Below are 56,513 nucleotides of genomic sequence, written 5' to 3' on the forward strand. Positions count from 1 at the left end.
CGGGGCGCACGCCTCCCCGGAGGGGCGCCGGGCGCCGGGCGCCGGGCGCCCACGGCCGCCGTCCCGCGCGTCCGGCCCCCGGGGTCCGCTAGCGCAGGGAGGGGATCTCGATCGCCGGGCAGCGGTCCATCACCATCTCCAGGCCCGCCGCGCGGGTGCGCTCGTACGCCGCCTCGTCGACCACGCCGAGCTGGAACCAGACCGCCCTGGCCCCGACCGCCACCGCCTCGTCCGCGACGCCGCCGGCCAGTTCGGAGTTGACGAACACGTCCACGACGTCGACCGGGAAGGGGATCTCGGCCAGGGAGGCGTACCCCTTCTCGCCGTGCACCGTCTCCGCCTTGGGATGGACGGGCACGATCCGCTTGCCGAAGCGCTGGAGCACCGAGGCCACGCCCCAGGCGGCGCGGCTCCGGTTGGACGACAGGCCGACCACCGCCCAGGTGTCGCCGGTCTCGGTCAGGATCCTGCGGACAGTCTCTGAGTCTCCGTACATGCCCCTGCCAACCGGCGGCCCGGCCGGGCCATTCCCCGGGGCGGGCCCTAGGGTGGGCGGAATGCGGGAGCAGTATGTGACGGTCGCCGGCGAGGGCGTGCACGAGACCGAGGTGAACAGGTCGCGCTTCGTCTGCGCGCTCGCGCCCGCCGCCACGGAGGAGGAGGCGCAGGCGTTCGTCGCCCGGATCCGCGAGCGGCACGCGGACGCCACCCACAACTGCTGGGCGTACGTCATCGGCGCCGACGCCCGGGTGCAGAAGGCGAGCGACGACGGGGAGCCCGGCGGCACGGCCGGGGCGCCCATGCTCCAGATGCTGCTGCGCCGCGACGTCCGCTACGCCGTCGCGGTCGTCACGCGCTACTTCGGCGGGGTGAAGCTGGGCGCGGGCGGGCTGATCCGGGCCTACGGCGGCGCGGTCGGCGAGGCCCTCGACGCGCTGGGCACCGTCGTCCGGCGGCGCGTGCGGCTGGTCACCGTCACGGTGGACCACCAGCGGGCGGGCCGGGTCGAGAACGAGCTGCGCACCGGCGGCCGGGACGTGCGGGGCGTGCACTACGGCGCCGAGGTCGCCATCGAGGTCGCGCTGCCCGAGGCCGAGGTCGACGCCTTCCGGTCCTGGCTCGCCGACGCCACCGCGGGCACCGCCCGGCTGGAACTGGGCGGCGAGGCGTACGGGGCCGGATAGGGCGCGCGGTACGGTCCCGCGCCCGCGCCGCCGTACCGCGCCGGGCCTTCGCGACCGGAAGGCGGAAACTCGGCCAAATGCCCACTGGCGATCTTTAAGTGCCATGTGAACTCCAAGGCGCAGACATCAACAGGTTAGGTAAACGGCCGCGGAAATCGGCAAGTGTGTTCTAGTCTTCACACTCGGTACGGAGGCGACTGCGACGCCGGCATCCGCCGGCCGAGCGGGGGGAAGGGGACGCCGACCGAGTAGGGGGGCAGGGGTTTGTCCGAGGCTGCCGGAACGCGGGTCGTCGAAGCGCCCGCGAAGTTAGCCGAACCGTTACGCGTCCGCGCGCGTGAGAGAAGGGAGAGGGCGGGACCGGAGGCCGACGGGCGCCTCCTGGTGGCCCTGACGGTGGACGTGCTGGGCGCCGCCGCACCGGCCGGTGCGCTGGGCGCCGTGGAGGGACGGCCGCATCCGCTGCTGACCGGTCTGGCCGTCGGTGCGGTGTGGCCGCTGATCGCAGTCCTGAGGAAGCGCTACGCGGCGGGGGAACCGGGGGAGAGCGGAACCGTGCTGCCGGTGCTCCGCGACTGGCTGACGATGCTGGGCGTGCTCGCCGCGCTGTGCGTCGTGACGGGGACCGAGGTGTCGGCCGCCGCATGGCTGCCCGCCCTCCTCCCGTGCCTGGCGCTGACCGCCGTCCGCCGCAGGCTGGCGCACCGGCGCGCCCTGGCGCTGCGGCGCCGGGCGCAGGGGCTGCGGCGGGTGCTGGTGGTGGGGGAGGCACAGGCCGTGGAGGACCTGTCGGCGCGGATGGGGGCGCGCACCGACGGCCAGTACCTGGTGGTCGGCGGCTGCGTCCTCGGGGACGGCGGGGGGGAACCGGTGCCGCCCGGCCCCGACCGGCTCCCCGGCGGCGACGGCCGCGCGCAGGCGGAGGACGCGGACACCGTCCTCAGGCGCGCCGCGGAACTCGGCGCCGACGTGGTCTTCGTCGTCCCCGGGCGGCGGACGTCGGGGGAGGGACTGCGCCGCCTGGCGTGGGCGCTGCACGACGACGGCCGCGGCCTGGTCGTCGTCCCCGGCCTCGTCGACGTCTCGCGGCACCGGCTGCGGCCGGCCCGGACCGCGGGGATGACCGTGCTGCACGTGGAGCCGGCGGCCCGGCGCGGACTGCCGATGCTGCTCAAACGGGTCACCGACGGGGTGGGCGCGCTGCTGCTGGCCGTGGCGCTCGCCCCCGTCCTGCTGGGGGTGGCGGCGGCGGTGCGCCTGTCGTCCCCGGGGCCGGTCATCTACCGGCAGGTCCGTGTCGGGCAGGGGCGGGTGCCGTTCCGCATGTGGAAGTTCCGCACGATGGTGGAGTCCGCCGACCGGATGCGACCGGCCCTGGACGCGGCGAACGAGCACGACGGGGCGATGTTCAAGATGCGCGAGGACCCCCGGGTCACCCGGCTGGGGCGGTTCCTGCGCCGCTACTCCCTGGACGAGCTGCCGCAGCTGTTCAACGTGCTGGCCGGCCACATGTCGCTGGTGGGGCCCCGCCCGCCGCTGCCCGAGGAGGTGGAGCGCTACGACGAGACCGAGCTGCGCAGGCTGTCGGTCAAGCCGGGGATCACGGGGCTGTGGCAGGTCAGCGGACGGTCCGACCTGTCGTGGGACGAGACCGTCGCGCTCGACCTGAGCTATGTGGACAACTGGTCGTACGCCGGGGACGTCGAGGTCCTGGTCCGTACGGTCCGCGCCGTGGTGAGCGCCCGTGGCGCGTACTAGGAGGGGCGGCCCGGCGGGCGCCGCGACCGGGTCAGACCGGCTCCGGCGCGCCGCGCCAGGCGCGGTAGGTGGCGGCGACGCCCTCGGCCAGGCCGATCGAGGGGGACCAGCCCAGCGCGCGCATCCGGCCGGTGTCGAGCAGCTTGCGCGGGGTGCCGTCCGGCCTGGAGGGGTCGAAGGCGATCCGGCCCTCGTAGCCCACCACCGAGGCGACCAGGAGGGCCAGTTCGCGGATCGTCAGGTCCTCGCCGCAGCCGACGTTGACCGGCTCGTCGCCGTCGTAGCGGCGCAGCAGCACCTCGCACGCGGCGGCCAGGTCGTCCACGTGCAGGAACTCGCGGCGCGGCGTGCCGGTGCCCCAGAGCGTCACCTCGGGCAGCCCCCGCTCCCTCGCCTCGTGGAAGCGGCGGATGAGCGCGGGCAGGACGTGCGAGGTCTCGGGGTCGAAGTTGTCGCCGGGCCCGTAGAGGTTGGTCGGCATCGCCGAGACGAAGGAGGCGCCGAACTGCCGCCGGTAGGACTGGACCTGGACGATGCCGGCGATCTTGGCGACGGCGTACGCCTGGTTCGTCGGCTCGAGGGGGCCGGTCAGCAGGGCGCTCTCGGTGATCGGCTGCTCGGCGTGCCTGGGGTAGATGCAGCTCGACCCCAGGAAGAGCAGCCGCCGCACCCCGGCGGCGTGGGCGCCGGCGACCACGCCGAGCTGGATGCGGAGGTTGTCCTCCAGGAACTGCACCGGATACGTGCTGTTGGCCATGATCCCGCCCACCTTCGCGGCGGCCAGGACGACGCCGTCGGGCCGGGCGTCGCGCAGGTACGCGGCGGTGGCGGCGCCGTCGCGCAGGTCGAGTTCGGCGCGGGTGCGGGTCAGCACCTCGTAGCCCCGGGCGGACAGCCGCCGGGCCACGGCGGAACCGACCAGGCCGCGGTGTCCCGCGACGAAGACGCGGGCGGGCGGAGGCAGCAGATCGTCCATGGCGCGGATTCTGTCAGGGAAGACCTTACTTTTCTTCGATTTCTCGTGAAATATGGCCAGTTGTCGCCGTCGGCGTCCTGCCCCGCCCCGGCGTCCGGCCGGACACGACCCGACACCAGACCACTCGTGGGGGGACCACCATGTCGCGTACCGCTGTGATCACGGGCATCACCGGGCAGGACGGCTCGTACCTGGCCGAACTGCTGCTGGACAAGGGCTACACCGTGCACGGCCTGATGAGACGCTCGTCCAGTTTCAACACCGAGCGCATCGACCACATCTACGAGGATCCGCACACCCCGGACCGCCGCCTCGTCCTGCACCACGCGGACCTCTCCGACGGGGTGGCGCTGGTGAACCTGCTGCGCGACGTCCGGCCGGACGAGGTGTACAACCTGGGGGCCCAGTCCCACGTCCGCGTCTCCTTCGACGCGCCCCTGTACACCGGCGACGTGACCGGGCTCGGCGCCTTACGGCTGCTGGAGGCCATCCGGGCCAGCGGCGTGCGGACCCGGCTGTACCAGGCGTCGTCCTCGGAGATGTTCGGCGCCACCCCGCCGCCGCAGAACGAGACCACGCCCTTCCACCCGCGCAGCCCGTACGGCTGCGCCAAGGTCATGGCGTACTGGGCCACCGTCAACTACCGGGAGGCGTACGGCCTCCACGCCGTCAACGGCATCCTCTTCAACCACGAGAGCCCGCGGCGCGGCGAGACCTTCGTCACCCGCAAGATCACCCGCGCCGTCGCCCGCATCCGGGCGGGCCTGCAGGAGCACCTCTACCTGGGCAACCTCGACGCGGTCCGCGACTGGGGCTACGCGCCCGAGTACGTCGAGGCCATGTGGCGCATGCTCCAGCGCGACGAGCCCGACGACTACGTGGTGGCCACCGGCGTGGCCGCGACCGTCCGCGACTTCCTCACCGCCTCCTTCGGCGCCGCGGGCCTGGACTGGGAGCGCCACGTCCGCTTCGACCCCAAGTACGAGCGCCCCACCGAGGTGGACGCCCTGATCGGCGACGCCTCCAAGGCGCGGAAGCTGCTGGACTGGGCCCCCACGGTGCACTACGACGAGCTGGCCCGGATCATGGTCGAGGCCGACGTGGCGCAGCTGGAGGCCGAGCTGTCCGGCCGCCGCGTGCGGGTGGACCGATGAGCGCCCCGGCCGCCCCGCGCCGGCTGCGCGGCTTCACCGGCGCCGGCTACGACAAGCAGCGCGGCCCGCTCGTCCAGGCCGCCTGGTTCGCCGCGCTCAACCTGCTCTTCGTCAAGTGGTGGTTCCCGCCGCGCTGGCGCCCGGCCCTGCTGCGGGCCTTCGGCGCGCGCGTGGGGGAGCGGGTCCTCATCCGGCACCGGGTGCGCGTGCACTGGCCCTGGAAGCTGACCGTCGGCGACGACGTGTGGATCGGCGAGGGCGCCTGGCTGATCAACCTGGAGCCGATCACGATCGAGGACGACGTGTGCGTCTCCCAGGAGGCGGTGCTGTGCACCGGCAGCCACCAGCGGCGCTCGCCCACCTTCGAGTTCGACAACGCGCCGGTCCGTCTGGAGCGCGGCGCGTGGGTGGCCGCCCGCGCCCTGGTGCTGCGCGGCGTCACCGTCGGCGCGGGCGCGGTGGTCGGGGCCGGGGCGGTCGCCCACCGCGATCTGGCCCCGGGGGCCGTGCACACCGCCGGAGGCGCCCGATGAGGATCGTCCACACCGTCACCCTCACCGGCGACGACGGCGCGTACGGCGGCCCGGTGAGCGTGGCGACCGGGCAGCTCGCCGAACTCGCCGCACGCGGCCACGACACCGTGCTGGTGTCGCTGTGGCGCGGCCGGGCCGTGCCGCCGCGCACCCTGGACGGCGTGCCGCTGCGCGCCCACCGCGCCCGCGCGCTGGTGCCCGGCCAGGGGTTCCTCGGTCTGTTCCACCCCGGGCTGGCCGTCACCCTGTGGCGGCTGGCGGGCCGGGCCGACGTCCTGCACGTCCACGCCGGACGCGACCTGGTCTCCCTGGCGGCGCTGGCCGTCGCCGCACTGCGCCGCCGCCCCTTCGTGGTCCAGACCCACGGCATGGTCCAGCCCCGCCGCTCGGCCGCCGCCCGCCTCTTCGACCGCTGCTACGTGCCCCTGCTGCGGAGGGCCCGCGCCGCGCTGGTGCTCACCGAGGACGAGGAGACCGGGCTGCGCAGGGTGCTGCGGCCCGGCGGCCCGCCGATGGTCCGGCTGCCCAACGGGGTCCGGCCCCCGGCGGACGGGCCGGAGGGGACGGACGGGCCGGACGGAACGGAGGGCGCGGACGTGCTCTTCCTCGCCCGGCTCCACCCGCGCAAGCGCCCCGAGGCGTTCGTGCGCATGGCCGCGCTGGTGCGCGCCAAGCGCCCCGAGGCGTCCTTCGCCCTGCACGGGGCCGACGAGGGCCGGCTGGCCCCGGTGCGCCGGCTGATCGCGGACGAGGGCCTGGACGGGGCGGTGGAGTACGGCGGGCCGCTGGACCACGCCGCCGCGGTGCGGCGCATCGCCCGCGCCACCGTGTACGTCCTGCCCAGCGTGGACGAGCCGTTCCCGATGAGCGTGCTGGAGGCGCTGGCCGCGGGCACCCCCGTGGTCTGCACCGGCAGCTGCGGGATCGCCGCCGAACTGGAGCGGCGCGGAGCCGCGCTGGTCACCGACGGATCCCCCGAGGCGCTGGCCGAGGCGGTGCTGAGCCTGCTGGAGGACCGCTCGCTGCGCGAGCGCACCGCCGCGGCGGGCCGCACCGCCGCACGGGAGGAGTTCTCGCTGGCGGCCGTGGCCGACCGGCTGGAGAGGCTGTACGGGTCCGCCGCCCGCGCCGCCCGGCCCGGAGCGCGGTGAGGGTCCGCCGGCGGCCCGCGCCGCCCCCGTACGGCCCCGCGTCCCGCGCCCGCCCGTCAACCGGCGGCCGACGCCTCGCGCAGCAGTGCGGTGATCCGCTCCAGACCGGCCCGGCGGCTCAGGCGGCGCTCGACGTACTCCCGGCCCCGGGCGCCCAGTGCGGCGCACCGCTCCGGATCGCCGGCCAGCAGGCGGACTGCCTCCAGCAGGGCCCCGGGGTCCTCCGGGGGCACCACCACCCCGGCGCCGGAGCGCTCGACCTCCCGCGCGGTGCCGCTGCCGGCCGCGACGGAGGCGACCACCGGGCGCCCGGCCGTGAAGTACGAGGTCAGCTTGGACGGCAGGCTCATGTCCAGCACCGACGCCCGCTGGGTGACGGCCAGTACGTCCGCCGCGGCCAGGACCTCGGGGAACTCCTCGTCGCCGGCGGGCGGCAGGAGGACCAGCGACTCCACGTCCCGGGCCAGCTCCCGCAGGTGCTCGCGCCGGTGGCCGTCGCCCATCAGCACCACCCGTACGCCACCACCCGGACCGCCACCTGGACCACCGCCCGGACCGCCGTCCCGGTCGGCGAGGCGGGCGGCCTCCACCAGGACCTCCAGCCCCTGCTTGAGGCCCATGTTCCCCGAGTGCAGCACCACGGTGGCGTCCTCGGGCCAGCCCAGCCGGGCCCGGGTCCGCGCGCGGTCGCCGCCGGGTGCGCGCACATGCGTCCAGTTGGGCACCACCCGCACCCGCTCGCGCGGCACGCCCATCGCCGCCACCCGGTCGGTGAACGACTCGTGCACCACCCCGACCACCGCCGCCGAGCGCAGCACCCGGCCCTCCACGCCCCCGGCGAGCGAGGCGACCCGGCCGCCGCCGCTCATCCCGCTCTGCCCGGCCGCCGCGCCCATCAGGTCCTGGACGACCACCGCGTGCGGCACCCCCGCGCGCCGCGCGATCCCGGCGCCGAGGACACCGCCGGCCAGGCTGGGCATCTGGGAGAGCACCACGTCCGGGCGGACGCGCGGCGGCGCGAGTGCGCCGTGCGCCAGGACGCTCGCCTCGAACAGCCCCCGGCGCAGGGCCGTCTGGCGCGCCGGCACGGTGTGCCGGCGGCGGTGGACGGTGACCCCCTCGCGCGTCTCGCGCACCCGCCACCTGCCGCGGTACTCCTCGTGCACGCGCCACGCCGGGTAGTGCGGCATCCCGGCGAGGACATGGGTGTCGGCGCCCAGTCCGGCCAGGTGCTCGGCGATCTGCGTCGAGTACGGTCCTATGCCGGCGTGCTCCGGCGCGTAGTTGGTCGAGACCACGAGCACGCAGCGGCCCGCGAACGAGTCCAGCACTGCCGTCCCCCCTTCGAAGACGCGGTCATCGTAGGGGCCCGCGGCCCCGCGTGGGGACGTATCGGTGGAAAAGCCGATGGAGAACACGATCCCGTCCGTACCGCTCCCCGCGGGGGCGGACACGGGACGGGAGGAGGAGACCCGGCCATGCCCGAGAGGGAACCGGCCCCCGCGGCGGGACGAGCCGAGCGGCGCAGCGTCCCCGCGCTGTGCCTGTGCGCCGTCCTGCTCGTCCTGCTGCTGCCCGCGCTGGTGCTCTACGGGCAGGACGTACGCCCCGGCGCCGCGCTCGCGGTGCAGTGCGTGGTGGTGGCGCACACCGGCGGGGCACTGGCCCGGGTGCTGACCGACCCCCTGGTACGGGTCGTCGGCTTCGGTTTCTGGCTCTTCTGCTACGTCTGGCTGGGCCTGGCGCCGCTGGCCATGCTCGCGACCGACTCCTACCCGTGGGGCTTCGCCGTCGACGCCGGCGCCGCCTTCACCTCGGCGGTCCTGGTGGAGACCGGACTGCTCGCCTACAGCGCCGGGGCGGCGCTGGCGGGACGGCGGCCCGCCCGCACCTCCGCGGTGCTCGAACCGCTGCTCGCCCGCCGGATCACCCCCCTGCGCACCCTGCTGCTGAGCGGACTGGCCCTGGCGCTGGCCGCCGTCCTGGTGCCCGCCCAGGGCGGGCTCCCGGCGTTCTTCCGGAGCCGCCAGGCCGTCAACGAGGCGGCGTCGCAGGGTGATCCGGGCGGCGCCGCGGACCAGGCCCTGGCGGCGTGGAGCCTGTCGGTCCCGGCGTTCTGGGCCCTGGTCGCGCTGCTGTTCGTACCCCGGGCGCCGGGCGGGGACCGCACCCTGCGCGGAGCGCGGTGGATCCTGCTGCCGGTGCTGGTCGCGGTGAACGTCGTGGTCAACAACCCCGTGAGCCAGCCGCGCTTCTGGGCCGGGACGGTGCTGCTGACGATCCTCTTCGCCGCCCCCGCGCTGCGCCGGCCGCGCGCCTTCCGCGCGGCGGCGGCGGCCGTCACCGCCGCCGTGCTCGTGGTGTTCCCCTACAGCGACTACTTCCGCTACGAGAAGCGCGAGCCGGTCGAGGTCGTCTCGCTCGCCGAGCAGTTCACCTCCAACGGCGACTACGACGCCTTCCAGCAGATCGCGACGGGCGTCGACTACGTACGGGGGCACGGCCACGCGCCCCGGGACGCGCTCGGGCCGCCGCTGTTCTTCGTGCCGCGCGCCGTCTGGCCGGACAAGCCCGACGACGCCGGCATCCTCCTGGCCCGGCACGCCGGCTACGCCTTCGAGAACCTCTCCGCGCCGCTGTGGATCGAGAGCTACATGTGGGCCGGACTCCCCGGGGTCGCCGCGGTCTTCGCCCTGTTCGGGGCCGCGGGGCGGCGGATCGACGGCGTACGGCACCGGCTGCGGGAGCACGGCGGCACGTTCGCGGCCCTGGCCGTGACCGCGTTCGGCTTCTACCAGATCATCCTGCTGCGCGGCAGTCTGCTGTTCGTGATGGGACCGCTCACCCTGCTGCTCCTGGTACCGCTGCTGATCACCGGCAGGCCGGACCGGAAGGCCGCCCCGCCCGCTGCCCCGCCGCCCTCCGCGCCGCCGACCCGGGCCGCGGCGGCGGCCCGGGTCGTTCCGGAACCCGCCGGCCCCGCGCCCGCGGGCGCCGCACCCCGGACCGCCCCTTCGACCCCCTCCACAGGAGAAGCACGCACGTGAGCGCCTTCGACCAGTCCTCGCGGGAGCCCGACCAGCTCCGCGACCAGCTGCGCCGGCTCTTCCGCCACCGCGCCGTCATCGCCTCCGGCCTGCTGCTGGGCGCCCTCGGCGGCGGTGCCGTCTCCGCCCTCGGCGGCGCCGACTACACCGCCACCGGCGAGGTCGTCGTCCAGGCCATCAGCACCGCGCCGTTCGAGGCGGGCGGGGTGTCGGCCGACAAGCAGATCAGCATGGGCACCGAACGGCAGATCGCGCGGAGCGCGGCGGTCGCCGGCCGCGCCGCGGAGGCGCTGGGCGGGGGAGCCGACCCGGAGACGCTCCAGCGCGGTCTGCGGGTGAGCAATCCGCCCGAGACCCAGATCCTGGAGTTCGAGTACACGGCGGACTCGCCGCGGGAGGCCGCCGAGCGGGTCAACGCCTTCGTACGGGCCTATCTGGACCACCGCGAGGCCACCGTCACCCGGCGCATCGACAACACCGTCGCCGGCCTGGACGACGAGCTCAGGCCCCTGCTGGCGCAGCGCGACGAGCTGGACCTGGAGATCGCGAACGCGGTCACCCCCTCCGCCCGGCAGACCGCCGAGTCCGAGCGCGAGAACCTCGCCGCCCGGATAGCCGACCTCCAGGGGCGCATCACCGGACTGAAGACCCTGGACACCTCTCCCGGCGACGTGGTGCGCCGGGGCGAGGAGCCCGAGGCCCCCTCCGGCCCCGGAGTCGCGGTGGTCGTCCTGGTCGGATCGGTCGCCGGCCTGGCCGGCGGACTGCTGGCGGCCTGGATCCGCTCCCTCCTGGACCCGCGGGCGCGCTCGGCCGACGAGATCCGCACCGCCCTGCGGGCGCCGGTGCTCGGCACCCTGCCGCGGCGGCAGGACGGCGCGGAGGTCCTGGAGGTCGGACCGTCCCGCGGCGGGGAGCGGGCCGAGGAGTTCCGGACGGTCGCCCTGCGCGCGCTGCGCCACCCGCGCCTGGCCGGGCCCGGCTGCCTGCTGGTCGTCTCCGCCCGGGAGCACCCCGGGACCCTGCCCACCGCGGTCAACCTCGCCGCCGCCCTGGCGGAGACCGGCCGCGACGTGCTGCTGGTCGAGGCCGACCCGCGTACGCCGCGGCTGGCCGGGGAGCTCCCCGTGCGCGGCGCCGTCCGCGAGCCCGCGCCGGGCCGCTGGCCGGGCGGGGCGCGGATCACCGTGGACGCGGGCACCGCCGGATACCTCGAACTCGTCCCCGGACGCCGGGTGCCCGACCCCACGCGGGCGCTCAACTCCCCCGAGTTCACCGGTCTGCTGACCGGAGCGGCCGAGCGCGACGAGTACGTCGTGGCCGTCACCGGCCCGCTGCTGTCCCACGCGGACGGCACGGCCGTGGCCGGGCTGGCGCGCGGCGTGCTGGTGGTCTGCGACCCGGACACCACCCTCAGGGACGACCTGGACCGGGTGCGGGACCTGGTCACCTCCGTCGGCGGGCACGTCCTGGGCGCGGTGCTGTACGAGGGCGGCCGCGGACGCCGCCGGAACCCGTCGCGCGCCCCGGAGGACGAGGACACCGGGACGGACGGCACCACCGGAACCACCGGCTCCGGCGGCCCCGGCGGCCCCGGCAACGGCGAGGACACCGTGGCCCTCAAGCGCGTCGCACCGGGCGGGCCCGGCGCCCGCGCGGACGACACCGCCTACGGCTCGTACGGCCGGTACCGGCGCACCGGCGACGGCACCACCCTGCGCCCGTGACCGGCGCCCGGCCCGCCGCGCACGGCGGTACGGCGGCCCGGGCCCGGGGGGTCGGAGCGACCGTGCGCGGCGGCTGGTTCGGCTTCGCGGGCTCCGCGGTCAACGCGCTGTCCGGCTTCCTCCTCGTCGCCGTCGTCACCCGCGGGCTCGGCGCGCACGGGGCCGGCGCGGTCTTCGCGGGCGTCGCCGCGTTCACCATCGTGAGCAACGCCTGCAAGCTGGGCGCCGACACCGCGCTGGTGCGCTTCGTCTCCCGCGACCTGGAACTGACCGGCGGGGCCGGCGTGCCCGGGCTGCTGCGCACCGCGGTGCCGCCCGCCCTGGCGGCGAGCACGGCGTGCGCGGCGGTGCTGCTCCTCTCGCCCGCCCTGGCGGCCTGGCTGCTGCCGGGCCTCCCCGCCGGCCAGGCGCTGGAGGTGACGCGGCTGTTCGCGGTCTTCCTGCCGGTGGCGACCGTCTCCCTGGTGCTGCTCGGAGCCACCCGCGGATACGGCTCGGTGGTGCCCTTCGTGGGCGTCGAGCAGATCGGCAAGCCCGTGCTGCGGGTGGTGCTCGCCCTGCCCCTGGCGCTGCTCGCGCCGAGCGTCCTCGCGCTCTCCGCGGCCTGGCTGCTCCCCGCGCTGCTGGGCGCGGCGGCCGCCTGGGTCTCGCTGCGCCGCTCCCGCGCGGCGCACCCCGGCGGGGCGCGGGAGCCGGGGGCACGGCGGCCCGCCGGCCCCGGCGAGTTCTGGGCCTTCGCCGGGCCGCGCGCCCTGTCCTCGGTCTTCGACATCGCCGCGGTGTGGGTGGGGGTGGTCCTGCTGTCGGCGCTGGGCACCAGCGCCGAGGCCGGCGTCTACACCGCGGTCGGCCGCCTGGTGACCGCCGGCACCCTGCTCCAGCTCGCGGTCCGCCTCGCCGTCGCCGCCCAGATCAGCAGACTGATGACGAGCGGCCCGGAGCGGGAGGCGGAGCATCTGCACCGGCTGTCGACCCGATGGATCGTGCTGTTCTCCTGGCCCCTGTTCGTGGTGCTCGCGGCCTTCCCCGGCACCGTGCTGTCCCTGTTCGGGCCGGGCTTCGACCGGGGCGCCGCCGCGCTGGTGGTGCTCTCGGCGGCGTGCGTGGTCAACGTGGGGGTCGGCAACGCCCAGACCGTCGTGCTGATGGCCGGCCGCAGCACCTGGAACCTGGCGACCGCGGGCGCCGGCTTCGCCGTCCAGCTCGGTGCCGGGATCTGGCTCGCGCCGCGGTACGGGGTGGCGGGGGCGGCCCTGGCGTGGGGGCTGGCGATCGTGGTGGACAACGCGGCCTCGGCGCTGCTGGTGCGGCGGCTGGGCTTCCGCACCGTCGACCGCGGCTACCTCCACGCCGCCGCCGTCGCCTTCGCCGTCGTCGCCCCCCTGGCGTTCGGCGCCCGCGCGCTGTGGGGCGACACGGTGTGGGGGGCGCTGGCGGGTACCGCTTTCGCCATGTGCGGGTTCTGTGCGGCCGTGTGGCGCTATCGTGTGCCGCTGGGGGTGGGGGACTTCTTCCGGGTGCTGCGCAAGGGCAGCGAGGAGAAATCGCGGTGAGAGACGGGTGGTTGCCGCGTGCGCCGACCGGCGCGGACGCCCTCCCCGCCCCGCCTCGTTCCGTCCGCGCTCATGCGTTTCCAGGGGGGAATCCATGCGCAGAAGAAGAACCGTCAGAACCCTGCTCGCCGCCGCCGTGCTCGGCCTGTCGTCCACCGCCCTGGCGGCGGGCCCGGCCCAGGCCGCCGGCGAGCCCACACTGACCGCCGATCCGCTGAGCACCTGGCAGACCGACGGCATCGTCTGGACCCTGGCCCACGCCCGGGGCGTCGTCTACGTGGGGGGCACCTTCGAACACATCCGCCCGCCCGGGGCGGCCCCCGGCACCGGTGAGCTGCCGCGCAGGAACTTCGCCGCGTTCGACGCGGTGACCGGCGAACCCCTCCCCTGCGCACCGGAGTTCACCGGGGGAGCGGAGACGGTCCGGGCCATGAAGGCGTCGCCCGACGGCTCGCTGCTCTACATCGGCGGCTCGTTCGGCAGCGCCGGGGGAGTGGGCCGCTCCAACACCGCGGCCCTGGACACCGCCGACTGCACCGTCGCCGCCGACTGGAAGCCGGTCGTCTCCTCCACGGTCCGGGCCATCGACGTCACCGACACCGCCGTCTACATCGGCGGCCAGTTCACCACCGTCCAGGGGCAGACGCGCGAACGCGTCGCGGCCCTGGCCCCCGACAGCACCCTGCTGCCCTTCAACGTCACCGTCCGGGGCTCGTCGATCTCCAACGACCCCACCCCGGGCATCAACGCCATCACCGTCGCCCCGCACCTGAACAAGGTCGTCATCGGCGGCCGGTTCACCTCGATCAACGGCAGCCTGCTCAACAGCGTGCACGGACTGGTCGGCCTGGACGCGACCACCGGACGGATCACCGACCGCTTCACCGGCTGGATCCCCCGCCGCTCCGCGGTCAAGTCGCTGGTCAACGACGGCACCAACTTCTACCTGGGCGCCGAGGGCACCGGCGGCGGGGTCTTCGACGGCCGCGCGGCCGGCCGGCTCTCCGACGGCGCGCTGCTGTGGAAGGACACCTGCCTGGGCGCCACCCAGGCCGTGGTCCCGTACCAGGGCGTCCTCTACAGCGCCTCGCACGCGCACAACTGCGACCAGACGCCCGGCGGCTTCCCGGAGCACAACAACCGCCAGCACCTGCTGGCCCAGTCGATCTCCGACGAGACGATCCTGCCCTGGTTCCCCGACACCAACGACGGCATCGGCGAGCAGATCGGCCCGCGCGCCATGGTCATGGCCGACGGCATCCTGTGGACGGGCGGCGAGTTCACCACCGTCAACGAGAAACCGCAGCAGGGGCTGACCCGCTTCGCCGCGGCGCCCGACACCGGGGCTCCCCAGGTGCCGCTGATGAGCGGCGCCACCGGCGCCACGGGGAAGATCGAGCTGAGCTGGAAGGCCTCCTGGGACCGGGACGACGGCGTCCTGACCTACCGGATCTACCGGGACGGCGTCTTCCTGACCTCCATCGACCAGGACTCCCGCTACTGGGACCGGCCCATGATGGGCTACACCGACACCGTGGAGCCCGGCGCGACGCACCGCTACTCGCTGGAGGTCACCGACGGCACCAACCTCTCGGGGCGCAACGGTCCCGTGTACGTGACAGCCGGCAACTGACCCGACCGCACGCCGAGGAGAGCGGATGACGCATCGAGTGGGCTACGCGCCCGGGGTCTACGACTTATTCCACATCGGACACCTGAACATCCTGCGACACGCCAGGAGCCGGTGCGACTACCTGGTGGCCGGCGTGGTGTCCGACGAGATGGCCAGGCAGGCCAAGGGCCGGTCACCGGTCGTTCCGCTCACCGAGCGGCTGGAGATCGTGCGCAGCATCCGCTTCGTGGACGCGGCGTTCGTGGAGACCGTGCCCGACAAGCTGGAGACCTGGCAGCAGGTGCGCTTCGACGTCATCTTCAAGGGCGACGACTGGCGGGGCACGGAGAAGGGGGAGAGGCTGGAGCGGGACTTCGCCGGCGTCGGGGTCGAGGTCGTGTACTTCCCCTACACCGTCCACACCTCCAGCACCCTGCTGCGCCGGGCGCTCGACGGGCTCGTCGAGTCGGCCTGAACGGCCCCCGGCGCACCGCCGCACCGCACCCCCGCCGCCCCGGCCCCGCGCCGGGGCGGCGGGGGACGGGGCGGGAGGGGTGCGGTCAGCGGGCGGGGACGGACAGCTCGCGGTACCACTTCACCAGGAACGCCACCATGAACAGCAGGTGGGCGGCGAGCAGCGCGCAGTACAGCGCCAGGAACAGCCCGCGGTTCCCGAGGAAGAGGAACACCGCGCAGAACACCCCGTAGTCCACCGGCAGCAGGGCGACCGAGCGGAGGGTGGAGGGGGGCGCCGCGGGGCCGGGCCCTCCCGCGTTCCGCTTCAGCTGCTCGGTCAGGACACCGCCGAAGAAGACCAGCACGGCGGCGAACTGGAAGGCGACGGGTATGAGCAGGTACGCCGGGTCCGAGAAGCCGAAGTTGCGGTGGAAGGAGACGAGCACCGCCATGTGGAGCGCGAGCATCTTCGCGCAGTCCACCACGTGGTCGAGCCACTCCCCGGCCGGGCTGCCGCGCTTCGTCAGCCGGGCGAGCTGGCCGTCGGCGGAGTCCAGCGCGAAGCCGACCACCAGCGCGGCGAACACCCCCAGCGCCAGACCGTGCGAGGGCGGCAGGAGGGCGAGCAGCGCCACTCCCGTGAACGTGCACACCGCGCTGGCCACCGTGACCTGGTTGGGGGACATGCGCGCGGCGTAGGCCGCGGCGGCCAGTAACCGGCCGGCGGGCCGGTTGACGTACCGCGAGTACAGCGACACCCCCCTGGACGACTTCTGCGCCGCCGCCAACTCCCCCACGGCACAACGGAACCGGCTCATCTCTTCCCCCCACAGGACACACGGAACCCCAAGGAGCACATCATGGCAGGCAACTCCTCCCGGCGGGCCTTCCTGACGGCGGGCACGGTCGGCGCACTGGCGGCCGGGCTCGCGGGCTGCGACGCACCGGGCACACCGCCGGCGGACGCGCGCGAGGCCGCCCCCGTCGGCGGCGGCAGGCCCGGCGGCAAGGACACCGTCGACGTCGTCGCCGACTTCGGCGCCAGGGGCGACGGGCGGACCGACGACAGCCGCGCCTTCGCCCGCGCCTACCGGTACGCGGCCGACCGCGTGTGGGACAACACCGGCCGCACCGTCGTCGACGTCCCCGCCGGCACCTACCTGGTGCGCGAGCCGAACGCGCTGATCGACGCCACCGGCGGGCAGGTGAAGGCCAACGGGCTGCGGTTCAGGGGCGCGGGCAAGCGCATGACGCAGATCCTCTTCGCACCGGAGGGGACGGAGGACGCGTACCTGTGCCGCAACGAGGACTGCTGGGCGAACGTCGCCTTCGAGCACATCGGGTTCCGCTCGGGCACCCCGGGCGCCTCGTTCTTCTACTCCTACTCCACCGGGCAGGCCCAGGACTACCGGTTCAGCGAGTGCGAGTGGCTGGGGGAGTGGACCTATGGGCTCGCCCTCGACGGCAGCAACACCAACTCCGAGATGCGCTGGGACGCCTGCCGGGTCGGCGGCGCGTACCGCAGGGCGTTCCTCTACTCCGGGCTGTCGCACAGATCGCGGGACCGGCGGCAGCAGGACCAGTTCCTCAACTACTGGTTCAACGACATGAAGGTGGAGTACGAGTGGGGCAACTTCCTGGAGTTCCCCTACGGGGGCTCGATCACCTGCCGGGGCGGCTCCTACATCGTCACCGGCCGCCGCCCGCACGGGAGCGGGGAGTACGGGCGGACCAGCACCTTCTTCCGCTTCCCGCGCGGCGAGCACCACGGCTCCGTGCAGCGCTTCCACGCCGAGGACATCCGCTTCGAGGTGCGCGGCCCCGACACCGTGGTGATCGACTGCGCCTGGGAGAGCGGAACGGTGCGCTTCAACGACTGCGACGACACCGCCAACGCCTTCAAGGACTTCGCCCCCGGCACCCGTCCCCACCGCTACCGCCGCACCGCGCGCGGCCCGCTGGTGCGCTACGACTCCTGCCAGCTCTCCGGGCACCACGACTTCGCCCCCGCCCCGGACGGCGGCGGCGGCGACGGCGGGTCCGGCCCGGTCGCCCGCTACGACATGTGCCTGCTGGCCAACCACGCCCAGCGGGACTTCGTCACCGGGGACGCGAGCGGGGTCAGGTTCACCGACTGCCTGGGCCGCTGACCGACCCGGTTCCCCCGTCCGGGACGTTCCGCCGAACGGATCATGCAACAATCCAGACCACGGCCTACGGGGTCAGGAAGGGAGAGACGTGCGGGGCGGAGCGGACCTGTGAGACTGCTGCACACCTCCGACTGGCACCTGGGTCGGAGCTTCCACCGGGTGAGCCTCCTGTCGGCCCAGGAGGCCTTCGTCGACCACCTCGTGGAGGTGGCGCGCGCCGAGCGCGTCGACGCCCTCCTCGTCGCCGGGGACGTCTACGACCGGGCGGTGCCGCCGCTGGCCGCCGTCGAGCTCTTCGACGACACCCTGCACCGCCTGGCGGACCTCGGCGTGCCGACGGTCATGATCTCCGGGAACCACGACTCGGCCCGGCGGCTGGGCGTGGGCGCCGGACTCATCGAGCGGGCGGGCGTCCACCTGCGCACCGACCCCGCCGGCTGCGCCACCCCCGCCGTCCTGGCCGACGAGCACGGCGAGGTCGCCTTCTACGGCCTGCCCTACCTGGAGCCGGCCCTGGTGAAGGACCACTTCGGGGTGGAGCGGGCCGGGCACGCGGCGGTGCTGGGCGCCGCCATGGACCGGGTCCGCGCCGACCTGGCCGCCCGCCCCGCCGGGACCCGCTCGGTCGTCCTCTCCCACGCCTTCGTCACCGGGGGCGAGCCGTCCGACAGCGAGCGCGACATCACCGTCGGCGGCGTCGCCTCCGTCCCGGCCTCCGTCTTCGAGGGCGTGGACTACGTGGCGCTGGGCCACCTCCACGGCTGCCAGACCCTCGCCGAGCGGATCCGCTACTCCGGTTCGCCGCTCGCCTACTCCTTCTCCGAGACCCACCACCGCAAGTCGGTGTGGCTGGTCGACCTCGGGCCGCGCGGGGAGGTGGCGGCCGAGCGGATCGACTGCCCGGTGCCCCGCCCGCTGGCCCGCGTCCGCGGGAGGCTGGAGGACCTGCTCGCCGACCCCGCCCTGGACCGCCACGAGCACGCGTGGGTCGAGGCCACCCTCACCGACCCCGTCCGCCCGCGCGAGCCGATGGCGAGGCTCGCCGCCCGCTTCCCCCACGTCCTCACCCTCGTCTTCGACCCCGAGCGCGGCCCGGAGGACCCCTTCGCCTCCTACGGGCGGCGGCTGCGCGACCGCACCGACCAGGAGATCGCGGAGGGCTTCGTCGCCCACGTCCGCGGCGGCCAGGGGCCCGACGAGCGCGAACGCGCCCTGCTCGGCGCGGCCCTGGACGCCGTACGCGCCGAGGACGCCCGCACGGAGGCGCCCCGATGAGGCTCCACCGGCTCGCCGTCACCGCCTTCGGCCCCTTCGGCGGCACCCAGGAGGTGGACTTCGGCGAGCTGTCCGCCGCCGGGCTGTTCCTGCTGCACGGGCCCACCGGCGCGGGCAAGACCTCCGTGCTGGACGCCGTCTGCTACGCCCTGTACGGCGGGGTGCCCGGCGCCCGCCAGGCCTCCGGCCCGAGCCGGCTGCGCAGCGACCACGCCGAACCCGGCACCCGCACCCAGGTGGTCCTCGACCTGACCGTCGGCGGCCGGCGGCTGGAGGTCACCCGGCAGCCCGAGCAGTCGCGCCCCAAGAAGCGCGGCACCGGCATGACCACCGACAAGGCCCAGGCCTGGCTGCGCGAGTACGACGCCGCCACCGGCACCTGGAAGGCGCTCAGCCGCTCCCACCAGGAGATAGGCGAGGAACTGGCCCAGCTGCTGGGCATGAGCCGTGAGCAGTTCTGCCAGGTGGTCCTGCTGCCGCAGGGCGACTTCGCGCGCTTCCTGCGGGCCGGGGCGGAGGAGCGGGCCAGGCTGCTGGGCCGCCTGTTCGACACCCGCCGCTTCGCCGCCGTCGAACAGCACCTGGCGGAACTGCGCACCACCGCGCAGCGGCGGGTGCGCGACGGGGACGAGCGGCTGCTCGCCCTGGCCCACCGCATGCGGCAGGCCGCCGGAAGCGGCACCGAGCCGGGCGGCGACCCCTTCGGCGGGCTCTCGCCCGGCGATCCCGGCCTGGCCGGCGCCGTACTCGGGTGGGCCGCGCCCGCCCGCGCCCACGCCCGCGAACGGCTGGACGCCACCGCCTCGGCCGTACGCCTCGCCGAGGAGGCCCACACCGTCGCCCAGCGCCGGCTGGAGGAGGCACGGGAGCTGGACCGGCGCCGCCGCCGGTACGCCGACGCCCGGCGGCGCGCCGACGCCCTGGACGCCCGCGGGGAGGAGCACCGCGCCGACCGCGCCCGGCTGGAGCGGGCCCGCGCGGCCGACACCGTCGCCCCCGCCCTCGCCCTGCGCGAGGAGGCCGAGGCCGGCGGCCGCCGCACCGCGCACGCCGAGGAGCGGGCCCGCGCCGAGCTGCCCGCCGAGCTGTCCCAGGCCCCCGCGGAGCACCTCGCGGAGCTCGAGCGCGCCACCCGCCAGGAGCTGGGCGCCCTGGACGCCGCGCGCCGCGCCGAGGAGCGCTGCGCCCGCCTCTCCGCCGAACTGACCGCACTGGAGCGGGAGTCGGGCTCGGACGAGGAGCTGCTGCGCGAGGCGGAGGAGTGGCTGGCGGACTGGGAGGCCACCCGCACCGCCCACCAGAGGCGCGTGGACGCCGCCGCCGAGGCCGCGCCCCGCGCCGAGCAGCTCGCCCGGCGCCTGGACGCCCTGCGGCGCGCGCTGGACGCCGCGCACCGCCGCGACGACCTCGCCGCCGCGCGGGACGCGGCCGACGCCGAGCTGTCGGCCGCCCGCGAACGGGCCCTGGCGGCCAAGGAGCACTGGCTGGAGATGAAGGAGCGGCGGCTGCGCGGCATCGCCGCCGAACTCGCCGCCGGGCTGAGCGACGGCACGCCGTGCATGGTGTGCGGTTCCTCCGCCCACCCCGATCCGGCCCGCCCCGGCGCCGAACACGTCGACCGCCGCGCCGAGGAGGCGGCCCTGGCCGACTACCAGCGGGCGGAGGACGTACGGCGGCGGGCCGAGCAGCGGCTGGCCTCCGTGCGGGACCGGCTCGCCGCGGCCGGCGAGGAGGCGGGCGAGACGCCCGCCGCCGAACTCGCCGAGCGGATCGCCGCCCTGGAGGCCGAGCACACCGCCGCCCGCCGGGCCGCCGCCGGGGCGCAGGACGCCCGCGCCGCCCTGGAGCGCGCCGTGCGCGAGCACGACGCCCGCGTCGCCGTCCGGCGGGACGCCGAACGCCGGGTGGCGTCCCGCACCTCCCGGCGCGAGGCGCTGCTGGGCGAGCGGGCCGAGCTGGAGGAACAGGTGGCCCGGGTCCGGGGCGAGGCCCCCTCCGTCGCCCACCGCGCGGCCGAACTGGAGCGCCTGGCACGGCGGCTGGCCGCCGCCGCCGAGGCCGCCGCCGCAGCCGAGGCCGCCGCGCTGCGGCTGAAGGAGGCCGACGCCCGGCTCGCGGACGCCGCGTGGCGGGCCGGGTTCGACACCCCGCGGGCCGCCGCCGACGCCCGGCTCGCCGACGCCGAGCAGCGCCTGCTGCAACGCCGCATCGACGACCGGCAGGCCGAGGAGGCGGCCGTCGCGGCCGAACTCGCCGATCCCGAACTGGCCGGGGCCGCCGCCCTCCCACCCGCCTCCGCCGCCGCAGCCGAGGCCGCGCTGGCGGCGGCCGTGGCGCGGCTGAACGCCGCCTCCGCCGCCCACGCCGAGGCGCGCGGCCGCTGCGAGCAGCTCGACCGGCTCTCCGCCCGCGCCCTGGCCGACGCCCGCGAACTCGCCCCGCTGCGCGAGGAGTACGACCGGGTCGCCCGGCTGGCGGCCCTCACCGCCGGGACGTCCGCGGAGAACGAGCGCAGGATGCGCCTGGAGTCCTACGTGCTGGCGGCCCGTCTGGAGCAGGTCGCCGCCGCGGCCAGCGCCCGCCTGGCGCACATGTCCGGGGGCCGCTACGTCCTCGTCCACTCCGACGCGCGCGGTTCCGGCCGCGGCCGCTCGGGACTCGGCCTGCACGTCGTGGACGCCTGGACGGGCAACGAGCGCGACACCGCGACCCTCTCCGGCGGCGAGACCTTCTTCGCCTCCCTCGCCCTCGCGCTCGGCCTCGCCGACGTCGTCACCGAGGAGGCGGGCGGACTGCGCCTGGACACCCTCTTCATCGACGAGGGGTTCGGCAGCCTGGACGACCAGACCCTCGACGAGGTGCTGGACGTCCTGGACTCCCTGCGCGAACGCGACCGCAGCGTCGGCATCGTCAGCCATGTCGCGGACCTGCGCCGGCGCATCCCGGCGCAGCTGGAGGTGGTCAAGACCCGCGCCGGCTCGGCCGTGCGCCACCGGGTGCCGAAAACCGGATGACGACCGGGCGGCACGCCGCGATCATGGTGCTCCATGGTCCCTGACGCGCCCCACCGCGACCCCCGTCCCCTGCTCGGCCGCACCGCCCTGGTCACCGGCGCCTCCCGCCGGGCGGGGATCGGTTACGCGATCGCCCGTCGCCTGGTGGCGTACGGCGCGAGCATCTACCTCCACCACCACACGCCCCACGACGCCGCACAGCCCTGGGGCGCCGACCCGGACGGCCCCGAAGCGCTCGCCGCGGACCTGCGGCCGCTCGCCGCCGACGGCGCGGTCGTCGCCCACGGCCCCGCCGACCTCACCGCCCCCGGCGCCCCGGCGGCCCTGGTCGGCACCGCCGCCGGGGCGCTGGGCGGGCGGCTGGACGTCCTCGTCGCCAACCACGCCCTCAGCGGCCGCGACGGCCGGCTCGACGAGATCGACGCGGACATGCTGGACGCCCACTGGGCGGTGAACACCCGCTCCACGGTGCTGCTGGTCCAGGCGTACGCCCGCCTCCGCGAGGAGGGGCGGGACGGCGGCCGGGTGGTGATGACGACCTCCGGCCAGGACCTGGGGGGCGGCATGCCGGACGAGGTGGCCTACGCCCTGGCCAAGGGCGCCCTCGCCTCCGTCACCCGCACCCTGGCCACCGCGCTGGTCCGCCGGGGCGTCACCGTCAACACGGTCAACCCCGGCCCGGTGGACACCGGTTACGCCACCGGCGAGGGCCACGCGTCCGTCGCCTCCCTCTTCCCCGGCGGGCGGTGGGGGCGGCCGGACGACCCCGCCCGCCTGGTCGCCTGGCTCGCCACCGACGAGGCGTCCTGGATCACCGGCCAGGTCATCACCTCCGATGGCGGCTTCAACCGCTGACCCCGCCGGCCCCGCCGGGCCCGCCGACCCCGCCGGCCCGGCGGGGGCCGGGAGGCCTCAGGAGGCGGGCTTGAGGTGGACCGGCAGGGTCTGGTGGCCGTTGGCGATGAAGGACGCCTGGGGCGTCAGCCCGTCCGGTCCGGCGGCCAGGCGCATGTCCGGGAAGCGTTCGAAGAGGGCCGGGAGCGCGATGGCGGCCTCCATGCGGGCCAGGGGCGCCCCGAGGCAGAAGTGGACGCCGTAGCCGAACGCCAGGTGCTCCCGTTCGGAGCGGGTGAGGTCGAAGGCGTCGGCGTCCTCGCCGTGGAGGGCGGGGTCGCGGCCCGCGGCGCCGAAGGCCAGGATGATGGGGTCCCCCTTGCGGATCGTCACGCCGTCGAGGTCGATGTCCTCCACCGCGTAGCGCAGGGGCATGTGCATGATCGGGCCGTCGACGCGCAGCGTCTCCTCGATCACGTCGTCCCAGCCCGCCTTCCCCTCCCGGACCAGGGCGAGCTGGTCGGGACGGGTGATCAGGGCGTGGGTGGCCTTGGCGATCAGGTTGACGGCCGTCTCGCTGCCCGCGCCGATCATCAGCACGAGGGTGCTGATCAACTGCTCCTCGTCGAACGCGAAGTCGCCGTCGCGGGCGGCGATCAGCTCGCTGGTCATGTCGTCGCCCGGCCGGGCGCGCTTGACGTCCGCGAGCGCGCGCATGCAGGCCCACATCTCGGCGTAGTCGGCCCGCGCCTGCTCGGGGGAGGCGCCGGTGTTCAGGACGGCGTCCATGACCCGGCGGGTCCAGGCGCGCATCTCGGCGGGGACGCCGAACAGCTCGCAGATCACCTCGTTGGGGATGATGTACGCGAACCGGGCGCGCAGGTCGACCGGTTCGCCCGGCTCGGCGGCCTCCAGGTCGGTGATCAGGCCGTCGACGATCTCCTGGACGCGGGGGCGCAGCGCCTCGGTGCGGCGGGGCGTGAAGGAGGGGGCGATCATGTTGCGCAGCCGGCGGTGCTCGGCGCCGTAGCTGGTGAAGGCGCTGACCACCCGGACCCACACGTTCAGCGACCAGTCCTGGGGTATTCGCTCCAGGTCCGGCCAGTGCTGCCGGGGGTCACGGGAGACCCGCCGGTCGCCCGCCAGCCGCTTGATGTGCTCGTGTCCGGTTACCGACCACGCAACCACGCCACCGGGGAGCTCCACCTGCGTCGCCGGCCCCCGGGCGCGGAGGCGGGCCGCCTCGCCGTGGAGGTCGCGGCCTGTGGGGTCGAGGACGTGGACGTCGGGGGATTCCATGGCTGACCTCCGGATGTGGGGTCGGACGGGGCGGGGGTGTGCACGGGCGCGGAGCCGGACGCGGAGAGTGCCGGGAAGGTCACCGGCAGCGCGGACAGGCTGCGGTGGAAGGGACCGGGGCGCCAGGTCAGTTCGGACGCGGGGACGGCCAGCGCCACGTCGGGCAGCACGTCCAGCAGCGTCTCGATCGCCACGTCGGTGATGATCTCCGAGATGCTCTGCGCGGGGCACACGTGCGGCCCCGCGCCGAACGCCAGGTGCGCGTGGTTGGCGGCCCGGCGGTCGCCGCCGCCGTCGCGCGGCTCCTGGGTGTTGGCGGCCGCGTGGCTGATGAGCACCGGGACGCCCGGGGGGATCAGCAGCCCGGCGCCGGAGTCGTCGCGCAGGTCGTACTCGTTCGTGGCGTAGTGGAAGCAGAAGTTCGCCATCGGCGACTGCTCCCACAGCACCTCGTTGAGCGCGTCGGAGACGGTGAGGCTGCCGCCGGAGAGGTCGCCGGCGAACCGGTCGTCGGTCAGCAGCAGCATGATCGCGCTGGAGATCCAGGCCGACTGCGGGACGGTGCCCGCGCCGATGAGGACCACCAGCTGGTGGATCATCTCCTCGTCCGACAGCCCCAGCGGGTGGTGCAGCAGCCAGGAGGTCACGTCGGCGGCGGGGGAGCGGCGCTTGACGGCGATGAGCTCGCCCAGGCAGCGGGCCAGGTCCTCGCTGCCCCGCTGGGCGGTGGTGGGCTCGGCGTCGATCATCCGCGCGCACGCCCGGGACATCCGGTCCGCCAGCGCGTCGTCGCAGCCGAAGAGCTGGGTGAACACCAGTGCCGGAAGGCGCTCGGCGTACTGGGAGACCAGGTCCGCCGAGCCCGCGGGGCCGAACTCGTCGATGAGCGCGGTCGCGCTGCGCTGCACGAAGGCGCGCACGCGGTAGGAGTCGACGCGGGCCAGGGCGTCGTCGACGGTCCTGCGCAGCCGCAGGTGCCGGTCGCCGTCGGCGAACAGCAGACTGGGCCGGAAGCCCATCATCGGGACGACCTGGTTGTCCATCGGGATCTGCCCCTGGTTCAGGGCCGTCCAGCGGCGGGCGTCCTTGCTGAACTGCGAGCTGCGCAGGACCTCCAGCGCCGCGTCGTAGTCGGTGACCACGATGGCCGGGACGCCGGGGGCGAGTTCCACCCAGCTCGCCGGGCCCTGGGCGCGGAGCCTGGCGTAGGTGGCGTCCGGGTCGGCGGCGAAGTCGGGTCCGTACAGCGGGGGCAGACCGCCGGCGGAGAGGCCGGCGGGCACCCCCGAGGCCCGGTGGGCGGGGCAGCCCGGCGGGGGGACCGTGTCCGGGCCGGAAGGCGGGGTTGTCACGAAACGTGCTCCTGGTAGTAGGTGCGGACGTGCTTGACCAGGGCGATCAGCGCCCGTGCGGCGGAGGCGCGGTCCCGCGCGTCGCAGTCGACCAAGGGGGTCTCGGGCCTCAGGTCGAGGGCCTCGCGCAGCTCCTCGTCCGGGAAGCGCGGCGAGTCGGGGAAGGAGTTGAGGGCGACCGCGTACGGCAGGCCGTGCCGCTCCACCATCTCCATCGCGTCGAAGGAGGCGTCCAGACGCCGGGTGTCGGCCAGCACCAGGGCGCCGTAGGCGCCCCGGGTCAGCTGCTGCCACACCGGCCCCACCCGCACGAAGCGCTGCTGGCCGGGCGCGCCGAACAGGTACAGCACCAGCTCGGGGGAGAGGGTGAGGCGGCCGAAGTCCATCGCGACGGTGGTCGTCCTCTTCTCCTCCACGCCCTTGAGGTCGTCCACCAGCGCGCCGGCCTGCGTCATGACCTCCTCGGTCCGCAGCGGCTCGATCTCGCTGACCGCGCCGATCAGCGTGGTCTTGCCGACGCCGAACGGCCCGACGACGAGCAGCTTCGCGGCGGTCTGGACGGTGTCGCGAACGTAGATGCCGCTGTCAGAGAATGTTGTTGAGGCCATCCAGGACCTTCTCCAGGACGTCGAGGTCGGTGGGCCGGGCCACCGGCGGGGGCTTGCGCGCGACCACGTGGCCGCTGTCGATCAGGTCCGCCAGCAGGATCGTGGTGACGGACACGGGGAGCCGCACGTGGCCGGCGACCTCCGCCACCGACAGGTAGCCGCCCTGGCAGAGCCGGACCATCCTCTGCTGCTCCGGCTCCAGTTCCGCCAGGGGCCGGTCACCGGTCGCGGTGACGAGGGTGACCAGCTCCAGGGCGTGGGTGTTGCGGCTGGGCTCGTGGCGGCCGCCGGTGATGACGTACTGCCGGACCAGGTCCGTGCGTGCGCGGCGGGGCGTCATGTCGGACTGCCCGGGTCGTGGCGGGGTTCGCTGGCCATCTGCCCGCCGAGCTGCGCCACCAGCTGGTGCATCCGGAAGCCGATGGCCTCCACGTCCGCCGCGCCGGAGGTGCCCACGGTGAGGAAGCTGCCGTCGCCCGCCCGGATGGTGATGACGTACCCGTCGCGGAACTGCGTCAGGCTCTGCTCCCACGACTCGGGCTCGGAGCGGCACAGCCGGGCGCTGGCGCTGGAGGTGGCCTGCACCCCGGCCAGCGCCGCGGCCATCTGCTCGGCGGTGTCCCGGTCGAGGTTCGGGGTGCACGCCCGCACCAGGCCGTCCCCCGAGACCAGCAGGGCGTCGTGGACCTCGGGCTGGTCCATGAGCTGGCTCAGCATCCAGGCCAGCTTCTCGTTGTCGAAGATCATGCCTCGGTGTTCCCTTCAGACCCTCCGGGCGCGGACCCCTCGGGTGTCGACGTGGTGCGCTGGGCGGCCCGTGCGGCGCGGGCGAAGCCGCCCAGGGTGGCCGCGGACTCCCGCGGCGAGCGGCCGGACTCCGGCTGCCCGGCGGAGCGGGGCGCCGGTATGGCGGGCGTCGGCGCGTCGGCGGTGCGCCGACGCCGCTTGGGCAGTCCGCCCGCGGTCGTCGCGCCGGCCGCCGGTCCCGCCGCACCCGGCGCCGCGGCGGGTTCCGGCCGGGAGCCGGAGGAGCCGGCGGCGGCCACCGGCCGGGTCGGGGCGGCGTCGGTGAGGAGCGAGCTGGGCAGGAACGTCACGGCCCGCACGCCGCTGTAGGGGGACTTGGTCACCGACACCTCGAACCCGTACCGGGCGCTCAGCAGGCCGATCACCGCGAAGCCGAACTTCGGCGGGTCGCCGAGCTGGGTGATGCTGACGGGGGACTGCCCCGACAGCAGGCGCTGCGCCCGCTCCCGTTCGCCCGGCTGCAGGCCCACGCCCTTGTCGTCGACGATGACGGACAGTCCGTTGTGCGCGCGCTCGAACTGCACCAGCACCTTGGTGTCCGGGTGCGAGTAGCGGGTGGCGTTCTCCAGCAGCTCGGCGAGCGCGAGCACCAGACCCTCCACGGTCCGTCCGACGACGGCGCGGTCGCCCTCGTCGTGGAAGATCTTGACGCGCCGGAAGTCCAGGATGCGGCTGACCGCGCCCCGCACCACGTCGCTGAGCGGGGTGGCGTTGTGCTGGCGGCCCGGGTAGGAGCCGCACACCACGGTGATCGCCTGGGCGCGGCGCAGGATCTGGGCGGTGGCGTGGTCGACCACCTGCAGATCGCCCAGCACCTCGGGCGAGTCGTGCTTCCTGAGCATGTCGGTGACGGCCATCTGCTGCTTGTTGGCCAGCGCCTGGAGGGTGCGGGCCACGGAGAGCAGCGTCGCCTGGGTCATCTGCGCGGTGCGGCCCTCGGCGTCGGTGAGGGCGCGCACGACCTGCTCCTGGAGGTCGCCGAGGTGGCGGGCGAACGGCGTTCCGGCCAGTTCCGCGGAGACCGGGGGGAGCTCCGGCACGGGCTGCCGGTCGCCGACGGCCTGGACGGTCGCCGGCAGGCTCACCCCGGCCAGCCGGGCCAGTTCGGCGTCCCGCGCCCGGTTGCCGGAACGGACGTCGGACAACTGTGTCCGCAGCTCGCGGATCAGACGGGCCTGGCGCACCGCCACCGGTGCGAGGGCCACTGCCAGGCCCGAGCCGAGCAGGCTCGCCACAGTCGTTATATCGGTCATCAACTTTCCTCGCGGACGCGTCGTTGCGGGAAGAAACGGTCAAACCGCCGGGTGTGGCCGACCGGGGGGATCACGGGTCGCGTGCGACGACAGCGTAGGACCCCGGCAGGGGCGAGGGAGGGGAAATGGCCAGGCTGTGGCCGTGCGGATGATCGTCTGCTATGGCGTCGGACCGGAGGGCCCGCGGGGCGGCCGGAGGAGGGCGGCGGGACTTTCCGCGAACCGGTTCTGTACACCAGCAACGTGTCGAAAACGTGACAGCCATATGACGGCTGCATGGCGGGGTGCCGCGGCGCTACGGCGCCACCGCACCCCGCCACGAGGATGGCGCGAGGAGGGGCGGAGAACCGCCGCGCGGCCCCGGAGGCCCGCCCCTCGCGGGGCGCGCGAGCCGTCGCCCGCGCGCCCCGCGGGATGCCGTGCGGCGCTCAGAGCGCGGACAGCTCCGCCACCAGGTCGTCCAGACCCAGCGAGCCCAGCGACAGCGCGTCCATGTGCCACCTCTTGGCGTCGAAGGCCTCGCCGCGTGCCGCGCGTGCCGCCTCGCGCCCCTTCAGCCAGGCCCGTTCGCCCAGCTTGTAGCCGATCGCCTGGCCCGGCATGCCCAGGTACCGCACCAGCTCGCTCTCCACGAAGTCCGCCGGGCGCCCGCTGTGCAGGCCGAAGAACTCCTGGGCCAGGGCGGGGGTCCACCGCTCGCCGGGGTGGAAGGGGGAGTGGTCCGGGATCTCCAGGGCCAGGTGCATGCCGATGTCCACGACGACCCGGGTGGAACGCATCATCTGCGCGTCCAGGTAGCCCAGCCGCAGCTCGGCGTTGTGCAGGAAGCCGAGTTCGTCCATGAGCCGCTCCGCGTACAGCGCCCAGCCTTCGGCGTTGGCGCTGACCATGCCCACCGACGTCTGGTAGCGCGAGAGGCGGTCGGCGACGTACGTCCACTGGGCGAGCTGGAGGTGGTGGCCGGGAACGCCCTCGTGGTACCAGGTGGTGACCAGGTCGTAGACGGGGAAGCGCGTCTCGCCCATCGTCGGCAGCCAGGTGCGGCCCGGCCGGGAGAAGTCCAGCGACGGCTCGGTGTAGTACGGCGCGGCGGCGCCGCCGGGCGGGGCGATCATGGACTCCACGCGCCGGACGGGTCCGGCCAGTTCGAAGTGCGTGCCGTCCAGCTTCTCGATCGCCTCGTCCATCAGCTCCTGGAGCCACACCCGGGTCTCCTCCACGCCCTCGACCGCCTCGCCGTGCGTGTCGAGGTGGCGCAGCGCCTCCCAGGGGGTCGCCGCGCCGGGCAGGACCTTCTCGGCCTCGGCGCGCATCTCGGCGTGGACGCGGTGGTACTCCTCCCAGCCGTACGCGTACGCCTCCTCCAGGTCCAGGTCGGTGCCGTTCCAGTAGCGCGACCACCGCCGGTACCGCTCGCGGCCCACGATGTCCGGGGCACCCTGCACGGCCGGGGCGTAGGTGTCGCGCAGCCAGTCGCGCAGGCCGGCCACGGCGCCGGCGGCCGCCGCGGCGCCCCTGTCCAGCTCGGCGCGCAGGGACTCGGGGCCGTCGGCGGCGAAGGAGGCGAACCAGCTCCCGCCGCCGCCCTCGCCGATCCACTCGCCGAGCTGACCGATCACCGTGGCCACCTGGCGCGGGCCGGCCGGGAGCCCGCCGGCCAGCCCCTCGGCCAGCGAGGCGCGGTAGCCCTCCAGGGCCGCCGGCACGGCGCCCATCCGCCGGGCGACGGCCGCCCAGTCCTCGTCGGTCGCGGTCGGCATGAGGGTGAACACGCCGCGCACCGAGTGCGCCGGGGAGTGGAGGTTGCTGACGGCGCGCAGTCCCTCGCCCGCCTCGTGCACGGCGAGTTCGGCGGTCAGCCGCTCGCGCAGCAGGCGCGCGCAGCGCCGCTCCGCGTCGCCGTCGCCGCCGGGCCGCCGCTCGGCCTCGGCGAGCCGCTCCAGGGTGGCGCGGCCCAGGGCGGCCCGGGCCTCCTGGCCGTCGGGGGAGAAGTCGGGCAACCGCCCCGAGCCGCCGGGGAGGCCGAGGTAGGTGCCGAGGATCGGGTCGAGTTCGACGAGGGCGTCGACGTAGGCGTCGGCGACCTGCCGGGGCAGGGGCGCGGTGACGGATGAGGTGCCGGACGAGGTGCCGGATGAGGTGTTCGTGGCGTCGGACATGGGCCTCATCCTGGTACGGCGGCGCTCGCCGCGTCACCGGGGAGTCCGTCTTCGCCGGCGCGCGCCCGCACGGACCGCCGTGCGGGCGCCGCGTCACCGCTGCTGCGCGGGCGGCAGCAGCGGGCCGCACGTCCACTGCTGGAAGATCAGCCGCGTCTCGACCCGGGCCACCTCCCGGCGCGAGGTGAACTCGTCCAGCACCAGCCGCTGGAGGTCGGCGGTCCCGGCGACCGCCACGTGGACGAGGTAGTCGTCGGGGCCGGTCAGGTGGAACAGGGCCCGCGACTCCGGCAGCGCCCGGACGCGTTCCACGAACGGGCCGATCAACTCCCTGCGGTGGGGACGGACCTGGACCGACAGAAGGGCCTCCAGAGGCCTTCCGAGTTTGGCTGGATCCAGTCGTAGCGCATGGCCGAGGATCACCCCGCCGCGGCGCAGGCGCGCCACCCGGTCCAGACAGGTCGAGGGAGCGACGCCGACGGCGGCGGCGAGATCGCGGTAGGTGGTCCGGGCGTCGTTCTGCAGAAGGCGCAGAATCTCCAGATCGACCGGGTCGAGTGCGACGGAATCGGACATCGGCCGAACATAGCACGGTCGTTTTCCGCTACACGCCGGTAGTTGTTCAACATCGCGGCATGACCCACCAGGACAGCATGGACACGACACCGCCGGCTCCCACCCGTTCGCTGGCCACCGAGGCCGTGCACGCCGGGCGCGAGGACCTCGCCGCCCTCGGGCTGCACGCCGCCCCCCTGGACCTGTCCACCACCTACCCGTCCCACGACAGCCGGGCCGAGGCCGCCCGGCTGGACGAGTTCGCCGCCACCGGCGCCCGGCTGCAGGGCCCGCCGGTCTACGCCCGGCTCGACAACCCCACCGTGGCGCGCTTCGAGACGGCCCTGGCCCGGCTGGAGGGCGCCGAGGCGGCCGTCGCCTTCGCCAGCGGCATGGCGGCCCTCACGGCCGTGGTGCTGGTGCGCGCCGCCCGGGGGCTGCGGCACGTCGTCGCGGTCCGGCCGCTGTACGGATGCAGCGACCACCTGCTCACCAGCGGGCTGCTGGGCACCGAGGTGACCTGGACGGACCCGGCCGGCATCGCCGACGCCATACGCCCCGACACCGGTCTGGTGATGGTGGAGACACCGGCCAATCCGACTCTGTCCGAAATCGATCTGAGGGCCGTGGCGCACTCCTGCGGTTCGGTGCCGCTGCTGGTCGACAACACCTTCGCCACCCCCGTCCTGCAGCGCCCGGTCGAGCACGGCGCCCGGATCGTGCTGCACAGCGCCACCAAGTACCTGGGCGGCCACGGCGACGTCCTCGGCGGCGTCGTCGCCTGCGACGAGGAGACGGCCCGCGAGCTGCGGAAGGTGCGCTTCGCCACCGGCGGCGTGCTCCACCCGCTCGCCGGCTACCTGCTGCTGCGCGGCCTGTCCACCCTGCCGGTGCGGATGCGGGCGCAGTCCGCCACGGCCGCCGAACTGGCCCGGCGCCTGGCGGACGACCCGCGGATCGCCCGGGTGCACTACCCGGAACTGGGCGGCGCCATGGTCTCCTTCGAGGTGCACGGGGACCCGCACGAGGTGATCGCGGGAGTGCGGCTGATCACCCCGGCGGTCAGCCTCGGCAGCGTGGACACCCTCATCCAGCACCCCGGCTCCATCAGCCACCGCATCATCGGGGAGGACGACCGCCGCACCGGCGGGATCAGCGAGCGGCTGCTGCGGATGTCGGTCGGTCTGGAGGACGCCGAGGACCTGTGGCGCGACCTCGACGCGGCACTCGGCCCCGCCCGCGGGGCCGCGGGCGGGGCCGGAGGGCGGGCCGGGGGCGCCGCGGACGTCAGTGCCGCCCCGTCTCCGCGGCGGCGGGAACCGGAGCGAGCCGGGCGGTGATCACCAGGGTGCCCTCCTCGACCTGGTAGTCCAGCGGCAGCCCCAGACCGCGCATGGCCGCCACCATGCCGGTGTTGTGCGACTGCGTCACGGCGTAGACGCTCTCGCAGCGCGCCTCGGCGGCCATCGCCACCAGCCGGCGCAGCAGTTCGGCGCCGATGCCGCGGCGCTGCCAGACGTCCTCGACGAGGAGGGCCACCTCGGTCTCGTCGCCGTCCCACATCAGGTGGCCGAGCGCCACCAGCTTCCCCGACGCCGTCTCGGCCGCCAGGGTGCGGCCGAAGCGCGGGCTGAGCAGGTGGTCCAGATAGCGGTCGGCGTCCTTGACCGGACCGTGGTAGCGCGAGGACAGGGTCCGCTCCGAGCAGCGCCTGTGCATCGCCCGGGCGGCCTCCAGATCGCGGGTGCCCGCCCGCCGTACGGTGATCTCGTTCCCCTCGGGGAGCGTGAGCGTCTCGCGGCGGCGCGGCACCCGGCCCACCGCCCCCTCCCCGGCGGCGGCCGCGAGGGTCCCGTCCAGCCGGGCGTCCAGCTCGACCAGGGCGCGCGCCCGGGCGAACTCGGTCGGGGTGAAGGGCGGGCAGGGGCGTTCGACGACGATCGTCCCGCCGCGCGGATCGCGCATCCGCATCACCGTCTCCTCCAGCACGCCGTCCTCCGGGGTCTCCTCCCCGGGCGGCCGGCCGCCCGGCCGCGCGGGCACCGAGCGGATCGTGCAGCGGCCGAGCAACTGCCGCAGGGCGAGCGGCAGCTCGGCGCTGTCCAGGGCGGTACGGGTGGCCAGGCCCAGCACATGGGCGGGGGTGTCCACCAGGTCGTGGGCGTCGGCCCGCTCCAGCCAGGTGTCCCGGCCGCCCGCCGCGGTCGCCGCCCGGGTCAGCTCGGCGGCCTCCAGCGCGCGGGGCGCCCGCAGCAGGAACTCGTCCACCGTCACCTCGCCCAGCGGGTGCGTCTGGAGGCCGACGACGTCCACCCGCAGCTCCGCCAGGACGGTGCACAGCGCGGCCAGGGAGCCGGGCTTCTCCCGCACGGTGGTGCGCAGCCGCCACAGCACCGGCGGCTCCCGGTCGGACGGCGCGGGCGCGGGGGGCGCCGGGGGCCCCGCGGAGTCCGCGGCGGCAGTACGGCCCGTGTCCGCCGTACTGCCGCCGGGATCGGGCGGCGGGTGGGGGTGGCGCCGCGCCCACCAGGTGTGGATCCCGACCGTGGCCAGCAGGGCGGCGGCCGACAGGACCAGCAGCGTGGGGCCGTCGGGCCCGTGCGCCACCGTCTTGGCGATGCTGTCGGCCACGGTCACGGCCGTGAACAGCGCCGCCAGCTCGACCAGGTCGTGCCGCCAGTGGTGCGGGCCCCGGGCCCCGCGGCGGGAGGCGCGGCGAGCGGTGCGGCGAGCGGTGCGGCGGTCTGCGCGGTGTGCGGAGGATGCGGTCATGCCGCCACTCTCGCCGACCGGTGTTGCGCGATCACGAACGGTCTGTGACCGATGGGTTAAGGGCCTTCTGGGCACCATGCCCTTTTTGTCATGCGCGGGAGGCGCGGGAGAGCCGCCGCAGCACCGCCCCGCACCGCCGGGCGTACAGCCGCTGGAACAGTGGGACGAGCGGACCGGCGGCCCGCGCCCACCACAGCTCGGGGCGGCTGAACGCCCGTACCTCCAGCCACACCGTCCCGTCGTCCGCCCACCGGACGACGAACGCCTCCTCGCCGCGCTCCGGGTGGCCCGGCAGCGTCCCGTAGCCGAAGCCGGCCCGCCGCTCGCCCTCCACCGTCCACACCACCCGGCACGGGGCGTGGATCCTCAGCCGTCCGGCGCCCAGGCCCACCACCACGCGCACCCCGGGCTCGGCGCGCGGGGAGGCGGTCGCCATCTCCACACCCATGGCGCGGTGCATCCGCCAGGCCAGCACGGCCCGCCCGGCGGCCCGGAAGACCTCCTCGCCCGAGCCGAGGCGGGTGCGCACCCGCAGGCGCCCGAAGCCCGGCGGGTAGCCGGACGGGTCGTCCCCGCGGGTCGCCCCCGCCCCGGCGTAGGTCAGACCGGCGGTGGGATCGTCCGTGCGGTCGTCGCTTCCGTCCATGGACGAAAAGCGTACGCACTCCCGCGACCGTTGCCGCCTACTGCCCGACGAGGCCCGGCCGCAGCACCTTGGTGAACAGCACCGCGCCGCCCTCCCCGCGCAGCCGCACCGTCAGCTCGCCGCTGTCGCCGTCGACGTCCACCTGGCCGTAGAACTGGTAGCCCTCGCCCGGCGGGACGTTGCCGCGCTCCGGAGCCCTGACGAAGACCCGCTCGGGGCCGAACGTGCCGTCCAGCGCGCTCGCGGGGAAGGCGCCCGCGTTCAGCGGCCCGGAGACGAACTCCCAGAACGGCGCGAAGTCCTTGAAGGCCGCCCGTGCCGGGTCGTAGTGCTGGGCCGAGGTGTGGTGCACGTCGGCGGTCAGCCACACCGTGCCGGTGATCCGCCGGTGCCTGACGAACCGCAGCAGCTCGGCGATCTGCAGCTCACGCCCCAGCGGCGCGCCCGGGTCGCCCTGCGCCACCGCCTCGACGTCCCCGCCGTCGGGGACGATCAGGCCCAGCGGCATGTCCGAGGCGATCACCTTCCACACCGCGCGCGAGCGCGCCAGCTCCCGCTTGAGCCAGGCCAGCTGCTCCGCGCCCAGCACGCCCTGCGGGTCGGAGGTCTCCAGACCGGGGGAGTTGGCGTTCCGGTGGGTCCTCATGTCCAGCACGAAGACGTCCAGCAGCGGGCCGTGGCGCACCACCCGGTAGATCCGCCCGTCGCGGTCGCGCCGCTGCGGGGAGAGGGGGAAGTACTCGCCGAAGGCCTGCCGCGCCCGCGCCGCCAGCACGTCCACGCGCCGCTCGGTGTAGCGCGCGTCGGTGAGGATCTCGCCCGGATACCAGTTGTTGACCACCTCGTGGTCGTCCCACTGCACGATCGAGGGCACCCGGGCGTTGAAGCGCCGCAGCGACTCGGCCATGAGGTTGTAGCGGAAGTTCCCGCGGTACTCGTCGAGGGTCTCGGCGACCTTCGACTTCTCCTCCGTCACCACGTTGCGCCACGTACCGCCGCCGGGCAGCGCGACGGTCTCGGTCAGCGGACCGTCGGCGTAGACGGTGTCGCCGCTGAAGAGGAAGAAGTCCGGGTCCAGCCCGGCCATCTCGTCGAAGATCGGGTAGCCGCCCCGGTCGGGGTTGATGCCCCAGCCCTGCCCGGCCAGGTCGCCCGACCAGACGAACCGCACCCCGTCCCGGCGCCGTGCCGGTGCGGTGCGGAAGGTGCCGTACACCGGTTCGCCGGTGCGGCGGGGGTCGTCCGGGTCGGCCAGCACCACCCGGTAGTGCACCTGCCGCCCGGGTTCCAGCCCGTGCAGCGCCGTCGTCCCCGTGAAGTCCGTGCCCGGGCCGAGGAGGGGGCCGTACCAGCGGCGCGCGTTGCGGAAGGACTCGGTGGCGGAGGTCTCCACCAGCATCCGGGCCGGACGGTCCGAGCGCACCCACACCAGACCGGACGTGGCCGTCACGTCCCCCGTCTGCACGCCCCATCCGGCCCGCGGCCGTCCCGACAGCGCCAGCGCGGGCGCGGCCGGACCCAGCGCCGCGGCCGGCAGGGAGAGGGCGGCCGAAGCCGCCAGCGTGCCGCGCAGGACCGTGCGCCGTCCGGGCGCCGCGCCCTCCGGTGAATCCCCTCTTGTCATGGACGAACCTCCTGTGCATCGGATGGAGCGGGGGTGGTACGGCCGGTCATGGTGGCTCCGCGAGGCGAACGGCGGGGAACCGCGCCGCCGCGCGGAGACCTGCTCCGGGTGAACGCCGTGGTGCCCCTTCCACCAGGAAATCCACCCGGAGGACGTGAGGGCCGCGGAAGAGCCGCGGCGGCCGCGGGGAGGACCGCCGCTCCCCCCTCACGGGCGCCGGACCGCCTCCGCCAGCAGCCGCACGCCGTGGGCGATCCGGCCGGGCGCCAGATGCGCGTAGCCCAGCACCAGCCGGACGCGCCCGTCGTCACCATCGTCCCCGCCGTCCCCGCTGTCACTCCAGTCCCCGCCGTCCCCGCTCCCGTCGCGGGACGTCGCGGGCGGCGGGCCGTAGTCGGACAGCGGCCGTACGGCCACCCCCGCCCGCGCCGTGCCGGCCAGGAGGCGCTCCTGCGGGCCGTACCGGGGCGGCAGGGCGACGATGACGTGGAGCCCCGCGGCGATCCCCGTCACCTCCGCGTCCCCGACGTGCTCCGCCAGCGCCCGCAGCAGGGCGTCGCGCCGCTGCCGGTAGGCGCGTCCGCAGCGGCGCAACTGCCGGTCGTACTCGCCCCGGGCGATGAAGTCGGCCAGCAGGGCCTGGTCCAGGACCGGATGGCCCAGGTCCATGGTGCGCTTGCGCTCCACCAGCTCCTCGGCCAGGCCGTCCGGCACGACCAGCCAGCCCAGCCGGAGCCCCGGCGCGAGGGACTTGCTGACCGATCCGGTGTAGGCCACCCGCAGCGGGTCCAGGCCCTGGAGCGCGCCGACGGGCGCCCGGTCGTAGCGGAAGTCGCCGTCGTAGTCGTCCTCCACCAGCAGCCCGTCGGCATCGCGGGCCCAGGCCAGCAGCGCCGCGCGGCGCGCCGCGGAGTAGGCGATGCCGGACGGGAACTGGTGGGAGGGGGTGAGCACCGCGGCCCTCGCGCCCGACGCCGCCAGCTCTCCGGGGAGCAGTCCCTCCGCGTCCAGGCCGACCGGTGCGGTGCGCAGCCCGGCCGCCGCGAACAGCGCCGCGTGCTCGGGGCTCCCCGGGGCCTCGACCGCCACCGTCCGCCGCCCGCGCCCGCGCAGGGTGAGGGCCAGGAGCGTCATCGCCTGCGCCACGCCCGAGCAGACCACCACCCGCGCGGGGTCGGCGACCACCCCGCGCCGCCGCGCCAGCAGGGCGGCCACCGCCGCGCGCAGCTCGGGCAGCCCGCGCGGGTCGGGGTAGCCCAGGGCGTGGTGCGGGAGTGAGGCCAGCGCCCTGCGGTGGGCGGCCGCCCAGGCGGTACGGGGGAACAGCGACGGGTCCGGGGAGCCGGGCCGGAAGTCCACGGCGGGCGCGGGCGCGCGCTCCCCGTCGGGCGGGGCGGCGGCCGGGGCGGTGCGCGCGGCACCATCCAACCAGGTGCCCACCCAGGTGCCCGCGCCCCGGCCGCTGGTGAGGTAGCCCTCGGCGGTCAGCTGTTCGTACGCGTCCGTGACCAGCCCGCGGGACACCCCCAGATCGGCGGCCAGCTCCCGGCTGGAGGGCAGCCGGGAACCGGGCGCCAGCCTCCCCGAGCGCACCGCCTCGCGCAGACGGGTCTGGAGGACGCGACCGCGCTGCCGGGGCGCGGCCGAGGAGACGGGCAGCAGCAGCTCCCACGCCGCCGCCCCGCCCGGACCGGAAGCGGATCCCGTGCCCGACCCCGTACCGGGCCCTGTATCGGTCCCCGTGCCCGACCCCGTGCCCGCCCCCGTGCCGGACCCCGCACCTGACTCCCCGCCGGAAGTGGTCCCCGTAACGCCCATGGAAGTGGACCTTAAACCGGACCGCGCCGCTGCCTAGCGTCGGCCCCGTGACCTTCCCTGCTTCCGTTCCCCCCGCCGCCGCGCACCGCCGCGGCGCCCTGCTCGCAGCCGCCGCCTGCTGCCTGGTCGGCGCCTCCTTCACCGCCAACAGCGTGCTGGGTGACTATCCCTACGCGGGCGGCCAGGCCCTGCGCTACGGCCTGGCGTGCCTGCTGCTCCTGCCGCTGCTCGGACGCGGGGCGCTCGCGCCCCTGCGCCTGCTGACCGCGCGCCAGTGGGCGCGCCTCGGGCTGCTCGCCGCCGTCGGCATGGTCGGCTTCAACCTCGCCGTGCTGGCCGCCGAACGGACCGCCGAACCCGCGGTGCCCGGCGTACTGGTCGGCTGCGCGCCGGTCGTCGTGGCCGTGATCGCCCCCGCGCTGGACGGCCGCCGCCCCACCCGGCCGGTGGTGTACGGGGCGCTGCTGGTGGCGGCCGGAGCCCTCGCCGTGCAGGGCTGGGGGCGCACCGACGCCGCCGGGCTGCTGTGGTCGGCTGCCGCGCTGGCGGGCGAGGTGGGGTTCGCGGTGATCGCCGTCCCCCTGGTGCGCCCGCTGGGCGCCCGGCTGCTGTCCGCGGCGGCCTGCGGTCTGGCGGCGGTGGAGGCCGCGCTGCTCGGCGTGGTGTTCGACGGCGGCGCCTGGCTGCGCGTGCCGGAGCCGGGCGAGGCGGTGGCGCTGCTCTGGCAGGCGGTGGTGGTGACGGTGGTGGGCTTCGTCTGCTGGTACGCGGGCGTCCGCCGCATCGGCGCGGAGCGGGCCACGCTCTTCTCCGGGCTCATCCCGGTCTGCGCGGCGCTGACCGCCCCGCTCGTCGGCACCGGATCCCACGGCTGGGCGCAGGCGGGCGGCAGCCTGCTGGTCGGTGCGGGAGTCGCGCTGGGCTCGGGCGCCCTGACCCGCCGCCCGGCGGTACGGGACGTACCCGTACGGGAGGCGCCCGCACCGGACCGGACCGCCGGCCGGCGGCCCCCGGGATGACCCGTCGGTGGCGCCCGGTGCCGTGCGACGGGACCGCCCCCACCGGGAAGAGGGGGGAGGGGACCGCGGCGGCGCCGGGTGGGATGATGCCCCGGTGAGCGACAGCGCGACCGGCGCCGCCGACGCGGCCGGGGCCTTCGAGGAGCACCGGCCGGTCCTGTTCGGAGTGGCCTACCGCATGCTCGGCCGGGTGGCCGACGCCGAGGACGTCGTGCAGGAGGCGTGGCTGCGCTGGTCCGCGGCCGACCGCGCGGCCGTACGGGAGCCCCGCGCCTACCTGGTGCGGACCACCACGCGGCTGGCCGTCGACCGGCTCCGCCAGGTGCGGTCCCGGCGCGAGGCGTACGTCGGGCCCTGGCTGCCCGAGCCGCTGGCCACCGACTACGCCGGCACCGTCCCGGACACCGCCGAACGCGTGGTGCTCGCCGAGTCCGTCTCCCTGGCCGTACTGGTGGTGCTGGAGTCGCTCTCCCCGCTGGAGCGGGCGGTGTTCGTGCTGCGCGAGGCCTTCGGCCTGCCCCATTCCGAGATCGCGGGGATCCTGGACCGCGGCGAGGCCGCCGTACGGCAGCTCGCCGCCCGGGCCCGCCGCCACGTCGACGAGCGCGCCCCGCGCTTCGAGGTCGACCCCGGGCAGCGGCGGGAACTGACCGAGCGTTTCCTGGCCGCCGCCACCGAGGGCGACCTCGACGGGCTGCTGGCCCTCCTCGCCCCCGACGCACGGCTGGTCGGCGACGGCGGCGGGAAGGCCAAGGCGCCGCTGCGGACCGTCGTCAGCGCCGACAAGGTGGGCCGTTTCCTGGCGGCCGTCTCCCGCACGCCCGTCCCCGGCGCGGACATCGTCCTGCGGGAGATCAACGGCGGGCCGGCCGTGCTGGTCACCTCCGGCGGGCGCCCCTACGCCGTCTTCTCCCTGGACGTGGCCGACGGGCTGGTCCGGTGCGTCTACGTCGTCAGCAACCCGGACAAGCTGGCCCGCCTCGCCGTGTGAGGGACGGCCCCGCTCCCATAACCGGCTCCCATGGCCGGCTCCTGCGGCCCGCCCCTACAGCCCGCCGCTCACCCGCAGCACCGCGCCGGTGGTGTACGACGCCTCCGGCGACATCAGCCAGGCGACCGCGCCGGCCACCTCCTCCGGCTCCCCGGGGCGGCCCATCGGGATCACCTCGGCCTTGCGCCACGGCCGCTGCGGGTCGCCCATCGTGGCGTGCATGTCGGTGAGGATCGTCCCGGGCTGGACGGAGTTCACCCGTACCCCGTCGGGCCCGAGCTCCTTGGCGAGCCCGACCGTCATGGCGTCCAGCGCGGCCTTGGTCGCGGCGTAGTGGACGTACTCGCCCGGGCTGCCGAGGGTGGCCGCGCACGAGGAGACGGTGACGATCGAGCCGCCGGAGCCGCCGTACCGCGTGGACATCTCCCGGGCCGCGCGCCGTGCGCACAGCAGCGTGCCCATGACGTTGACGTCCACCACCTGGCGCATCACCTCGGTGGAGGTCTCGGTGAAACGGCCCAGGGGCCCGGTGATCCCGGCGTTGAGGACCGCGCCCGTGACCGCGCCCAGCTTCCGGGACGCCTCCTCGAAGAGGGCGTCGACCTCGTCCTCCACGCGGGTGTCCAGCCGTACGGCGACCGCCTCGGCGCCCGCGGCGCGCACCGCCTCCACCGTCTCCTCGGCCGCCTCGCGGGACCGCTCGTAGCCGACGGCGACCGCGTGCCCGGCCCGTGCCAGCCGCCGGGCGATCGCCGCTCCGATGCCGCGGCTGCCGCCGGTGACGACCGTGACCCGTTTCTCCATGCCCGACCCTCGCCCTCTTCCGGCCCTCTTCCGGCCCCTCCGGCCGCTTCCCCGCGACCGTCTCCGTGACTCGGCACGCTAGCGGGTCGGATTGGTCTTGACCAAGTGGGCCGCCGCTCCCTATCGTCGGCATACGCAACAACCTTTAAAAAAGAAGCGCGCATAAATCCGACGGGACACGGCGACTGCGGAGGCAAGGGTGGGGACCACGCGACTGGAGACGGTGCCGGAGCCGAAGTACTGGCACCTCAAGACCGTGCTCTCGGAGGCGCTCGACTCGGAGTTCGCGGTGGGGGAGGTCCTGCCCAACGAACGCGAGCTGGCCGCGCGCTTCGGCGTCGCCCGCGCCACGCTCCGCCAGGCCCTGGAGCAGCTGGAGCTGGAGGGCCGCCTCCAGCGCCGCCGCGGGGTCGGCACCACCGTCGCCCCGCCGCGCGTCGGCGTCGACGTCAACCCCGCCCAGCACAGCTGGCCCGGCGCCCCGGGCGACGCCTGGCAGACCGAGTGCTGCGAGGAGGCCGTGCCGCCCGCCGCGGTGGCCAGGACGCTCGGCACGGACACCGACCGGACGGTGTACACCGTCCACCGCGTCCGCATGGCCCACGGTCAGGCGGTGGCCACCGAGATGCTGTACGTACCGGCCGCCTCGGTGCCCGGGATGTCCGGCATCGAGACCGACGCGGGCGCCGCCCGCGGCCGAGCCGTCCTCCGCGAGCTGAACCGCCTCGAACTGGGCGGCCAGGAACGGGCCGTGGAGCTGGGCTCCGCCCGCGCCGAGGACGCCAAGCGGCTCGACCGGCTGCCCGGCGCGCCCGTCCTCGTCGTCACCACCCGCTACCTCGCCGCGGGCGGCACCGCGGCGGTCGCGGTCTCCACCTACCGCGCCGACACCTGCCGCCTCACCTTCGGCGACTCCGCGGGGCTCTCGCTGCTGGCCGGCTGAACCGGGTGGCCGGCTGAACCGGGGTTTCAGCCCCCGGCCGGTGCCCGGCTTCACCGCCCGGCACCACCGCCCGGCCGGCGGTGCCGGTGTGGCGGCCCGTCAGCGGGCGACGGTGCCCTCCACGGTGAACAGCTCCTCCTCGACGTGGTCGAGCGCCAGCCGCAGCGCGCCGGTCGCGATGGCCTCCCCGCCCAGCAGGGACAGCGCGACCCTCGGCGGCCGCAGGCAGTAGCGCTCCAGCTCGCGGCGGAGCGGATCCAGGACCCCGTCGAGCCCGGTGGCCCAGCCGCCGACGACCACGAGCTCGGGATCGAGGGCCAGCACCAGCGCGGCCACATCGTGCACCAGCCGCCGGATGAACCGCTCCACGGCCTGCCGTGCCCGCTCCTCACCCTCCCGGGCCAGGGCGAAGACCCGGGCCACCGCCGCCTCGTCCAGCGGGTGCAGCGGTTCACCGGTCGTGGACAGCAGGTGCTCCGGGGTGGCCTCCCGGCCCAGCAGGTGCAGCGCGCCGATCTCCCCGGCCGCGCCGCCGAACCCCCGGTGCAGCCGTCCGCCGATCAGCGAACCGGCGCCCGGGCTCAGCCCGGCCAGGACGAACACCACGTCGTCGACCCCGGCGGCCACGCCCTTCCAGTGCTCGGCCAGCACGGCGGCGTTGGCGTCGTTCTCCACCAGCACCGGGCAGCGGAACGAGCGCCGCAGTCTCTCGCCCAGCGGCAGCCCGGTCCAGCCCGGCAGGGCGGTGCACAGCCGCACCGTGCCGTCGGCCTCGACGATCCCCGGGCTGCCCACCCCCACCGCGCGCAGGGTGCTGCGCGGGATCTCGCAGGTGCGCAGCAGTTCGGCGACCACACCGCGCGCCCGCTCCAGCCGCTCGTCCGCCGACGCCTGCTCGGACACCTCGCGCCCGACCGTGCCCAGCCGGTTCCCGCACAGATCGCAGAGGACGGCGGCCACCCGGTGCGGGCCGATCTCGATGCCGAGCAGATGGCCCGCCTCGGCCCGGAAGCGGTAGCGGCGCGCCGGCCGCCCCTGCCGCCGGACGTCACCGGGGCCGGCGGCCGTCTCGGCCGCCAGACCGGCCTCCACCAACTGCTCCACCACGCCCTCGACCGTCGGCCGGGACAACTCCGTGGCCTGGACGAGGTCGGAGAGCGTCGGCGCGCCGTCGTCCGCGCGCAGCGCGCGCAGGACGACCGTGGAGTTGATCCTGCGCAACAGGGAGGGATCTCTGCCGGTGAGCCGCCCCAACGTCCGCCTCCTGGGAAGTGCGCATGTGTGGGCGGATCGTATCCGGTGAGCGGGGAGGGGGCGAGAGCCGGGGGAGACGTGCGGAGAACCGCGGGCACCGCTCCGGCGGGGCGGCGGGGCGGCGCCCGCGGCCTTCCGGAGGTCAGCCCGGCGTGACGAAGCCCGACTCGTACGCCGTGATCACCGCCTGGGTGCGGTCACGCGCTCCCAGCTTCGCCAGCACCGAGCTGACGTGGGACTTCACCGTCTCGCCGCCCAGCACCAGACGGCCCGCGATCTCCGCGTTCGACAGCCCGCCGGCCATCAGCCGCAGCACCTCCCGTTCCCGGCCCGTCAGCGCCGCCCGCTGCAGCGTCCGCCGGGCGCTGTCGTTGCCGTGCCCGGCGGCGAGCCGCCGTACGGCGGCCGGGAAGAGCAGCGAATCGCCCTCCGCGACCAGCCGTACCGCGTGCACGATCTCCGCGGGGCGCGCCCGCTTCAGCAGAAAGCCGTTCGCCCCGGCGCGCAGTGCCTCGTAGACGTAGGCGTCCTCCTCGAAGGTGGTGATCACCAGGATGCCGGGCGGATCGGGCACCGAGCGCAGGATCGCCCGGGTCGCCTCTATGCCGTCCAGCAGCGGCATCCGCACGTCCAGCGCGACCACGTCCGGGCGCAGCCGGCGCACCAGGGGGACGACCGTCGCACCGTCGGCTGCCTCACCGACGACCTCGATGTCCGGCTGCGCGTCGAGGATCGCGCGCAGCCCGGCCCGCACCAGTTCCTCGTCGTCGACGAGCAGCACCGTGACGCTCACACGATCACCCGCCCCACCCCTCGCGCACGTGCCCGCCCAGGGGGAGGCTGACCGCCAGCCGCCAGGTTCCTCCGGCCGGTCCGGCGTCCGCCGTGCCGCCGAGCAGCACGGCCCGCTCGCGTATGCCGCGCAGTCCGCTGCCCTTCCCCGACGGCGCGTACGCCTCGGGGAGGGGATTGCGGACCTCCAGCCGCAGTGTGTCCCGGACCGTCGCCATCGTCACACCGACGGAGACCGGGCCCGCATGCCGCAGCACGTTGGTCAGCGCCTCCTGGAGGATGCGGTAACCCTCCCGGGAGATCGCGGCCGGTACGGTGCCGAGGTCGCCCTCGATCTCGGCGGTGACCAGGGCGCCCGAGGCCCGTGCCGACTCCAGCAGTTGGGAGGCGTCTTCCAGCAGGGGCGGCTTCCCGGCCGGCCGGTCGCCGTCCTCCCGCAGCAGCCGCAGCACCCGCTCCAGGTCCTCCAGGGCCCGCCGCCCGGTGTCCTCGATGGCGGTCAGCGCCCGTTCGGTGAACTCCGCCGACCCGGCGGCCCGGGCCGCGCCCGCCTGCACGACGGTGGCGGTCAGGGCGTGGCCGATGGAGTCGTGCAGTTCGCGGGCGAGCCGGTTGTGCTCCAGCAGCCGCTCGGTGCGCTTCTCCAGGGCGGCCAGCCGCTCGGCCGCCGACGGCGCCAGCAGCCGCCTGGCCAGCGCGGTCATCAGCGCTCCCGCCCCCACGACCAGCGCCAGCAGCAGCAAGGGCGGCAGCGGGGCCAGCAGGGCGTACCAGCCGCCGAGCGAGAAGGCCAGGTGCCACGCGGGTACGAGCAGCCAGACGGACGCCACCGTCAGCGGCGCTCCGAGCGCCACCCGCAGCGCCAGCCACAGCGCCGTGCGGCACCGGTCGGACCACGAGGCCGACGGCGCCACCGCGATCCCCGTCTCCGCGGCGTCCGGGCTCAGCGGCTCGCGCTGCCCGGGGACGAGCATCAGCCTGGCCTGGATCCCCTCGGCCTGCCGCAGCACCGGCACCCCCAGGCCGAAGACCGCGGCCAGCCCGACGGGCACCGCCAGCGCCCCCAGCCACTGCCACGCGGGGCCCTCCTCGAGCCCGGGGAAGACCAGCGTCACCACCATCGCCGCCAGCCCGCCCAGCGCCAGGTGCAGCCAGCGGGTGTAGGTGACCGCCCGCGCCGGTGCTTGCACCAGCGCGCGCACGGTGGCCGGAAGACGAGAGGACATGCCGCCATCGTGCCAGCGCGCGCGATCACCGCGCCTCCCCCGCGCGGGGGAGACGGAACCCACGGGCGGGGGAGGCGGCAAACCCCCGCGGGGCGGCAGCGTGGTGGCCATGACCTCGATCGAACTGTGCGGGCTGACCAAGGAGTACGGCAGGGGCGGGAAGGCCGTCCGCGCCCTGGACCGGCTCACCGCGACCATCCGCCCCGGCCGCGTCACCGGGTTCCTCGGACCCAACGGCGCGGGCAAGTCCACCACCATGCGCCTCGTCCTCGGCCTGGACCGGCCCACCTCGGGCAGGGCCCTGCTGGGCGGCCGCCCCTACACGGCGCACCCCGAGCCGCTGCGGCACGTCGGCGCGCTGCTGGACGCCGGCGCGGCCCATCCGGGGCGCACCGCCCGCGACCACCTGCGCGTGCTGGCGAGCAGCAACCGCATCCCCGACCGCCGGGTCGAGGAGGTGATGGAGGAGACCGGCATAGCGCCCGCCGCCCGGCGCCGGGTGCGGACCTTCTCCCTCGGTATGCGGCAGAGACTGGGCATGGCCGCCGCCCTGCTGGGCGAACCGCCGGTGCTGCTGCTCGACGAGCCCTCCAACGGCCTCGACCCCGAAGGGATGGTCTGGCTGCGGGAGTCGGTGAGACGCCTGGCGGACGAGGGCCGCACGGTGCTGGTCTCCAGCCATCTGATGGGGGAGGTGGCGCGGATGGCCGACCAGGTCGTCGTGCTCGGCGCCGGGCGGCTGCTGGCCGACGCCCCGCTGGTGGACTTCCTGTGCGAGCACGGCGACCCGGCGGAGCCGGACTCGCTGGAGGCGGCGTACCTGCGGCTGACCGCCGGCGCCGCGCGCTACCGAGCGAAGAGGGAGGTGTGAGGGGTGCGGAACACGCCGTTCACCGCCGCGCTCCGGTCGGAGTGGCTCAAGGTCCGCACGGCGCCCTCGCTGGCGGGCAACCTGTCGGCCGTCCTGGTCGCCACGGTCGGCATCGGAGCCCTGGTCACCGCCTTCCTCGGCGAGGCCGAGAGCGACAGCCCCGGCTTCGAGCCGGTCTCCTTCTCCTTCTTCGGCCTCAACTTCGGCCAGGTGGCCGCGATCTGCTTCGGCGTACTGGCCGTCGCGGGCGAGTACGGCCACGGCACCATCCGCCTCTCACTGGCCGCCGTGCCCCGCCGGGAGACGTTCTACGGCGCCAAGCTCGCCGTCGTCGGCGGCCTCGCGCTCGCCGTCGGCCTGCCCACGGGCCTGGCCACCGTGGCGGTCGGCCAGGCGCTGCTGGGCGAGCACGGGGTCGGCCTCGGTGATCCCGGCGTGCTGCGGGCCGGGTTCGGCTGCGGGATCTACCTGGCCCTGCTGGTCCTGCTGTCCGCCGGCGCCGCGGCCGCGGTGCGGAGCACGGCCGGCGCGCTGGGACTGCTCGTGCCGCTGGTCTTCCTGATATCGCCGGTGGTGGGCGAGGACGCGTGGTTCCTGCCGGACCGGGCCGGGCAGCAGGTGCTCCATCCGGTGCCGGAGGGGCCGCTGGACGCGTGGACCGGCCTGGCGGTGATGGCCGCCTGGACGGCCGCGGCGCTCTGCGCGGGACTGATCGTGCTGCGCCGCCGCGACGCCTGACGGCGGGGCGGTCGCGCGGGGAAACCCCGCGGGAGGCCGGGGCCGGCCGCCGTCAGGACGGGCCGTCGAACGCGGCGGCCCGCAGCCGGCCGTACTCCTCGGCCATCGTCTCCAGCGTCCAGTGGGCGTTGAGCCCGCTCGGATTGGGCAGCACCCACACCCGGGTGCCGCCGATCGCCGCCTCCTGCGGGCCTATCCGGGCCTTCCGGTCGCCGAAGGCGGCCCGGTAGGCGGTCACGCCGACCACCGCCAGCCAGCCGGGGCGCAGCCGGGCCACCTTCTCGGTCAGCACCCGCCCGCCCGTGCGGTACTCCTCGGGCGACAGCTCGTCGGCACGGGCGGTGGGACGGGGGGAGATGTTGGTGATGCCCAGGCCGTACGACAGCAGCTCCTCCTGCTCCGAGGGCTTCAGCCGCCGGGGGGTGAAACCGGAGGCGTGCAGCACCGGCCAGAAGCGGTTGCCGGGGTGGGCGAAGTGGTGGCCCAGCCGGGCGGTGGTCAGCCCGGGGTTGATCCCGCAGAACAGGACGTGCAGCCCCTCGGCGATCACGTCCGGGACGGTGCGCGCACGCAGCGCCTCCATCTCGTCCCCGGTCATCTCGTCCCCGGTCATCTCGTCCCCGGACGTCTCTCCACCGGCCGTCTCCCTGCCGGAGGTCTCCCCGGACATCATCCTCCTGGACATGGCCCTCCCGGACGTGGCCCTTGGCGGTCCTTCCACGAGGCCTTCTTCCCGGGAGCGCCTCCGGCAGTCGGGGAGTCGGTCAGAGGATCGCGCCCGGGGCGTAGGCGGCGGCCTCCGGGCGCCGCTTGGCGATCTCCTCGATCCTGGCCACCACCGAGGCGACCTGATCACCGGCCGCTCCGGTGAAGGACAGCCGGTCGGCCAGCAGGGCGTCCAGCCGCTCCCGGTCCAGCGGGATGCGCTCGTCGGCGGCCAGCCGGTCCAGCAGCTCGTTGCGCTCGGCACCCTCGCGCAGGGCCAGCGCCGAGGCCACCGCGTGCTCCTTGATGGCCTCGTGGGCCGTCTCCCGCCCGACCCCGGCCCGCACCGCGCCCATCAGCACCTTGGTGGTGGCCAGGAACGGCAGGTAGCGGTCCAGCTCGCGGGCGACGACCGCGGGGAACGCGCCGAACTCGTCCAGCACGGTCAGGAAGGTCTCCAGCAGGCCGTCGAGGGCGAAGAAGGCGTCGGGCAGGGCGACGCGGCGCACCACCGAGCAGGAGACGTCCCCCTCGTTCCACTGGTCGCCCGCCAGCTCGCCGACCATGGACGCGTAGCCGCGCAGGATGACGGCGAAGCCGTTGACGCGCTCGCAGGAGCGGGTGTTCATCTTGTGCGGCATCGCCGACGAACCGACCTGGCCCGGCTTGAAGCCCTCGGTCACCAGCTCGTGCCCGGCCATCAGCCGGATGGTCCTGGCCAGCGAGGAGGGCGCGGCGGCCAGCTGCACCAGCGCGGTCACCACCTCGTAGTCCAGCGAGCGCGGATAGACCTGCCCCACGGAGGTGAAGGTGTGACCGAAGCCGAGGTGCGAGGCGATGCGTCCTTCCAGCTCGGCCAGCCTGCTCCCGTCACCGCCCAGCAGGTCCAGCATGTCCTGGGAGGTGCCCACCGGACCCTTGACGCCGCGCAGCGGATAGCGCGCCAGCAGCTCCTCCAGCCGCCCGTACGCCACCAGCAGCTCGTCGGCGGCGGTCGCGAAGCGCTTGCCCAGCGTCGTGGCCTGCGCGGCGACGTTGTGCGAGCGCCCGGCCATCACCAGCTCGGCGTGCTCGGCGGCCAGCCGGCCCAGCCGGGCCAGCGTGGCGACGACGCGATCGCGCACCAGCTCCAGAGAGAGCCGGATCTGGAGCTGCTCGACGTTCTCGGTCAGGTCGCGGGAGGTCATGCCCTTGTGCACGTGCTCGTGCCCGGCCAGCGCGTTGAACTCCTCGATCCGCGCCTTCACGTCGTGGCGCGTGACCTTCTCGCGCTCGGCGATCGAGGCGAGGTCGACGTCCTCCAGCACCCGCTCGTAGTCGGCCAGGGCCCGCTCCGGCACCTCGACGCCCAGGTCCTTCTGGGCCCGCAGCACGGCGAGCCACAGCCGCCGCTCCAGTACCACCTTGTGCTCGGGGGACCACAGTCGGGCCAGCTCCGCGGAGGCGTAGCGGCCTGCCAGGACGTTCGGGATGCGCGGCTTGTCAGTCACACCCGGGGATTCTACGGGGTGTCCTCGCAGGCCAGCGGTGCCAGGTCGGGCGCCGGGTACCGGTCCCGGTCCACGGCCGGGTCCAGCGGCGCCAGGTCGGGCCGCTTGGGGGTGAGGCCGTCGCCGGAGGAGCGCCCGGTGAGGCGCCGGCCGATCCACGGGAGCAGATGGCGGCGGGCGAAGCGCAGGTCCGCGACGCGGCGCGCGTACCAGCCGGGCAGGACGGCGGGCGGCAGCGCCGCGTGCCAGTCCGCCTCCGCCTCGTGCCCGAGCCGCTGCCAGACGGCCTCGGCCACCCGCTCGTGCCCCTCGGCGGTCAGGTGCAGCCGGTCGTCGGCCCACATCCGGGGGTCGCTCAGCGCGCCGCAGCCGTACAGGTCCACCACCAGCGCACCGTGCTGCGCGGCGAGGCCGTCGATGAAGTCGAACAGGTACTCCATGCGCGCCCGGTAGCGCTCCAGCACCGGCCCGCGCCGCCCGGGGCTGCGCATGAGCACCAGGTGGCGGCAGTTCGGGGCGAGCTTGGCGACCGACTCCTCCAGCAGGCCGCACACCCGGCCCATGTCGCAGGTGGGGCGCAGTACGTCGTTGAGGCCGCCGACCAGCGTCACCAGGTCCGCGCCCATGGCGGCGGCCACGTCCACCTGCTCGTCGGCGATCTGCCGGATCAGTTTGCCGCGCACCGCCAGATTGGCGTACCGGAAACCGTCCGTGCGCGCGGCGAGACGGGTGGCGAGCAGATCGGCCCAGCCGCGGTAACTGCCGTCCGGCAGCAGGTCCGACATGCCCTCGGTGAAGGAGTCACCCAGGGCGACGAAGCTGGTGATGGCGGGCGGGGCGGGCGAGTCGGTTGCAGTGTCCATGGCGCAGGACATGGTAACCGACCGCTCGGTACGCCCGCTTCCGCGGTGCGCACCGGTCCCGCCCGCCGCTAGCGGCCCACCAGCTCGCGCAGCACGTCCTCCATGGTGACCAGCCCGGCCGCGCGTCCGTCGACGCCGATCACCGCGGCGAGGTGGGTGCCGCTGCTGCGCATCGCGCCCAGCACGTCGTCCAGGGGCGTCGTCGCCCGCACCCGGGCGATCGGCCGCAGCGCGGAGACGGGGAACGGCACATCACGGTGCACGGCGTCCAGCGCGTCCTTGACGTGCAGGTAGCCCAGCGCCCGGCCCTGGCCGTCCACCACCGGGAAGCGGGAGAACCCGCTGCGCGCGGAGAGCTGCTCCAGCCCCTCGGGGGTGACGCCGAACCGGGCGTAGACGACACGGTCGGTGGGCCGTACGACGTCGGCCACCGGGCGGCGGCCCAGCTCCAGCGCGTCGCGCAGCCGCTCCGTCGCGCGCTCGTCCAGCAGCCCGGCCTCGCTGGAGTCCGCCACCAGCCGGGCCAGCTCGTCGTCGGAGTAGGCCGCCGAGACCTCGTCCTTCGGCTCCACCCGCAGCAGCTTCAGCAGGCCGTTGGCCAGGGCGTTGACACCGAAGATCACCGGCCGCAGGGCCCGGGTGAGGCCGACCAGCGGAGGCCCCAGCAGCAGGGCGGCGCGCTCGGGAGCCGCCAGCGCGATGTTCTTCGGCACCATCTCGCCGAACAGCATGTGCAGGTACGTCGCCACCGCCAGCGCGATCACGAAGGCGATCGGATGGATCAGGCCCTCCGGCACGCCCGCGAGGTGGAACACCGGCTCCAGCAGGTGCGCGATCGCCGGCTCGGCGACCACGCCCAGCACCAGCGTGCACAGGGTGATGCCCAGCTGCGCCGCCGCCATCAGCGCCGACACGTGCTCCAAGCCCCACACCACGCTGCGCGCCCGCTTCTCGCCGCGCTCGGCGAGCGGCTCGATCTGGCTGCGGCGCACGGAGATCATCGCGAACTCCGCGCCCACGAAGAAGGCGTTGGCCACCAGCGTCAGCAGGCCGATCAGCAGTTGGATCGCGGTCACCGGCGCACCTCCCGGTCCTGGACGCCGGCGTGGACGCCGCGGTGCCCGCCGGCGTCCTCGTGATGGCCGTCGGCGGGGTCGCGCCCGGCCCGGCCCCGGCCGCCGTCCTGGTCGTCGCTGTGGTCACGGCCGTGATCGCCATCGTGGTCACGGCCGTGGTGATGGCCGTCGTCGGGCTCGGGCGGGGCGGTCAGCCGCACCCCGGCGGCCCGCCGCCCGGTCGCGTCCACGACCTCCAGCCGCCAGCCGGCGACCTCGAGGACGTCGCCCACGGCCGGAATGCGGCCCAGCTCGGTGGCGATCAGCCCGGCGAGGGTCTCGTACGGGCCGTCCGGGGCCCGCAGGCCGATCTCCTCCAGCTGGTCGGTGCGGGCCGCGCCGTCCGCGTCGTAGACGGTGCGGCCCTCCTCGTCCGCGCCCGCCGGGGCCAGGTCGGGCGTCTGGAGCGGGTCGTGCTCGTCGCGGACCTCGCCCACGACCTCCTCGATGATGTCCTCCAGGGTGACGACCCCGGCCGTTCCGCCGTACTCGTCGATCACCACCGCCATGCTGTTCTTCCCCGACAGCCGGTCCAGCAGCCGGTCCACGGTCAGCGACTCCGGCACGAGCACCGGCTCGCGCAGCAGTCCGGTGACCGGGTAGCCGGGGCGGCGGCCGGCGGGAACGGCGATCACGTCCTTGACGTGGGCGATGCCGACCACGGTGTCGAGGTTGCCGCGGTAGACGGGGAAGCGGGACAGGCCCGTCGCCCGGGCGGCGTTGGCCACGTCCTCCGCGGAGGTGTGCTCGTCCAGCGCGGTGACCTGGACGCGCGGTGTCATCACACTCTGCGCGGTCAGCTCGGAGAGCCGGATGGTGCGGACGAACAGCTCCGCGGTGTCCGCCTCCAGGGCGCCCTCCTTCGCCGAGTGGCGCGCGAGCGCGACCAGCTCCTGCGGCGAGCGGGCCGAGGCCAGCTCCTCGGTGGGCTCCAGACCGAGCCGGTGCAGCACCCGGTTGGCGGTGTTGTTCAGGTGGGTGATCAACGGCCGGAAGGCGGCGCTGAAGCCGCGCTGCAGGCCGCCGACCCGGCGGGCGACCGGCAGCGGCCGGGAGATCGCCCAGTTCTTCGGCACCAGCTCACCCACGACCATCAGCACCACGGTGGACAGCGCCGTGCCGAGCACCAGCGCCACGGTGGACGCCGCCGGGGCCGGCAGCCCGGCCGAGTTCAGCGGGCCGGCCAGCAGCCGCGCGGTCGAGGGCTCGGCGAGCATGCCGATGACCAGGCCGGTCACGGTGATGCCGAGCTGGGCGCCGGAGAGCTGGAAGGTGAGGGACCGCACCGCCTTCAGCGCGCTGTCCGCGCCCGGCTCGCCGCGTTCCACGGCCCGCTCCAGATCGCCGCGCTCGACGGTGGTCAGCGAGAACTCCGCCGCGACGAACACGGCGCAGGCGAGGGTCAGCAGCAGCGCCAGGAGCAGGAGGAGGACTTCGGTCACCGGGTCACCTCCGTCCCGTGGTCCGGAGAGACGGGGAGGTCCGCTCGATGGCTGCGGTCGCGGTCGGTTCTGCTGCTGGGACTACTGGGAGGCTCGCCCATGGGCGGACGCTCACACACCTTTCTCTCGGAAGCGCGCTCCGGACCCGGGGGCCGCGGCGGCCGGCCCGGACGGTTGGAACGCGCGATGGGCTGTCCATCGTATGCGAGCCCGTACGGGAGTCGCCGGACGTTCCCCGGGGGCCGCCGGGCCGCCCCGGTCAGCCCAGCGGCTTCACCCAGCGGCTCCACTGGGGCTCCGGCGCGTACCCCGCGGCGCGCCAGGCGTGGTGGGCGGACTCGTTGCGGTCGAGCACCATGGCGTCGCCGCGCCGCCCGCCCAGCGCGGCGAACCGCTCCTCGGCCGCCGCCAGCAGGGCCGACGCCACACCGCGGCGGCGGTGCGCCGGATGGACCGCGAGCCGGTACAGATGGCACCGCCAGCCGTCGAAGCCCGCGATCACCGAGCCGACCACCGGCCCGGCCGCCTGACCCGTCGGCTCGACCGCCGAACCCGCCGGCTCCCCGCCGCGCACCGCCAGCAGCAGCGCCTCCGGGTCCCGCCGGACCAGCCGTGCCACGCCCTCGCGGTCGTCGCTGATGCTCGTCCCCTCGGCGGCCTCCTTCCAGAACGCCAGCACGGCGTCGACGTCCGCCGCGGTCGCCGCCCGGATCCGGAGGCCGGAGTCGTTCGCACGATCGTCCATACGGGCATCCCAGCACCGGCCGGACGGTGGACGCGGGGTGTTTCGGCATGTGGTCACCCCGGGGGCGTCAGCCGTTCCGGAGTTCCCCGGTCACCGGCCCCGGAGGCCTCCGTGTACGCGTCCGCGCACGCGGTGTACGCGCGCGGACGCGGGGGAAGCCGTACCGCTCCCGATGGGCGCGCACCCGCTCGGCCGCCTCGGCGGCGCCGACCGGGCCGGCGCCGAGGGGGAACGGCCGTGTCACGCGGTCCCCTCACGGCCCGGGTCGGGGACACGGCCGGCGGGCGGCGAGGGGCGGTCAGTACTGCCGGACGGGGTCGAACCGCTTCATGCGCTCCAGGACCGCCTCGGCGGTGGGCGCGGGCATCTCGTCGACGATCCGTCCGTCGGCCAGGAACAGCACCAGGTCGGCGTGGGCCGCGGCGCCCGGGTCGTGGGTCACCATCACCACCGTCTGCCCCAGGTCGTCCACGGCCCGGCGCAGGAAGCCCAGCAGTTCCAGCCCGGAGCGCGAGTCGAGGTTCCCGGTGGGCTCGTCGGCGAAGACCAGTTCGGGACGGGAGGCCAGCGCGCGGGCGCACGCCACCCGCTGCTGCTGCCCGCCGGAGAGCTGCGCCGGCCGGTGGCCGAGGCGGTCCCGCAACCGGAGGGTGTCGATCACCGTGTCCAGCCACCGCGGGTCCGGCCTGCGGCCCCCGATGTCCATGGGCAGCGTGATGTTCTCCAGGGCCGTCAGGGTGGGCAGCAGGTTGAAGGACTGGAACACGAAGCCGATCCCGTCGCGCCGCAGCCGCGTCAGCGCCGCGTCCCCGAGCCCGGTGACCTCCGTGTCGCCGATCCACACCCTCCCCGCGGTGACCGTGTCCAGACCGGCCAGGCAGTACATCAGCGTCGACTTGCCCGAACCGGACGGGCCCATCACCGCCGTGAACCGGCCCTCGGCGATGTCGACGTCCACCGAGTCGAGCGCCACCACGGCCGTCTCGCCGCTGCCGTACGTCTTGGTCAGCGCACGGGCCCGGGCGGCGGGCCGCCCGCCCTCCGGCGCCTCGCTCGTCTTCTCCGCTTCGGTGGACACCGCACCTCCCGGCTCGGGACGGACGACTCCCTCGTGGGAGCCGAGACCAGGTCCGTACCCGGTGCGCGGCCGTCCATCCGCGGGACGGCACGGAGACCACCCCGAGGCGGCGCCCCGGGACGAGGGAGGTGGCGGTGGAGGGCACGGCCGGGATCCGGCCGGACATCGGCGCCGTCTCCGGCGACCGCGCCGTCTCCCGCGCCGTCTCCTGTGACCGTGCCGTCTCCCCGCGCCGCCGCCCCGTTCCGGCCCCCGCGGCGCATCCCCGCCCCCGGACGGTCACGGTCCGGCGCCCTGCTCGCCCCCGGCGGCGTCACGGCCGCCGCGCGCCGCCCAGGACGAGCGCCGAGACCGGCGTCGGCACCCCGCTCTCCGGCACCCTCAGCCGCCGGTGGGACACCTCGGCGAAGCCCGCCGCCCGGATCGCCCCCACCGTGTCCCGCGCGGTGTGGCAGCCGCCGAAGAGGCGCGGCCACACGGTGCGGTCCAGCGCCCGCTGGAGGAGGGCCGCTCCGGCGCCCGCGGCCCGGACGTGCTCGTAGAAGCGCAGCCGGCCGCCCGGCCGCAGCACCCGCCGGACCTCCGCCAGGGCGCGCTCGGGGTCCCGCACCGAGCACAGCACCAGCGACATCACGGCCGCGTCGAACGCCCCGCTCTCCAGGGGGAGTTCCTCCGCCGTGCCCGGCACCACGGAGACGGGGACGGCGGCGCGCGCCGCGGCGTCCTCCGCCAGCCGTCGCAGCCGGGGTTCGGGCTCGACCGCCACCACCTCGCGCACGGTCTCCGGGTAGCGCCCGAAGTTCAGGCCGCTGCCCGCTCCGACCTCGACCACCCGGCCCGCCAGTCCGGCCAGCAGTTCGGCGCGGTGCGCCCCCACCCCGGCCCGGACGTCCACCGCCGGGGCGAGGCGGGCGTAGAAGCGCGCGAAGAGGGGGTGGCGCACGGTGTCACCCGTGCTCCGATCGCCGCGGGCTGCCATGGGAACCCCTCCAGCCGGACGGTCGCCTCGGTCCTGTCCGCGCCGCGCGGGCGCTCCCGTCGATTCTCACCCCGCGAGCCGGTCCGCGCCCGTCCAGGTGCCGCCCAGCTCCGGGGAGAGCCAGCCGGCGGCCCGCCTGCGGAACACCGGGGGCTCCAGCGCGCCCGCCCCCTGCGGCAGCAGCCCCGCCAGAGGCGCGCCCGCCGCCACCGGGAGGTCCGCCAGGTTGCAGCGGGCCGCCAGGTCGGGCTCGCGCGGCCAGCTCCCGACCACCACCCCGGCGCACGCCAGTCCCCGGGACCGCAGCGCCTCCGCCGTCAGCGCCGTGGCGTTCAGGGTGCCCAGCCCGGCCGCGGCGACCACCAGCACCGGCGCCCCGAGCAGCCGGGCGGCGTCCGCGAGGGTCGATCCCCGGTCGTCGAAGCGCACCAGCAGCCCGCCCGCGCCCTCGACCAGCACCAGGTCGTGCTCCTCGGCCAGCGTCCGGGCCGTCTCCGCCGCCGCCTCGGGGCGCACCCAGGGCAGACCGGCGCGGCGCGCGGCCGTCTCGGGCGCCAGCGGCTCGGGATAGCGGGCGAGCTCCACGGCGGTCACGTCCGCGCCCGCCAGCCGCCGCACCTCGGCCGCGTCCCCCGGCTCGCCCTCGGCGACCCCCGTCTGCGCGGGTTTGAGCACGGCCACCGAGCGGCCCGCCGCCACCGCGGCGGCGGCCAGCGCCGCCGTCACCACGGTCTTGCCGACCTCCGTGCCCGTCCCGGTGACGACCAGCACCGACATGTTCGCGCCTCTCCTCGGTCCTTCGGATTCCCGGGACGGTCGTCCCGGCCCGTTCCCCGGTCCGCCTGCCACCCCGCGCCTCAGCCCGCGCGGGCCGCCGCGCACACCGCGTCCGCGATCCGCGCCACGTCCTCGTCGCCGGTGACGTACGGCGGCATGGTGTACACCAGGTCGCGGAACGGCCGCAGCCACACGCCCGCGCGCACCGCCGCCTCGGTGGCCGCGGCCATGTCCACCTCGTGGTCGAGCTGGACCACCCCGATCGCCCCCAGCACGCGGACGTCCCGCACCCCGGGCAGCGCGGCGGCCCCGGCGAGCCCGTCGCGCAGCCCCGCCTCGATCCGCTTGACCTCGCCCGCCCAGTCCTGCCCGAGCAGCAGCTCGAGGGAGGCGCCGGCGACCGCGGCGGCCAGCGGATTGGCCATGAAGGTGGGGCCGTGGGCCAGCACCGGCACCTCGCCGCGCGAGATGCCCTCCGCCACCCGGGCGGTGCACAGCGTCGCCGCCATCGTCAGATAGCCGCCGGTGAGCGCCTTGCCGACGCACATCACATCGGGGCCCACCCCCGCGTGGCCGGCCGCGAACAGCTCGCCCGTCCGACCGAAGCCGGTGGCGATCTCGTCGAACACCAGCAGCACGCCGTGCTCGTCGCACGCCTCGCGCAGCACCCGCAGGTAGCCGGGGGAGTGGAAGCGCATCCCGCCCGCGCCCTGCACCACCGGCTCCACGATCACCGCGGCCAGCTCCTCCGCGTGGGCGGCGACCAGCCCCCGCAGGTGCGCCGCGTACGCGGGGTCGGGCTCGGCGTCGAAGCCGTCCGGCGGCGCGTCGGCGAAGACCTGCCGCGGCAGCGCCCCCGACCACAGGTGGTGCATGCCGCCCTCGGGATCGCACACCGACATCGGCTGCCAGGTGTCCCCGTGGTAGCCGCCGCGCCAGGTCAGCAGCCGCCGCTTGCCCGGCCTGCCGAGCGAACGCCAGTACTGCAGGCACATCTTGACGGCCACCTCGACCGACACCGAGCCGGAGTCGGCGAGGAAGACGTGCTCCAGCCCCTCCGGCGCGATGTCCACCAGCCGCTTGGCCAGCCGTACGGCGGGCTCGTGGGTGAGCCCGCCGAACATCACGTGGCTCATCCGCTCCAGCTGGGCGCGCGCCGCGTCGTTGAGCACCGGGTGGTTGTAGCCGTGGATCGCCGACCACCACGACGACATCCCGTCGACCAGCTCCTCGCGCCCCCACGCCGGCCGGGACAGCCGCAGCCGGACACCGGACGCCGAGGAGACGAGCAGCGGCTCGGAGCGGCCCGGCATCGGACCGTAGGGGTGCCAGACGTGGCGGCGGTCGAGCTCGAGCAGCTGCTC

Annotated in this window: 50 protein-coding genes (1 of these 50 running past the window's edge); 20 read left to right on the forward strand and 30 right to left on the reverse strand. The window is 75.5% G+C overall.

Annotated elements, in window-relative coordinates:
* Positions 1–88: 88 nt before the first annotated feature.
* Complete coding sequence (locus QC029_RS17555) at positions 89–496, reverse strand: CoA-binding protein (RefSeq protein ID WP_279556627.1); 408 nt, start codon at positions 494–496, stop codon at positions 89–91.
* 61 nt (positions 497–557) lie between these two features.
* Between QC029_RS17555 and QC029_RS17560 the strand changes: the two genes are divergently transcribed.
* Entirely contained in the window at positions 558–1,184 is a 627-nt protein-coding gene (locus QC029_RS17560; RefSeq protein WP_279556628.1) for a YigZ family protein, read from the forward strand.
* A 384-nt stretch (positions 1,185–1,568) separates the two neighbouring features.
* Complete coding sequence (locus tag QC029_RS17565; RefSeq protein WP_279556629.1) at positions 1,569–2,942, forward strand: exopolysaccharide biosynthesis polyprenyl glycosylphosphotransferase; 1,374 nt, start codon at positions 1,569–1,571, stop codon at positions 2,940–2,942.
* 31 nt (positions 2,943–2,973) lie between these two features.
* On the opposite strand, the gene QC029_RS17570 is transcribed toward QC029_RS17565, so the two are convergent.
* Complete coding sequence (locus QC029_RS17570; RefSeq protein ID WP_279556630.1) at positions 2,974–3,918, reverse strand: GDP-L-fucose synthase; 945 nt, start codon at positions 3,916–3,918, stop codon at positions 2,974–2,976.
* 140 nt (positions 3,919–4,058) lie between these two features.
* Between QC029_RS17570 and gmd the strand changes: the two genes are divergently transcribed.
* From gmd to QC029_RS17585, 3 genes are read left to right on the forward strand one after another with little or no spacing between them, the layout of a single operon-like run.
* The gene (gene gmd / locus QC029_RS17575; protein ID WP_279556631.1) at positions 4,059–5,072 is read left to right on the forward strand and encodes a GDP-mannose 4,6-dehydratase; all 1,014 of its coding nucleotides are present in this window, start codon (positions 4,059–4,061) and stop codon (positions 5,070–5,072) included.
* Positions 5,069–5,605, forward strand: coding sequence for a DapH/DapD/GlmU-related protein (locus tag QC029_RS17580; RefSeq protein WP_279556632.1), 537 nt, complete (start codon positions 5,069–5,071; stop codon positions 5,603–5,605). Before gmd ends, QC029_RS17580 begins: the two co-directional genes overlap by 4 nt.
* Positions 5,602–6,756, forward strand: a complete 1,155-nt coding sequence (locus QC029_RS17585; protein ID WP_279556633.1) for a glycosyltransferase — start codon at positions 5,602–5,604, stop codon at positions 6,754–6,756. The genes QC029_RS17580 and QC029_RS17585 overlap by 4 nt, the downstream gene beginning before the upstream one ends.
* A gap of 56 nt (positions 6,757–6,812) precedes the next feature.
* Here the strand turns inward: QC029_RS17585 and QC029_RS17590 are convergent, their stop codons facing one another.
* On the reverse strand, positions 6,813–8,084 hold the full coding sequence (locus QC029_RS17590) for a glycosyltransferase (protein WP_279556683.1): 1,272 nt from the start codon (positions 8,082–8,084) through the stop codon (positions 6,813–6,815).
* Between the two features lie 150 nt (positions 8,085–8,234).
* On the opposite strand from QC029_RS17590, the gene QC029_RS17595 reads away from it, so the two are divergent.
* The 5 genes from QC029_RS17595 to QC029_RS17615 all read left to right on the forward strand — a co-directional run bounded on the left by QC029_RS17595 (position 8,235) and on the right by QC029_RS17615 (position 15,170).
* Positions 8,235–9,803, forward strand: coding sequence for a hypothetical protein (locus tag QC029_RS17595; RefSeq protein ID WP_279556634.1), 1,569 nt, complete (start codon positions 8,235–8,237; stop codon positions 9,801–9,803).
* A complete protein-coding gene (locus QC029_RS17600; RefSeq protein WP_279556635.1) occupies positions 9,800–11,530 on the forward strand; it encodes a lipopolysaccharide biosynthesis protein in 1,731 nt (576 codons plus the stop codon). Before QC029_RS17595 ends, QC029_RS17600 begins: the two co-directional genes overlap by 4 nt.
* Complete coding sequence (locus QC029_RS17605; protein WP_279556636.1) at positions 11,527–13,083, forward strand: lipopolysaccharide biosynthesis protein; 1,557 nt, start codon at positions 11,527–11,529, stop codon at positions 13,081–13,083. The genes QC029_RS17600 and QC029_RS17605 overlap by 4 nt, the downstream gene beginning before the upstream one ends.
* 94 nt (positions 13,084–13,177) lie before the next feature.
* A complete protein-coding gene (locus QC029_RS17610; RefSeq protein ID WP_279556637.1) occupies positions 13,178–14,716 on the forward strand; it encodes a fibronectin type III domain-containing protein in 1,539 nt (512 codons plus the stop codon).
* A 25-nt stretch (positions 14,717–14,741) separates the two neighbouring features.
* Positions 14,742–15,170, forward strand: a complete 429-nt coding sequence (locus tag QC029_RS17615; RefSeq protein WP_279556638.1) for an adenylyltransferase/cytidyltransferase family protein — start codon at positions 14,742–14,744, stop codon at positions 15,168–15,170.
* A gap of 85 nt (positions 15,171–15,255) precedes the next feature.
* Here QC029_RS17615 and QC029_RS17620 read toward each other — a convergent pair whose 3' ends face one another.
* Positions 15,256–15,969 (reverse strand): CDP-alcohol phosphatidyltransferase family protein, encoded by a 714-nt coding sequence (locus QC029_RS17620; protein WP_279556639.1) that lies wholly within the window; start codon positions 15,967–15,969, stop codon positions 15,256–15,258.
* A 42-nt stretch (positions 15,970–16,011) separates the two neighbouring features.
* Here QC029_RS17620 and QC029_RS17625 point away from each other — a divergent pair, with 42 nt between their 5' ends.
* From QC029_RS17625 to QC029_RS17640, 4 genes are all read left to right on the forward strand, one after another.
* Positions 16,012–17,301 (forward strand): glycosyl hydrolase family 28-related protein, encoded by a 1,290-nt coding sequence (locus QC029_RS17625; RefSeq protein ID WP_279556640.1) that lies wholly within the window; start codon positions 16,012–16,014, stop codon positions 17,299–17,301.
* Positions 17,302–17,409: 108 nt separating this feature from the next.
* Positions 17,410–18,576 (forward strand): exonuclease SbcCD subunit D, encoded by a 1,167-nt coding sequence (locus tag QC029_RS17630; RefSeq protein WP_279556641.1) that lies wholly within the window; start codon positions 17,410–17,412, stop codon positions 18,574–18,576.
* The gene (locus QC029_RS17635; RefSeq protein WP_279556642.1) at positions 18,573–21,590 is read left to right on the forward strand and encodes an SMC family ATPase; all 3,018 of its coding nucleotides are present in this window, start codon (positions 18,573–18,575) and stop codon (positions 21,588–21,590) included. The genes QC029_RS17630 and QC029_RS17635 overlap by 4 nt, the downstream gene beginning before the upstream one ends.
* Before the next feature lie 33 nt (positions 21,591–21,623).
* Positions 21,624–22,445 carry an SDR family oxidoreductase gene (locus tag QC029_RS17640; RefSeq protein WP_279556643.1) on the forward strand — a complete coding sequence of 274 codons (822 nt, stop codon included), beginning with the start codon at positions 21,624–21,626 and terminating at the stop codon, positions 22,443–22,445.
* 57 nt (positions 22,446–22,502) lie between these two features.
* Here the strand turns inward: QC029_RS17640 and QC029_RS17645 are convergent, their stop codons facing one another.
* The 8 genes from QC029_RS17645 to QC029_RS17680 all read right to left on the reverse strand — a co-directional run bounded on the left by QC029_RS17645 (position 22,503) and on the right by QC029_RS17680 (position 30,478).
* Positions 22,503–23,612: a cytochrome P450 gene (locus tag QC029_RS17645; protein WP_279556644.1), complete on the reverse strand. Its 1,110-nt coding sequence runs from the start codon at positions 23,610–23,612 to the stop codon at positions 22,503–22,505.
* Positions 23,594–25,075 carry a cytochrome P450 gene (locus tag QC029_RS17650; RefSeq protein ID WP_279556645.1) on the reverse strand — a complete coding sequence of 494 codons (1,482 nt, stop codon included), beginning with the start codon at positions 25,073–25,075 and terminating at the stop codon, positions 23,594–23,596. The genes QC029_RS17645 and QC029_RS17650 overlap by 19 nt, the downstream gene beginning before the upstream one ends.
* A complete protein-coding gene (locus tag QC029_RS17655) occupies positions 25,072–25,683 on the reverse strand; it encodes an ATP/GTP-binding protein (protein ID WP_279556646.1) in 612 nt (203 codons plus the stop codon). Before QC029_RS17655 ends, QC029_RS17650 begins: the two co-directional genes overlap by 4 nt.
* A complete protein-coding gene (locus QC029_RS17660; RefSeq protein WP_279556647.1) occupies positions 25,661–26,023 on the reverse strand; it encodes a DUF742 domain-containing protein in 363 nt (120 codons plus the stop codon). Before QC029_RS17660 ends, QC029_RS17655 begins: the two co-directional genes overlap by 23 nt.
* Positions 26,020–26,430, reverse strand: coding sequence for a roadblock/LC7 domain-containing protein (locus QC029_RS17665; protein WP_279556648.1), 411 nt, complete (start codon positions 26,428–26,430; stop codon positions 26,020–26,022). Before QC029_RS17665 ends, QC029_RS17660 begins: the two co-directional genes overlap by 4 nt.
* A complete protein-coding gene (locus tag QC029_RS17670; protein WP_279556649.1) occupies positions 26,427–27,743 on the reverse strand; it encodes an ATP-binding protein in 1,317 nt (438 codons plus the stop codon). Before QC029_RS17670 ends, QC029_RS17665 begins: the two co-directional genes overlap by 4 nt.
* Before the next feature lie 428 nt (positions 27,744–28,171).
* Positions 28,172–29,902, reverse strand: coding sequence for a DUF885 domain-containing protein (locus QC029_RS17675; protein ID WP_279556650.1), 1,731 nt, complete (start codon positions 29,900–29,902; stop codon positions 28,172–28,174).
* 93 nt (positions 29,903–29,995) lie between these two features.
* On the reverse strand, positions 29,996–30,478 hold the full coding sequence (locus QC029_RS17680) for an Lrp/AsnC family transcriptional regulator (RefSeq protein WP_279556651.1): 483 nt from the start codon (positions 30,476–30,478) through the stop codon (positions 29,996–29,998).
* 59 nt (positions 30,479–30,537) lie between these two features.
* On the opposite strand from QC029_RS17680, the gene QC029_RS17685 reads away from it, so the two are divergent.
* The gene (locus QC029_RS17685; protein WP_279556652.1) at positions 30,538–31,797 is read left to right on the forward strand and encodes a PLP-dependent aspartate aminotransferase family protein; all 1,260 of its coding nucleotides are present in this window, start codon (positions 30,538–30,540) and stop codon (positions 31,795–31,797) included.
* On the opposite strand, the gene QC029_RS17690 is transcribed toward QC029_RS17685, so the two are convergent.
* From QC029_RS17690 to QC029_RS17705, 4 genes are all read right to left on the reverse strand, one after another.
* Positions 31,745–33,229 carry a GNAT family N-acetyltransferase gene (locus tag QC029_RS17690; RefSeq protein ID WP_279556653.1) on the reverse strand — a complete coding sequence of 495 codons (1,485 nt, stop codon included), beginning with the start codon at positions 33,227–33,229 and terminating at the stop codon, positions 31,745–31,747. The two genes, QC029_RS17685 and QC029_RS17690, sit on opposite strands and share 53 nt — an antisense overlap.
* A gap of 88 nt (positions 33,230–33,317) precedes the next feature.
* The gene (locus tag QC029_RS17695; RefSeq protein WP_279556654.1) at positions 33,318–33,875 is read right to left on the reverse strand and encodes a DUF1990 family protein; all 558 of its coding nucleotides are present in this window, start codon (positions 33,873–33,875) and stop codon (positions 33,318–33,320) included.
* A gap of 37 nt (positions 33,876–33,912) precedes the next feature.
* Positions 33,913–35,499, reverse strand: coding sequence for an alkaline phosphatase D family protein (locus tag QC029_RS17700; protein ID WP_279556655.1), 1,587 nt, complete (start codon positions 35,497–35,499; stop codon positions 33,913–33,915).
* A gap of 207 nt (positions 35,500–35,706) precedes the next feature.
* Positions 35,707–37,317 (reverse strand): PLP-dependent aminotransferase family protein, encoded by a 1,611-nt coding sequence (locus tag QC029_RS17705; RefSeq protein ID WP_279556656.1) that lies wholly within the window; start codon positions 37,315–37,317, stop codon positions 35,707–35,709.
* A 47-nt stretch (positions 37,318–37,364) separates the two neighbouring features.
* On the opposite strand from QC029_RS17705, the gene QC029_RS17710 reads away from it, so the two are divergent.
* Both QC029_RS17710 and QC029_RS17715 read left to right on the forward strand, forming a co-directional pair.
* The gene (locus tag QC029_RS17710) at positions 37,365–38,336 is read left to right on the forward strand and encodes a DMT family transporter (RefSeq protein ID WP_279556657.1); all 972 of its coding nucleotides are present in this window, start codon (positions 37,365–37,367) and stop codon (positions 38,334–38,336) included.
* A gap of 94 nt (positions 38,337–38,430) precedes the next feature.
* The gene (locus tag QC029_RS17715; RefSeq protein WP_279556658.1) at positions 38,431–39,327 is read left to right on the forward strand and encodes an RNA polymerase sigma-70 factor; all 897 of its coding nucleotides are present in this window, start codon (positions 38,431–38,433) and stop codon (positions 39,325–39,327) included.
* A gap of 54 nt (positions 39,328–39,381) precedes the next feature.
* On the opposite strand, the gene QC029_RS17720 is transcribed toward QC029_RS17715, so the two are convergent.
* Positions 39,382–40,131 (reverse strand): SDR family oxidoreductase, encoded by a 750-nt coding sequence (locus QC029_RS17720; RefSeq protein ID WP_279556659.1) that lies wholly within the window; start codon positions 40,129–40,131, stop codon positions 39,382–39,384.
* A gap of 199 nt (positions 40,132–40,330) precedes the next feature.
* Between QC029_RS17720 and QC029_RS17725 the strand changes: the two genes are divergently transcribed.
* Entirely contained in the window at positions 40,331–41,074 is a 744-nt protein-coding gene (locus QC029_RS17725) for a GntR family transcriptional regulator (RefSeq protein WP_279556660.1), read from the forward strand.
* A gap of 99 nt (positions 41,075–41,173) precedes the next feature.
* On the opposite strand, the gene QC029_RS17730 is transcribed toward QC029_RS17725, so the two are convergent.
* The 3 genes from QC029_RS17730 to QC029_RS17740 form a co-directional block, all read right to left on the reverse strand.
* Entirely contained in the window at positions 41,174–42,328 is a 1,155-nt protein-coding gene (locus tag QC029_RS17730; protein WP_279556661.1) for an ROK family protein, read from the reverse strand.
* A 142-nt stretch (positions 42,329–42,470) separates the two neighbouring features.
* A complete protein-coding gene (locus tag QC029_RS17735; protein ID WP_279556662.1) occupies positions 42,471–43,121 on the reverse strand; it encodes a response regulator transcription factor in 651 nt (216 codons plus the stop codon).
* A 4-nt stretch (positions 43,122–43,125) separates the two neighbouring features.
* The gene (locus QC029_RS17740; protein WP_279556663.1) at positions 43,126–44,346 is read right to left on the reverse strand and encodes a histidine kinase; all 1,221 of its coding nucleotides are present in this window, start codon (positions 44,344–44,346) and stop codon (positions 43,126–43,128) included.
* Positions 44,347–44,455: 109 nt separating this feature from the next.
* Between QC029_RS17740 and QC029_RS17745 the strand changes: the two genes are divergently transcribed.
* Positions 44,456–45,217 carry an ATP-binding cassette domain-containing protein gene (locus QC029_RS17745; protein ID WP_279556664.1) on the forward strand — a complete coding sequence of 254 codons (762 nt, stop codon included), beginning with the start codon at positions 44,456–44,458 and terminating at the stop codon, positions 45,215–45,217.
* A gap of 3 nt (positions 45,218–45,220) precedes the next feature.
* The gene (locus QC029_RS17750; RefSeq protein ID WP_279556665.1) at positions 45,221–45,955 is read left to right on the forward strand and encodes an ABC transporter permease subunit; all 735 of its coding nucleotides are present in this window, start codon (positions 45,221–45,223) and stop codon (positions 45,953–45,955) included.
* Between the two features lie 52 nt (positions 45,956–46,007).
* Here QC029_RS17750 and mug read toward each other — a convergent pair whose 3' ends face one another.
* From mug to QC029_RS17800, 10 genes are all read right to left on the reverse strand, one after another.
* Entirely contained in the window at positions 46,008–46,553 is a 546-nt protein-coding gene (gene mug / locus QC029_RS17755) for a G/U mismatch-specific DNA glycosylase (protein WP_279556684.1), read from the reverse strand.
* A gap of 166 nt (positions 46,554–46,719) precedes the next feature.
* Positions 46,720–48,150, reverse strand: a complete 1,431-nt coding sequence (purB, locus tag QC029_RS17760; protein ID WP_279556666.1) for an adenylosuccinate lyase — start codon at positions 48,148–48,150, stop codon at positions 46,720–46,722.
* An 11-nt stretch (positions 48,151–48,161) separates the two neighbouring features.
* Positions 48,162–49,013, reverse strand: coding sequence for an SGNH/GDSL hydrolase family protein (locus QC029_RS17765; RefSeq protein ID WP_279556667.1), 852 nt, complete (start codon positions 49,011–49,013; stop codon positions 48,162–48,164).
* Between the two features lie 68 nt (positions 49,014–49,081).
* Entirely contained in the window at positions 49,082–50,089 is a 1,008-nt protein-coding gene (locus QC029_RS17770) for a hemolysin family protein (RefSeq protein WP_279556668.1), read from the reverse strand.
* Positions 50,086–51,570, reverse strand: a complete 1,485-nt coding sequence (locus tag QC029_RS17775) for a hemolysin family protein (RefSeq protein WP_279556669.1) — start codon at positions 51,568–51,570, stop codon at positions 50,086–50,088. The genes QC029_RS17770 and QC029_RS17775 overlap by 4 nt, the downstream gene beginning before the upstream one ends.
* Positions 51,571–51,829: 259 nt before the next feature.
* Positions 51,830–52,315: a GNAT family N-acetyltransferase gene (locus QC029_RS17780; protein WP_279556670.1), complete on the reverse strand. Its 486-nt coding sequence runs from the start codon at positions 52,313–52,315 to the stop codon at positions 51,830–51,832.
* A 298-nt stretch (positions 52,316–52,613) separates the two neighbouring features.
* Positions 52,614–53,393 carry an ABC transporter ATP-binding protein gene (locus tag QC029_RS17785; protein WP_279556671.1) on the reverse strand — a complete coding sequence of 260 codons (780 nt, stop codon included), beginning with the start codon at positions 53,391–53,393 and terminating at the stop codon, positions 52,614–52,616.
* A 313-nt stretch (positions 53,394–53,706) separates the two neighbouring features.
* Positions 53,707–54,372, reverse strand: coding sequence for a class I SAM-dependent methyltransferase (locus tag QC029_RS17790; RefSeq protein WP_279556672.1), 666 nt, complete (start codon positions 54,370–54,372; stop codon positions 53,707–53,709).
* A 66-nt stretch (positions 54,373–54,438) separates the two neighbouring features.
* Entirely contained in the window at positions 54,439–55,149 is a 711-nt protein-coding gene (gene bioD, locus QC029_RS17795; protein ID WP_279556673.1) for a dethiobiotin synthase, read from the reverse strand.
* An 80-nt stretch (positions 55,150–55,229) separates the two neighbouring features.
* On the reverse strand, positions 55,230–56,513 hold the 3' portion of the coding sequence (locus QC029_RS17800; protein ID WP_279556674.1) for an adenosylmethionine--8-amino-7-oxononanoate transaminase. The gene runs 63 nt beyond the window's last position; 1,284 of the gene's 1,347 nt are visible here — the last part of the coding sequence; its start codon lies beyond the right edge, outside the window; the stop codon is at positions 55,230–55,232.

This window comes from Streptomyces sp. DH37, assembly GCF_029813835.1.
In the GTDB taxonomy this organism is placed as follows: Bacteria; Actinomycetota; Actinomycetes; order Streptomycetales; family Streptomycetaceae; genus Streptomyces.

What these genes read in the sequence shown, in the direction of transcription:
- QC029_RS17555 (WP_279556627.1), bottom strand. Translation starts at nt 496, where the DNA reads ATGTACGGAGACTCAGAGACTGTCCGCAGGATCCTGACCGAGACCGGC.
- QC029_RS17560 (WP_279556628.1), top strand. Translation starts at nt 558, where the DNA reads ATGCGGGAGCAGTATGTGACGGTCGCCGGCGAGGGCGTGCACGAGACC.
- QC029_RS17570 (WP_279556630.1), bottom strand. Translation starts at nt 3,918, where the DNA reads ATGGACGATCTGCTGCCTCCGCCCGCCCGCGTCTTCGTCGCGGGACAC.
- gmd (WP_279556631.1), top strand. Translation starts at nt 4,059, where the DNA reads ATGTCGCGTACCGCTGTGATCACGGGCATCACCGGGCAGGACGGCTCG.
- QC029_RS17580 (WP_279556632.1), top strand. Translation starts at nt 5,069, where the DNA reads ATGAGCGCCCCGGCCGCCCCGCGCCGGCTGCGCGGCTTCACCGGCGCC.
- QC029_RS17585 (WP_279556633.1), top strand. Translation starts at nt 5,602, where the DNA reads ATGAGGATCGTCCACACCGTCACCCTCACCGGCGACGACGGCGCGTAC.
- QC029_RS17595 (WP_279556634.1), top strand. Translation starts at nt 8,235, where the DNA reads ATGCCCGAGAGGGAACCGGCCCCCGCGGCGGGACGAGCCGAGCGGCGC.
- QC029_RS17610 (WP_279556637.1), top strand. Translation starts at nt 13,178, where the DNA reads ATGCGCAGAAGAAGAACCGTCAGAACCCTGCTCGCCGCCGCCGTGCTC.
- QC029_RS17615 (WP_279556638.1), top strand. Translation starts at nt 14,742, where the DNA reads ATGACGCATCGAGTGGGCTACGCGCCCGGGGTCTACGACTTATTCCAC.
- QC029_RS17620 (WP_279556639.1), bottom strand. Translation starts at nt 15,969, where the DNA reads ATGAGCCGGTTCCGTTGTGCCGTGGGGGAGTTGGCGGCGGCGCAGAAG.
- QC029_RS17625 (WP_279556640.1), top strand. Translation starts at nt 16,012, where the DNA reads ATGGCAGGCAACTCCTCCCGGCGGGCCTTCCTGACGGCGGGCACGGTC.
- QC029_RS17635 (WP_279556642.1), top strand. Translation starts at nt 18,573, where the DNA reads ATGAGGCTCCACCGGCTCGCCGTCACCGCCTTCGGCCCCTTCGGCGGC.
- QC029_RS17640 (WP_279556643.1), top strand. Translation starts at nt 21,624, where the DNA reads ATGGTCCCTGACGCGCCCCACCGCGACCCCCGTCCCCTGCTCGGCCGC.
- QC029_RS17655 (WP_279556646.1), bottom strand. Translation starts at nt 25,683, where the DNA reads ATGGCCTCAACAACATTCTCTGACAGCGGCATCTACGTTCGCGACACC.
- QC029_RS17660 (WP_279556647.1), bottom strand. Translation starts at nt 26,023, where the DNA reads ATGACGCCCCGCCGCGCACGCACGGACCTGGTCCGGCAGTACGTCATC.
- QC029_RS17665 (WP_279556648.1), bottom strand. Translation starts at nt 26,430, where the DNA reads ATGATCTTCGACAACGAGAAGCTGGCCTGGATGCTGAGCCAGCTCATG.
- QC029_RS17670 (WP_279556649.1), bottom strand. Translation starts at nt 27,743, where the DNA reads ATGACCGATATAACGACTGTGGCGAGCCTGCTCGGCTCGGGCCTGGCA.
- QC029_RS17675 (WP_279556650.1), bottom strand. Translation starts at nt 29,902, where the DNA reads ATGTCCGACGCCACGAACACCTCATCCGGCACCTCGTCCGGCACCTCA.
- QC029_RS17680 (WP_279556651.1), bottom strand. Translation starts at nt 30,478, where the DNA reads ATGTCCGATTCCGTCGCACTCGACCCGGTCGATCTGGAGATTCTGCGC.
- QC029_RS17685 (WP_279556652.1), top strand. Translation starts at nt 30,538, where the DNA reads ATGACCCACCAGGACAGCATGGACACGACACCGCCGGCTCCCACCCGT.
- QC029_RS17690 (WP_279556653.1), bottom strand. Translation starts at nt 33,229, where the DNA reads ATGACCGCATCCTCCGCACACCGCGCAGACCGCCGCACCGCTCGCCGC.
- QC029_RS17695 (WP_279556654.1), bottom strand. Translation starts at nt 33,875, where the DNA reads ATGGACGGAAGCGACGACCGCACGGACGATCCCACCGCCGGTCTGACC.
- QC029_RS17700 (WP_279556655.1), bottom strand. Translation starts at nt 35,499, where the DNA reads ATGACAAGAGGGGATTCACCGGAGGGCGCGGCGCCCGGACGGCGCACG.
- QC029_RS17705 (WP_279556656.1), bottom strand. Translation starts at nt 37,317, where the DNA reads ATGGGCGTTACGGGGACCACTTCCGGCGGGGAGTCAGGTGCGGGGTCC.
- QC029_RS17720 (WP_279556659.1), bottom strand. Translation starts at nt 40,131, where the DNA reads ATGGAGAAACGGGTCACGGTCGTCACCGGCGGCAGCCGCGGCATCGGA.
- QC029_RS17740 (WP_279556663.1), bottom strand. Translation starts at nt 44,346, where the DNA reads ATGTCCTCTCGTCTTCCGGCCACCGTGCGCGCGCTGGTGCAAGCACCG.
- QC029_RS17745 (WP_279556664.1), top strand. Translation starts at nt 44,456, where the DNA reads ATGACCTCGATCGAACTGTGCGGGCTGACCAAGGAGTACGGCAGGGGC.
- mug (WP_279556684.1), bottom strand. Translation starts at nt 46,553, where the DNA reads ATGACCGGGGACGAGATGGAGGCGCTGCGTGCGCGCACCGTCCCGGAC.
- QC029_RS17765 (WP_279556667.1), bottom strand. Translation starts at nt 49,013, where the DNA reads ATGGACACTGCAACCGACTCGCCCGCCCCGCCCGCCATCACCAGCTTC.
- QC029_RS17780 (WP_279556670.1), bottom strand. Translation starts at nt 52,315, where the DNA reads ATGGACGATCGTGCGAACGACTCCGGCCTCCGGATCCGGGCGGCGACC.
- QC029_RS17790 (WP_279556672.1), bottom strand. Translation starts at nt 54,372, where the DNA reads ATGGCAGCCCGCGGCGATCGGAGCACGGGTGACACCGTGCGCCACCCC.
- bioD (WP_279556673.1), bottom strand. Translation starts at nt 55,149, where the DNA reads ATGTCGGTGCTGGTCGTCACCGGGACGGGCACGGAGGTCGGCAAGACC.